The organism is Paenibacillus sepulcri (assembly GCF_042647105.1).
GTDB classification, from domain to species: Bacteria; Bacillota; Bacilli; order Paenibacillales; family Paenibacillaceae; genus Paenibacillus_Z; species Paenibacillus_Z sepulcri.
Map to the genome: position 1 here is coordinate 403,700 of NZ_JBHRUP010000001.1, position 57,671 is coordinate 461,370.

Sequence of the window (57,671 nt, forward strand, 5' to 3'; positions counted from 1 at the left end):
CGGATATAATCTCGGCATTCCACGACTTGGCAATTTCCAGGCTCATACGTGTTTTGCCTGCAGCTGTGGGACCGATAAGCACAAGCAGCCGCGGCTTCGTATTGAGGTTGTTGTCGGCGCTCATCGTGTATTGATCACTCCATAAGCAATTTTGTTTGCATGTTCTCTGGTAAAGCCCAGGCGCTCGAATTCGCGGCTGTCCTTATGTTCTTTCATCACGACTGATTTGCGGGCAATCCGGACAGCGTGTGCGACTGATTCAGGATCGAGCGGATGCGGATTGGCGAGTCCTCGCAGCGGTACAATCGAAGATGAATCGTGAAGCGGCCTTCGGAACATGGGATCAAAATAGACAATATCGACACTCTTGTCAGGCTGTTCAGCCAGCCAAGTATTGTGATCGATGCAGCGCATTTCAATCCGGCGAAGCGCCTCATTCACATCAGAGTGGCTGGTTTGATAGCTCTGCAGGCCCTCTCTGACAACAGCGAACAGCACCTGCTCGCTTTCCAGCGCGGTAACCCTGCCTTCCTGGCCCACGGCGTACGAGAATACGATGGCATCCGAGGCGAGGCCAGCCGTGCAATCCACCACATGATCGCCCGGGCGGCAGCCGGTCAACTGAATCAATGGATCTATCTCGCCCTTGCGCATCCGCTTGACTCTGACATAAGCCATGCTGGGATGAAAATACAGCGGATTGTCCGATTCCTCATAATAACGCAGTCCGCGGTCATCTGCAACAAGGAGGCGGTTATCCCCATAGCGCAGCCGCAGCCGCGTCAGGGATTCCTGCTTGCGCGCGACAAAACGGGCGCCCAGCTCGCTTGCCAGTGAAGCGGCATAATCCTCGAGCGCGGAGGATGGCTTATGCGGGGTGGTGATGATCATGACATCACCCGCTTGAACATTTTCTCCAGCTGATAGGTCGACATATGCACAACGATCGGTCTCCCGTGAGGACAGGTATAAGGCTGCCGGCAGCTGGCAAGCCGCCGGATCAGACCTTCCCCCTGCTCGCGGGTCAGGCGGTCATTGGCTTTGATCGAAGCTTTGCAGGAGCACATGATGGCCGATTTCTCGCGCAGCTTCCCGATGTCTACGCCCGCTTTTTCACTCAGCAGCCACTCTATCATTTCCTCAATGACCGACTGCTCGTCCCCTACCGGGAGCCACTGCGGGTATGCCCGCACAAGAAAAGCATGGCTGCCAAAAGGCTCCAGCTCAACTCCAGCCTTCTCTATAACCGGCAAACGGTCTCGCAGCGCCGCCGCTTCGGTGGGCGTGAATTCCAGTGTAATCGGCACCAGCAGCTGGGTGCTGGCCTGCTCGGGATGGCTGAATTTCTCAAAATAATATTCATAATGAATGCGCTCGTGGGCCGCATGCTGATCAATCAGGAAAAGCCCGTCCTCATTTTGCGCAACAAGATATGTGCCATGAAGCTGCCCGACCCAGTAAAGCTCGGGAAACAGCCTGTTGCCTGATGGCGACTCGGACATGCTGCCGGCTGAGCCGGCGACGCCGGAGGCATCACCTGATTCAGGAGGAAGAAAGGAATGTTCCGGCCTGTCCGCCTCAGAAAACGACGTTTCCTCACCTCTCCCGGAATCTCCGAATATATGTGGAGTCGGCTCGCTGCCTGTCATACCGGTTAATCCTCCGGCAACCGTTGCGCCTGGTTTTCGCTCTACCAGCGCACCTGCGGCCGTTTCCCGGATTACATTGTCGCTGCGCGCCGCAGGCGGCGCATAAAGCCTCTCCGTCGCATCTCTGGGAATAACCGTGCGTCCGCTCTGCCAATCAAGAGAGCCGCGTCCGGCAGCGGCTCGTGACGGCTGCGTACTGCCGCCCGGTATACCGGCGGTCCCCCTCTGCGGTTCATCGCGGATATCCCCGGCCGAGCTTATTCTGACATCCGGTGAGGCGGACGGCTCCGGCTGGTGGAACGATATCCGGTCCTGAACAAATGCGGGCTTCGAACGCTCGTTCGTGGACGGGCCGGGAATATGGCACTGCTTGCCGAGCGCCTCGACGATGATTTGTTCGATAAATTGGCGGAGCTCGGGCTCCTTGCTGAAGCGCACTTCCATTTTGGAGGGATGCACATTGACATCCAGCAGGCTTGGATGCATCCCCAGCTCCAGCACGGCAAATGGATAACGGTTAATGGGCAAAAGCGTATGGTAAGCCTGCATAATTGCCTGATTGATGATATAGCTTCTGATATAACGGCCATTGACGACAATGGTAATCCCGTTGCGGTTGGCCCTGGTTTGCTCCGGCTTGGATATGATACCGCGCAGGTCATAATCGGGATGCTCTCCTTCAATGGCCAGCATGGCTTTGGCTGTTGTCGTCCCGTATATCGCGGCAAACGTCTGGAGGCGATCACCGCTGCCCAGTGTGCGCAGCAGGAGTCCGCCATTATGCTTGAGCGTAATCGCGATACCGGGATGCGCGAGCGCCAGGCGGTTCACATAATCGGCGATGTGGCCGATCTCGGTCTGGATGGTCTTCATATACTTCAGACGGGCCGGTGTATTGTAGAATAAGTCCCGAACGGAAATATCCGTCCCTTGCGGAGCATTATGCTCCTCATTCTGGACAATGCTGCCTCCCTCAATAACGAGTCTCCTGCCAAGTCCGGTTGCATCCGGTGATGAAATGCACTCGACCTTGGCAACCGCAGCGATACTTGGCAGGGCTTCGCCGCGAAAGCCCAGGCTTGAAATACGAAACAGATCCTTGCCGGAGGAGATTTTGCTGGTTGCATGGCGGTAGAACGCCATGGAAATATCCTCCGGATCGATCCCGGAGCCGTTATCCGTGACGCGGACCAGCGTCAGGCCCCCCTCCTCAATCACGATGTCTATCGTCGTGCTGCCTGCGTCAATCGCATTCTCGACCAGTTCCTTCACTACCGAAGAAGGCCGCTCCACGACCTCTCCCGCCGCAATCTGATTCGCCAACTGCTCATCCAGCACATGGATTTTAGCCACAAGGGCCACCTCCCTTTAACTCTCGATCTTCCATACATGTGTTCACTTCTCTGCAACAAGCTTCATCTTCATTTCATTAAGCAGCTGCATGGCCTGCATGGGAGTAATATTGAACAAATCAAGCTTTCGCAGCTGCTCGGCAACCTGCTCGGCCTTGGGACTCGTCTTCCGGGTCCGTGTCTGCAGGGCAGCAGAATCCTCAAAGATCGACAGCTGAACCACCTCTGAAGACTTATCCGGCGACAAGGTGCTGCCGCTCTGCGAATCAGCTTGATGATCGTCGGTTGATTGCTGGGCTTTCTCCGATTCCTCCACGCTCCGGTCAGCTCCTGCGCTGACGGTAGACATATCAGACCCGGCAGGTGCGTCGACCGCCGGTGCATAAGAGGAGGCGGTCTCCCGCACAGCATCAATCACCGCTGCCCTGCCGGGCGGATCCACAAGGGCTTCCAAGACCGGCAGCCTGATCGCCTCGTCAGCGTGAGAGGCAAGCAGCGTATACGCGCGGGAGATGATCCGCTCCGGCAGTCCGGCCAGCTGTGCGCAGTAGATCCCGTAGCTGCTGCTGGCAGCGCCGGGGACCAGCTTGCGCAGGAACGTGACATTATCGCCGGTTTCCTGGACAGCCATGCACACGTTCCGCAGCAGCGGAAGCGTATCTTCCAAATGGGCCAGCTCGTGAAAATGGGTGGATACCAGCGCCTTGCAGCCAATCTCGTGATGCACATATTCGATAACAGCCTGCGCGATGGACATTCCTTCGCCGGTTGAGGTGCCGCGGCCCAACTCATCGATGATTACAAGGCTTTGCCTGGTCGCCTTATCCGTCATGGTCTGAATATCCTTCATCTCAACCATGAAGGTGCTCTGTCCGCCGATCAGATCATCAGCCGCGCCGATACGGGTGAAGATCCGGTCGATCAGCGGGATTACGCCGCGCTTGGCCGGAATAAAACAGCCAATCTGCGCCATGATGCAGATCAATGCGACCTGGCGCATATAGGTGCTTTTACCCGCCATATTCGGTCCGGTAATCAGCAGCATCGAAGCCCCGCCGCCTTCCAGCGAAGTGCCGTTCGCAATGAACGGGGAACCGTCGATAACCGCCTCTACGACAGGGTGACGGCCATCTTCCACGACTAGATCGAAGGCATCGGTGACCGCTGGTCTGACATAACGCTGCTCTGCGCTCACCGTCGCATGCGACTGGAACACATCCAGCATGGCCACTGTTTCAGCCAGCTTCTGGAGCCGGTTCAAATGGACGGTAAGATGGTCGCGGAGCTCGACGAATTTGCTGTACTCCAGATCGACCATCTTCTCTTCCGCTTCAAGGATGAGCCGCTCTTTCTCTTTCAACTCGGGGGTCACGTACCGCTCCGCATTGGTTAAGGTTTGTTTGCGCTCATAACGCCCCTCGGGCAGCATGGAGATATTGGCCTTGGACACTTCAAGATAGTAGCCGAAGACACGGTTGTAGCCGATCTTCAGCGATTTGATTCCGGTTGCCTCCCGCTCCTTGCGTTCCAGCTCAGCCAGCCATTTCTTCCCGTTCACGCTCGCTTCCCGGAGCTCGTCCAGATAAGGATCGTAGCCCGAGCGAATAAGACCGCCCTCCCGGACCGAAATCGGCGGATCATCCACGATAACCGTCTCAATCATATCGGCAAGATCGGTGCAGAGGTCAATCTCCTCCACCAGTCTGCGCAGCGTGGACGATTCGGAATCCGCACATAAGGCGGTTAATGCAGGTACGTGCCGCAGCGACGACTTGAGCGCATTCATATCCCGGCCATTCGCGCTCCCGAACGCCACGCGGCCAACCAACCGCTCCAGATCGTAGATCTCGCTCAGCTCACGGCGCATTTCATCCCTCAGCATAAAATCGCGATGGAGCAGATCCACCGCTTCCAGGCGTTCATCGATCATTTTGACCGAGAGCAGCGGCTTATCAATCCATCTTCGCAGCATCCGCGAGCCCATCGATGTCCGCGTGCGGTCCAGCAGCCAGAGCAGCGAGCCCTTCTTGCTGCGGCTCTGCACGGTCTCCACCAGCTCCAGATTGCGGCGTGTAAACGGGTCCAGAATCATAAACTGATTGGGCTCATACGCTCTGATCTGTCTGACATGGCCGAGCGAGCGCTTTTGCGTCTCTTCGAGATAACCCGTAAGAAGGCTGATCGCCCGATACCGCGCCGGTGCGATTTGGTGCAGGTCATCTCCATCGAATTGTCCGCTCAGCTTCTGCTCGTCCATTACCTCGCGGGCCGTAAACAAAACAGGCCTGTTCCAAGCGGCAGCCTGCGGCTTCAACAGTTCAATCAATACCGCATCGCCGACAATTTCTACAGGGTGATAAACATTGATTTCGTCGGTCAAAAGCTCAAGTCTTGCAGCGAAGGACGTAACGTACAGCTCGCCTGTCGTCAGATCGCAGGCTGCAATTCCGTATGAATCGCCCTGGACTGAAACGCCAACGATAAAATTATTAGCCTTGTCGGTGATGGATTTGGTCTCCATAACGGTCCCCGGAGTAATAACGCGGACGATTTCGCGCCGAACCACTCCCTTGGCTGCAGCCGGGTCCTCCACCTGCTCGCAAATCGCCACCTTGAAGCCTTTTTCTATCAATCTTGCTATGTATCCTTCAGCGGAATGATAAGGCACGCCGCACATCGGTATCCGTGTCTCGCCTCCGCCGCCGCGCGCTGTCAATGTAATTTCAAGCTCACGGGACGCCGCGATGGCATCGTCAAAGAACATCTCATAGAAATCGCCAAGCCGAAAGAACAGAAACGCGTCCTTCGCCTGCTCTTTTACCGCCAGATATTGCTGGATCATTGGGGTATGTACTGTCACTTCTCGCCCCTCCTAGGTAGGGAATATTCAATTGGGAACATCAGACCTTCAGTATAACAGAAAAGCCCGCACGGGTGGAATGCGCGGCTGACGCAGATACAGGCAGCAGGCTTCCATTATTGAAAAGGGGCAATCCGCCATTTTTGCCGGATGTCCGTCGATACATCCCAAATGCTCCCCCGCCGAGCCGCTTCAAGCAGCGGCTCAATATAAACCTTAAGTTCCCTGTATGCGGGCGTGCCCGCCATCGCCTTCGCCAGCGGCTCCAGACAACGGGTGCGCAGCAGCTCCCTGTCGCCCTTATAATAGGCAGCGGCAATTTCCGCCTCCTCCGAGGGGCGGTAGCTGAGCCTGGCGCTCTCCCGGGCGCACAGCAGCGACAAGGCAAACACGGCCTTGGCGGCGGCGGGAGAATGCAGCCAGCTCGGCAGCGTACGGTATTCAAAGCCTCCGTGCGGCTGCATGCGAAAATCGCCCAGAAAGCCGTAACGCGGGCGCCTGGCATGCTCGGCGGGCGATTCCACCATCGCAAGCGGCAGCGCCACATAGCTGTCCAGCTGACGCAGCAGCCTGCCGGTCATCCGCACGCCGCTCAAATGAATATGGCCGCCCAGCGCAAAGCCCCGCACGGGCATGCCTCCCGCGCTCCACCGCAGCGTAGGGTCCGTGATGCGCACTGCAGCCTGCCCCAGCAGCCGGCGGATGTTCCCCGCCAGCCCCATTACCGTCGAGGCGGGCTCCGGGCGCAGCTCCGCCACGGGATACCTTACGCGGCCGCCGATGAGCACGGCGTCGCAGCCGGCTCCCTGGCCGCCTTCCAAATAACGGGCGGCCGATATAACCTTGCCGCCAGAGCCAAGCAGCAGGAATTCAGGATCCGCCCCCAGCATAATTCCGGCCCCCTGAGCCTCGCTGCCTGCTGCAGCATCCCCGGCTATATCTGCGGCGAAGTCAGCCGCGGCAGTCTTCCATACGGTCTGCTCCATATCCTCAGCGCTTGGCAAGCGCGCCTCGACGACCGCATATCGTCCTTGTTCATTGGCCTGGAGGGTTATGAGTCCCATATCCAATCCAAGAGCGTACAGCGCTTTGACGGCTATCCGCGTGAGTGGGCGATAAAGGCTGCTTGACGGCTCAAGCAAACGTGAAGCCTGTTCCCCCCTCCAGCCTTTCAGTCCGCTGTCATACAAATGTCTGCTAACCGAGATCGGCTGCAAATTGAACAGCGCTACCGTGAACAAGCGCAGATACTGACCGTCGGAGCGGCGCGTCTGATCCTCTTTCTCGAGAGGAGCAGTGGCCACACCCGCCTGCTCAAGTCTGCGCTGCGTCTCCTCTGCGTCCCGCAGCGCGAAGGCGGCTGCGCCCCCGTTCAATATCAGAGGCTCCCCTTCCCGCCGCCAATCCGCTGGCAACGCGGATTCACCGCATACAATAACGGCATCGCCGGCAAGCGGGATTCCGTCGCTCCACGCCTGCGGCATGCTCCATACTGCTCCGCCGCCACCCCAATACCACACCCTGCCGCCCATGATTCTCGCTCCGATCCAGCAATTTGCATATACAGCCGCTCCTTTACGGAGCAGCCGGCAAAATTAAACCTTAGAAAGGTAAAAAAAAGAGGGCTCTCGCCCTCGAATCTGTTGCCTCTGCCGCATAGGATACTTTATCCCGCTGTAACCCGCTAAAATTACAGCTCGTCGTCCAGCAGCTCCGGATCCAGATCTTCATATTCGCCGTCCTCGTCACCGTACTCAAGACCCTTGCCGTCATGATCGCAGCCGCCCTGGCAAACCGCGACGCATACTTTCGTTTCCGCGATCATCTCTACCACAAATTCCCGTTCGACACGAATAACGACGCTCGAGCCGCTCGCCGATATATTCGCCTCCACACAATTAGGTTCTTGTGTCGATTCAGCCGTTACTTCTTCTGTAGAAGCGCGGTGCTTCGGATCGAGGTAGGAGAGCGGCACATGCTCAACATAAGACAGGGTCTCTTTGGCTACGTCCGTTTCCGAATTTTTGTTGTAAGAATACCAGATGTTGATATCGTAAGTACCGATGACCTCAATACCATCGCCCGAACGTACCGCTTCATACTGGTGATTGATGACCCAGGCTCCCAATATGCTTGTGGGATGATGAGGCGGCGTAACGGTATGGGTCACTGTTGAAAACTTACGACCTTTGCCGCAGACAGCTTTCGTTATAATTTCTCTGCACTGAAGCTGTTTATCTGCTATTGCCATGTATTTAACCTCCTCCATACAATCATTCAATAAAGTGTATGCAGGACATAGGCATTTGTTGATTAAACTTAAGAGGAACAAAAATATATTGTTCTAAACTCTGTATAAAACCAAAGGTTTTCCTTCCCGGGAAATTAATACGGATAGAGGATTGCTGCTCCAAATACGCCGCTGAATCCGACCTATTAATGAAGTATCCCGCACAGCTTTAGTCAGCTGGCAGCGGGTTATTTGCAAGGACAAACCTATTATAATTCTTTGATCTGAAAATACTTTGCCGTGCTATTGATATGAGGGAAATTGGGAAATAGGATCAAGAAGAAGCAGCCTTATGGCCTCTTTTCTGTTTCTTCCAGCGCTTGGCGATGCTCAAATACCGCTCCAGCTCATGCATCAGCTGCAAAATCGCTGCACGGACCTCGAATTCCTCCCGGCTCACAGGCAGAGCCATGGCGCGGAACCGTCCCTCAAGCCCGGACAGCTTGCGCTCGATCGATCCCTCGTAGACATCCGACTTCACATCATCCGGCAGACTTTCGAACAGCTCGGCCACCAGCTCCCCCTGCGGAAGCTTCTCATAGACAAAAGCCAGCAGGACAAGCATCTGCTGGATGGACTCCAGCTGCTGCCGGCGCATTTCAAAGTAGGTCGGCCAGTATTTCCACGAATCGTCAGACTGGCCCCACAGGCGGTTTTCCTTTCTCATATCCGCTCGCTTGATCCCTTCATCGATAACTTGTCCGGCTTTAAGAAGCTCTTCCCCGTTCCAGACCAGGGAAGGACTCCGCAGCGTCTGGCCCATATAATGAAAAATATCGCTGAACAGCCGCTCCGTCTCATGCCGCAATGACGTCAGCCGCTTCTCGTCCTTGGGCATATAGATCAGATTGATGACCGTCGCCCAGCCCAGGCCTGTCAGCAGCAGCAATACTTCATTAACTATCAGCGCACCCGTCACTTCTTCTCGTGCATATATATGAAAAACGATAACGGCGCTTGTTGCGATGCCGTCCTTCAAATGCAATCTCGAAAGGATCGGGAAAGCCAGCAGCACAAAAATCGAAATCGTCCATAAATGAAAGCCAAGCACGATAAACAGGAAGGAGGCAAAAATAAGTCCAAGCACAGAGGCCATAAAGCGCACAAAAGCGCTTTTCAGCCCTTTCATGCGCGTTACTTCGACTCCGAGTATGGCAAGCAAGCCCGCCGAAAGCGCCGGATCCAGACCAAAATAATGGGCGGTATACAACGCTGCCAACGCGGCTATAGCGGTTTTGATGACGCGGATTCCCATAATAACCCTCTTCAGGCAGATGCCAACGATGTTAGAAACGCAAGAATATCAGCTTGCCCCAATATCTGCTGCATTTCTTCAGTTTCATCCTAACGCCCCGTCCGGCCCCGCGTCAACCACTGCTCCAGCGCTACGACCAGACGGTACATCACAGTCGCGACAATGGCTATTACCACCAAGCTGGAGAGCACCAGAGTGAAATTAAACACCTGGAAGCCGTATACGATCAAATACCCAAGACCTGAACGCGACGTGAGAAACTCGCCTACGATAACGCCTACCCAGGCAAGCCCTACATTCACCTTCAACGTGGATATAATGGTCGCAAACGAGTCCGGCATAATAATTTGAGTGAATATCTGGCGCCTCGTACCGCCGAACAAACGAACCACCTTGATCAGTCCGGCATCCACCTCACAGAAGCGGCTGTAAATGCTCAGCGTCGTGATAATCACCGTTACCGAGAGGGTAGTGGCCACGATAGCAGTGAAGCCCGCCCCGAACGCAATGATGAATAAGGGCCCAAGCGCGACCTTCGGCATGCTGTTCAGCACGACCAGGTAAGGGTCCAGCACACGCGAGACAAAAGGAAACCACCAGAGCATGGCGGCAAGCGCCGTCCCGAGGATGGTGCCCAGTACAAAACCGACAATCGTTTCGGCCGAGGTTATCCCGATATGCGGAATCAGACTCCCATCAAGAATTGTCGTCCATAACTGATTGAACAGCTTGCTGGGATAGCTGAACAGCAGCACATCGATCCAGTCCCGGCGGCCGGCTGTTTCCCACAGTCCGATAAACAGCACAAGGAGCAGCAGTTGTACCGAGAGAATCTTCCACTTGATACGCCTCATCCCGCTCAGATAGGTGCGGTGCAGATTGCTCAGACGGGCAGCCGAATAGGTCCCATCTGGCTCGGCAGAGCTGTCCCTGCCTTCAGCATGATCGTCAATGGCTTCATTGGCGTAAGACTTTCCGTCCTCTTCTTCACCGTGGTTCATCAAGTTTCCCCTCCCTTCCCGCTTGCCTGCTCCAGTGCCTGCCAAATCTCCTCGAACCGCTCCTGAAACTCCGGCAGCTTCCGCGCCTCAGTCGGCAGCAACCCGCTGATGCTTTCCGGCATATCGAATACGGCGCTGACATGTCCCGGATTTGCGCCAAGCACAAATACCCTGTCGCTCATGGCTGCCGCCTCGCCAAGATCGTGGGTGACCAGCACAGCGGTTTTGGAGAGTCTCCGCAGGGTCGTCTGCACCAGGTCTTCAAGCTGCAGCTTGATCTGCAGGTCAAGCGCCGAGAAGGGCTCATCCAGCAGCAGAACATCGGGCCTTGTGGCAAGCGTCCGGACAAGCGCGGCGCGCTGCCTCATCCCCCCTGACAGCTCATGCGGCATCCGTCTTTCCATCCCGCCGAGGCCAAGCTGCTCCAGAAGCGACCGGGCATAATCAACAGCTTCAGGCGTCTGGCTGCCGCTGATCTCAAGGCCCAGCAGCACATTGCTCAGAATGGTGCGCCACGGCAGCAGATAATCCTGCTGCAGCATATATCCGATCTTCGGAGAAGGCTTCAGAATTTTCTCTCCGCCCACCGACACAATTCCTTCCGTAGGAAGGATCAGCCCGGCAAGCAGGCTGAGCACGGTGGTTTTCCCGCAGCCGCTTGGCCCGACGAGACTGACGAATTCTCCCTTGGCAACGGCCAGACTGAGCCTTTCGACAGCAAGCGTCGTTCCGCTTGCGTTCACGTAGACATGCGTGACATCTTGAAGCTTCAGAACGTTCTCCATGGATTCATCTCCTTCTCCCGCGGGCTGCTTAAGCGGCATTACTTCATGGCTTGCTCGGCGAACGTATTGTTAACCAGCGCCTCATGATCCGTCCTCGCCGCAAGCTCGCCTGCTTCCGTCATGACATCCTGCAGGTTATCCCATTCCTGTTCATCCACAACAGGATCGGTTGCAAAAGAACCCTGCTGCTTGTAGCGGTCAATAACACGGATGATAATGTCGCGCTCCGTATCCGGGAAATACGGCAGGACAACATCGGCAATCTCCTCGGCGCTGTGCGAATTCACCCACTGCTGCCCCTTATAGACGGCATCGGTGAACTTTTGCACCGTGTCCTTGTTTTTGTCGATATAGCTCTGCTTCGTCATAAACACGGTATATGGCAGATGGCCGCTCTCAACGCCAAAGGAAGCGATGACATGTCCTTTGCCCTCTTTCTCCATAATCGATGCCTGAGGCTCGAAGAGCTGCACATAATCCCCTGTACCGGATATAAAAGCCGCCGGGATGTTGGCAAAATCGACATTTTGAATCAGCGTCAAATCCTTCTGCGGGTCAATTCCCTTCTTCTTGAGCGTAAATTCTCCGGCCATTTGCGGCATCCCGCCCTTGCGTTGACCCAGAAATTCACTCCCTTTCAGCTGATTCCAGTCGAAGTTTTCCACAGGCTCGCGCGATACGAGAAACGTGCCGTCCGTCTGGGTCACCTGCGCAAAATTGATCACGGGATCCTTGCTGTCCTGCTGGTAGACGTAAATCGAGGTTTCCGAGCCCACCAGCGCCACGTCAATCGCATCTGTGAGCAGAGCCGTCATCGTCTTGTCGCCCCCCGGCGTTGTCTGCAGATCAATCTCCAGGCCCTCATCCTTGAAAAAGCCTTCCTCCACCGCCACATACTGCGGCGCATAGAATAAAGACCTGGTAACCTCGCCGATCCGCACCTTGACTGGCCCGTCAGCCTTCTGGCCGCATCCGGCCATAACCGCCGCCAACAGGAGCAGAGCCAGCAATAATGGCAGCCTTTTTGAAATCCGCATAAGAAAATCCCTCCCCTGAAAAGCAAACTATTCTGTAGAACAGCCTATGCAGCGGGAACCCGTGTGGTGAAACAAACATCAAGACTTGTGAAAAAAATGGAGATTACCTGACATCATAGACCATAGGGAGGCCTTCGCAAAAACAAGCTTCCCGCACAATCGGCCTGGCAGCAAAGCAGCCCGGCAAGATAAGAAGAACCGGCTGCGCCGTCCTTTGCGGCAACGTTAGTTTCTTCCCTCAAGCCTTATAGACCTTTATAGGCGTGAAACTTATAAATGCTATAAGGACAAAAAAAAAGGCCAACCAGATTGATTCTGGCTGACCTCTTTGCTCAATAACGGCAGATTCCAACGACGGTTCAATTATAATTTGTAAATATCGCTGTATTTCTTCTCCAGGTAAGCGACCAAATAATCGGGATCAAGCGGCTTGCCGGTAATGGCATTAATGAGCTCCGAAGGCGTACGCAGCTTGCCGTATTGATAAACCTTGTCCGTCAGCCATGCTTTAATGGGAAGAAGCTCGCCGCGCTCGACCAGACCCCAGAAGCCCGGAATCTCCTGCTCCATGGTGACGGTTATTTGAGCGGCATACATGTTGCCCAGCGAATAGGAAGGGAAGTAGCCGAATGCCCCGCCGGACCAGTGGACATCCTGCAGCACGCCTTCCCCGTCATTTTGCGGCACAACTCCCAGATATTCGCGGTACTTCTCGTTCCACAGCGCAGGGAGCTCGGAGGCTTTGACCCCTTCGTTGAAAATAAGCTTCTCCATCTCGTAGCGGATAATAATATGGAGATTATAGGTCAGTTCATCCGCTTCGATACGGATAAGCGAAGGCTTCACCACATTGGTGGCGCGGTAGAAATCCTCAACACCCACATCCAGCTGACCGGGAAAATGCCGCTGCAAATCTCCGAAATAACGGCCCCAGAACGGCTTGCTGCGTCCGATCACATTTTCCCAGAAACGGGACTGCGATTCGTGAATCCCCATAGAAGTACCGGTGCAGAGCGTCGTTCCAATCAGTTCTTTCATGATGTTCTGCTCATAGAGCGCATGACCGCCCTCATGGATCGTTCCGAACAGCGCGCTTGTCACATCGTCCGTCAAATAACGGGTCGTAATCCGCACATCCCCCGGGTTCAGACCGGTTGCGAACGGATGCACACTCTCATCAAGCCGCCCACCCGTAAAATCAAAGCCCATCTGCTCCAGAATGAACAGACTGAATTTCTTCTGGGCTTCCTTCGCGAAGGTTTGTTTCAGGAATCCGCGCTCGGGCTGATGAGGCGATGAGGCAATAGCCGCAGCAAGCGGAACGAGCTTCTCTCGGAGTCCTCCGAATACCTGATCCAGTTCAGCGGTAGTCATACCCGGCTCATAAGCATCAAGCAGCGTATCATAGCGGGTAGCTCCAGGGCCCCACAGATCGATGAACTGATTATTATATGTAATGATTTTATCCAGATAGGGCTCAAACGACGGATAGTCGCTTTTTGCCTTGGCCTCTTCCCACATGGATTCGGCTTGCGAGGTCAGCACCACATATTCCTGATAAAGCTTGGGCGGGATTTTCACGCTGCGATCGTAATCCTTGCGCGTTTCCTTGACCAGCCTGCGGTCTATCTCGCTTAAGTCCCCAAGGTTTCCTTCCTGCTCCAGCTCCGTCAGCCACTCGCCCAGCTCCGGCGCGGTGGAGAGCTTGAACATTTGACCGGACAGCATGCCGATCGCTTCGCTTCTGGCCTCCATTCCCTTGCGGGGAGCGCCGGTGCGCAAATCCCAATACAGCACGCCCAATGCTTCCTCATAGCTCTTGATTTGGGCAATCCGCTCGCGAAACGAGCTCAATGCCTGCTCAACGCTTGTCGTCATACAGATTCCACCTTTCCGGAAATGATAATCGTATTTCTGCAAAAAAACCGCCGTCTTCACGGCCATGGCCTTATCCAAATAAAGCCTCTACTTGATCATACTTTTCTCAAAACGTATAATCAACTTTAATCCATGTTTACTTAAAGAGATCCCATCATTCGAGAGGAGCTTCATTCCATGCATTTTACCTTTACCCCCTCAGCCGTGGAGCAATTGTCCGAACAAATAAAAGATGATGATCGAAGCCTGAGGCTAATGTATGATACCGAGGGCTGCGGCTGCGCCGTAAACGGCGTCCCCACCCTGCAGCTTATCAAGGCTCCTGCGGCTGACAACAAGCTGGGCGAAGGAGATCCCTTCTCCGTCTGGTACGATCCGAATGACGAGGTTTTCTTTGAGCCAAGCCTGCGCATCGATTTTGACAAGTCGCGGCATGCCTTCAGCCTGAAGAGTGACAACCAGATCTACACCACGAACCTGAGATTGCTGAAAGAAGATATTCAAAACGTTCAATTTTGATCACGAGTTAAACAATTTGAATTTGAATTGAAAGACAACCGGATTACATAACTAGAGAGATTAGGATTGGTGAATAAACGTGAGGAACATCGAGAATATTCTATCCTTTAATGATCGTTTTGTTGAAAATCGCGAGTACGAGCAGTATCTGACCGACCGTTTTCCCGACAAGAAGATGGTTATTGTCACTTGTATGGACACCCGCTTGACCGAGCTGCTGCCAAAAGCGCTGAACCTGCGCAACGGCGATGCCAAAATCATCAAAAACGCCGGCGGCATCATCACCCAGCCCTTCGGCAATATTATGCGCAGCGTGCTGATCGCGGTTTATGAGCTGGGCGCTGACGAGGTGCTCGTCATCGGCCATCATGAATGCGGAATGACCGGACTCGATCCGGAAAACGTCATCCTGCATATGACGGAGAACGGGATCAAGGACGAAACCATCAACACGCTGCTGCATTCCGGAATGGATCTCAAGCGCTGGCTTACCGGGTTCGACGATGTCCATGACAGCGTGCTGAAGAGCGTCAGCATTATCCGCAATCATCCGCTGCTGCCGCCCAAAACGCCGGTTCATGGCCTGATTATCCACCCCGGCACCGGAAAGCTGGATCTGCTGACCAAAGGCTACGATATTGTGGAAGGCAAGCAGAACTAGGATGTTTTTTTAGAGCGCGCAGCTGCCCCCCCTGTTTTATGGGTTCTCATTTGCAAACAAAAAGTGTGCAGCCTTCCTGTCTGGGACAGGAGCTGCACACTTTTTTTGTTTCGGCTTGTTATTTTACGAGCATTTTGAGCGTATCGTCCATAATTTGCCCGCCTGCTTCGTAACCGCTGTACAGCCAGCTGCTGGTTGAAGGCATCTCATAAACATGGCCAGCCTTAACGGCAGGGAGATTTTTCCAGATTGGACTGTCCAGTGTTTCCGTCGTTTTGTCGCTGTTCACCAGGAAGATATGATCCGCATTAAGTCCAGCCAGCTTCTCCAGCGATACGGGACTCCAGGTAGCTTTCTGCTCAGCCGTAATATCGGACACCAGATTCGGAGGCGTCATGCCAAGATCGCCATACAGAACGGCGCCGCTGGAACGGGTTTCGTCCACGATATAGAACTGCTTCTGCACCAGCCACAGGATCGCCGCGGATTGTGTGCCGATGGATTGCTGAAGCTTCGCCTTGGTATCGGCCACCTTCTGGTCATAATCCTTCAGCGCCTGTTCGGCCGCCTCCGTCTTGCCAAGCAGCTCGCCTATCTTGAGCAGCGTCTTGCGCCAGTCTTTATTGATTTCATCGCCAATTACGTAGGTCGGCGCTATTTTGGCATATTGCTCATAAAGACCTTTTTGAACCTGCGACTCGGAGCCAATCAGGATCAGATCAGGCGAGAAGCTTGCCACCGCCTCGAGCGGCAGATCGTAGCTGATAATCGGAATGCCCTTCAAATCCCCCTGCAAATAATCCTGGACACTTTCCGGCCCAATCGACCATTGGGCTACGGGCTTGATGCCCAGTGCGACCAGATGATCCTCAAGATAAGAAGCAAGAATCCGCTGTGGATCAGCCGGAATCGTCACTTCATGACCCATTGCATCCGTCACGATTTTCTCCGTTTGCGCTTCGTTGGGCGTGTCTGTGCCGCTGCCTTCCGGAGCTGCCGGATCTCCTGTCGGGCTGGTGGCGGAATTGCCTGCTGACGGTGTACCGGCGCCGCTGTTATTATCAGCCTTGCCTGCCCCGCCGCATGCCGCCAGAAATAAGGTCATCACCAGCAAGACGCTCAATGCCAAGGTGAATTTTAAAGAACGTTCTTTACGCGAATGATTCATGAGTTCCTCCTGCTTTTCTCTGTAAGTTATAGAGCGTCCATTATGTAAGATGATGCGTTCATCGCCCTCAAACTATGATAATGATAATCAATATCATTGTCAATGAGTAAATTGGCTCCCTTTCCTCCTCCCGTCAAGATTCCTCTTCCGTCCTTACTAGTCCGTTTGACGTCTTCTTGTTTTCTTGGCTGCCGCGGCTGCCGCTCTTGCTGCGATGACATCGCTCCGATCCCGCAACGTATGACGGTGTAATAGTTCTTGATCCTCCGGGCTCTCTGCGCCCCATACAAGATTCCGGGAGCTGCAAATCTCTTCGCATTCGAGCCTCAGCGCTTCATCCGTAATCGGCAGGTTTATATCACGGAACGGTTCCTCCACTTCCAATCCGGCAAGGCGCTCTCTCACCATACGAATCAGCTCATGGCCGTCCAGGCCAAGTCCTGCCAGATGTTGAGGAACCAGCCGGTCCAGCGATTGCCGGAGCATTTTGGCCGCGCCGCGAAGATTGCCACGGCGGTGATGATAGGAGCCAACCGCAATTTGTATCAGACCGACCCAGGTATCTGCATACGCATCACCAGGATGCTCTTTCCAATACTCCTCCAGCAGCTCATGACATTCAAAGTAATCCCGCGTTCCATGAAATTCCACTAAATATAAAATATAGGCCTTTGGGTAGTTGACATCTCCCATTGCTATCCTCCTGAATTTCGACGTGATACGCATTAAAAGTGAAACCTTTGATCATATTAGACGTAATTGAAGGGAAAGGCAATGATCCTTTCATCGCCTAAATACCAGAAGGAGAATGACAGATGAAAAAAGGTTTAATGTTGTTCATGGCGTTCACACTCTTCTTTGCTGTCAGTGTGGGATCGGTAGATGCCAAAAGAGGCGGAGGCTTCAAGTCTCCCAGACAAGGCTTTACCCAACATCCCGCAAAGAATCCCGATAGCGGAATAAATAAATCGACAGGCGGGACAAGCGGTGCCGTAAAATCAGGTACGGCTGCAACAACGAAACGCGGGTTCTTCAGCGGCGGCAGCTTAATGCGAGGTTTGATGATTGGCGGTCTTGCCGGCCTGCTGTTCGGCGGAATATTCGGAGGAATGGGATTCCTGGGCAATTTTCTGGGATTGATCATCAACGTGCTCGCCATCTACATTCTGATTGCGGCCATACGGGGGATCATCCACTACTTCCGTAATCGGCGCAGGCCATCCAATCCGAACAACCGGGGTTCCTATTAATAATGAGGATCTATACGGATGAGATCATTAATGCGATTTGCCTGAATATAGCGGATCGCAAAGGCCTTCCTCCTACCGCGGTAGAAGCGCAATTGTCATGGGACGAGCAGTATGGCTATACTGCCGAGGTTTGGGTGCAGGGCCGCAGCCAGTATCTGGTCGAAGCCAACCTGCTGGAAGCGATCGAGCAGTATATGCTCAAGCAATACCAAAGACGCGTGTTCCGCTCCCAGATCAAATTGGATGTGGACGAAGAGTTTTGGGCAGATATTGAGGATTAATTCAGGTTAAGCGTATTGTTTATCACAAGAAGATCGGACATGGAGGAACAAGACCCTTCATGCCGGTCTTTTTTGATGGGTTTGACAAAAAGGTTGCAGCTGTCAGCGATGTAAATAATGGAAGACCCCCATTCTGCCGAAACCTCCTCTCTATTCAGGCGTTTAATCTACTAGACTAGTAGAGGAGGAGCTGAATCAATCTTATGCGTCAACGATGGAAGCTGATCATTGCGATCGCGATGATTCTGCAAGCTGCATACGGAGCAGCCGCTTCTTCTGTAAGCGCCTCCGATCTTACGACCCATTACCGCGTCTATCAGAATGACCAGGCGGTTAAGGAATTTTCGACCGAAGCGGGAGCAGTCGCTTTTGCGAAAAATTTAACTTACAGCCATGTTGAGCTGATAACGGGTCGAGTATGGGTATGGGATAATTTTCCCAAATACAAGGTTTATGAGAATGGGTATTCCACAGGAAACCGGGAATTCAGGACGCTTGCCGAAGCGAAGACCTTCGCCGGGAAGCTTCGTTTTCCGCAAATCCGCGATCTGGAGCAGCCAGGATGGATATCCGGCACCTATCCCCGCTTTCAAATGTACCAGGGAGACAAGTCGCTGCCGGGATGGAGCTATGCCTCTCTGGACAAGGCCAAGCAAGCCGCAAAGGCTTACAGCAATATACACATTGTCGAGCTTGCGACCAATCAATGGATTTGGGATAACTTAAGCGCTGCGCAAAAGCAGGCCCAGCGTTCGGCGGCAGCGGTCTACGATATCCGGCAGAATGGCGCATCGACCGGAAGCATGCGCTACTCCTTCCTCCTCGATGCCATGCGAGCCGCTGCCAGGCAGCCAGGAAGCGTTGTGGTAAACACCGCAACCGGACTTGTTCCGTATACAACAATAAAGCCGTTCACTGTCACTCAAAATGGCCGGCCGGTTCAATCCTTCAGCGGGCTGGGCGGCGCGCTGGTTTATGCCAAGACGCTGTCGGGTGCGGCAATCGAAAAAGACGGTCAGGAATGGTGGACCAATATTCCTTATTTGAGCGTTAGACAAGGGGAGCGTGTTGTCTCCTATTTTCATACGAGACAAGGCGCAGTTGCCTTCGCCAAGGGTTACAAGAATGCTTCGGTCGCTGCGGCAGACGGCCGTATTATTTGGAGCGATACAAGAGAGCTTGCTTATTTGGCCTGGAATGGCACATCCAGCACGGATACCATACTAGCACAGGTCCAAAATACACAGGGGCTGGATATCGACTCCCCTTCCTGGTTCGAGCTTGCCGGGTCAGACGGAACGCTGACCGATCATTCCGATCCTGCCCTTGCGGCATCGATGGAGAAAGAGGGCTTAAAGCTGACGCCGCTTGTGCATAATCAGTTTGATACGAAGATGACCAGCGTTTTCCTCCGCAATCCGGCTGCAAAAGCCAAATTCATCAACTCCCTGGTGGAGCGTCTCGCAGCGCTTAAGGTTGAAGGTGTGAATCTTGATTTTGAGGGGCTGGACGGGGGCGACCGCGCCCTCTACACCTCCTTCGTTGCCAGTCTTGCTGAGGCTGCGCACCAACGCGGCCTGACGGTATCCATTGATTTGCCGCGCGGCGATGTGGCGTGGGATGCCCAGACCGCCTATGATCATAAGGCTTTGGCGAATATTGCCGATATGATCATGATCATGGCTTATGACCAGTATTGGGAGGGCAGCCAGCAAGCCGGCTCCGTCTCCGAGCTTCGCTGGGCTGAAGAGGGAATCAAGCAGTTCCTCGCCTACGGGATACCCCGTGGCAAGCTGATGCTGGGCATTCCCTTCTATGTCCGCGAATGGCGGCTCGACTCAGCAGGAAAGCTGGTCGACAGCAAGGCTGTCTTTATGAAGGATGTCGCGGAAACGATTCAACAGCAAGATGCTGTCGGCACGTATGATCCCGGAGCAGGCCAAACGAAATATACGTATAAAAAAGACGGGTATACGTATGTATTCTGGGCGGAAACAGCGGATACCGTGAAGGCGCGTGTTGACCTCGCCAGAAAATATGGCCTGGCAGGCGTTGCGGCCTGGCGTCTGGGCTATGAAAGCTCCTCTCTTTGGACGATGCTATTACAGCAGAAGTAAAGATTTGTCCGCCACTTTATTAGTGCTTCCTCCCTCCGATATGGTATGATAATAGGGAACGGTTGAGAAACTATTAGCCAGCTTAAGGAGGAGATCAGGATATGTCGCAATATAAAGAAATTCAATCTCTTGAAGAATGGAACTCCGCTCTGGAAGGTTCTGCAGATCGTCCGCTTGTTGTGTTCAAGCACAGCACGACCTGTCCGGTAAGCGCGAATGCGTATGAGGAGTTTACAAAATATCTGGAGCATGACTCCGGCTCCGATACGGATTATGTCCTGGTAAAGGTGATCGAATCCCGTCCGGTTTCCAACCAGATTGCGGAAGATGTAGCCGTCAAGCATGAGTCTCCTCAAATTATCATGATCAAGAACAAAGAAAAATACTGGAGCGCTACACACTGGGCGATTACAGAAGCCCATATGCGCGCGGTAATGCAATAGTACCGATCCGCTTGAAACCCAAACAGCCAGCCTCTGAACGTCTGATGACGTCTTGGCTGGCTGTTTTATTTTATTAAGCTAGCTGTTCCCGTCCAACTGCTTCAACAGCGCTTCAGCCGAGCCGACCGGTGCTTCGCAAGCGAAATTCCGGCACACGTAGGTGGCAGCCTGGCCTACTATGGAGCGTTTATCGGCCAGATGCTGCGGGTGCTGGTAGCTCCCGACATTGCTGCCATCCTGCTCCGCATGAAACGCAGGCAGCCATAGGGCATGTAAGCTTTTCCTCCTCCATGTGGTTTCGTTATCGCGCCCCGGACAATCCTTAGGTCAATGCCATTCCGTAACATTCATCCAATCACGCCGAAGCCTGTATGCATAAATTACAATGTACCGTAAATTCAAGGAGGTGCTTTGAATGTCTGATGTAGTTGGCGGTGTTGGCTCAAGTTTCGCATTTATACTCGTTCTCTTTATCTTGCTGGTCATTATCGCTTGCAGTTGCGGTAAATTCGGTTATTAATTACCCCGGAACCTGACCCCCTTTCATGTTCCGGATTTGCAAAAATCCAAAAAAGGACCCGCTTCTGCGGGTCTTTTGCTATTTTCTCTATAATAATATATTTCCGCTGCTCCATACGAACCCCATTGCGGCGCCATGTCGCTTCACAGATAAACATCGGAATTTGTTACTGAGTTTGTATCGTTGTCGGTAATGCAAACCAAACGCTGGAAATGTTCATTGAATTGGCGCCTGGAGCAAATGCCATGGAGAAAAACTGAGGCTATATTCATTGGAGGATTCTTTTCCTGCTGCGGCTTTCATTTAAACGATGACAGAGGAATCCCATTAATCACGATAAACAATATCGTTCCAATGAGAAATATAACGTAGGCCAGCAGCGGCCTGGAATAATGGAGCACCACAATCGGCAGCATTACGAAATCAAAAGCATGGATTTCAGCAGGTTCCATCTGTGACCGTAGTGATAATCTCCAAACATATACAGAATTCCTTCTATTAACGTTAATAACAGCGCCCATACAGATATGTAAATCCCTTTTTTAATAATTCCTTTCTCGTCTGGATAGTTGGTCAGATAAATTAGTGTCTTGGGTGGATAGAAGAAAATACATATCAATAAATTATTAATTAAATCTCCTCCCAATGCAGAACGTTGATCCCACAACGTATATCTATAGGTTATTAGATTAATCATTAAATCTCCAGCAATTAAGAACAAAATAGTGGATTGGTAATTTTTCCAATTCCTCCAATCACTTTTGTAGTAAGCAACGATCCAAACCAAAAGAAAAATCGCTATACGCATCATAATAATCACCCCAGTATCAAACATTCCCATTTCGTTTACTTTTAATCGTCAACTGAGGGATGCAAAAAAGCCACCCGCAGTGGAATGGCTGATATTATAGGTATAAAATACGCATGAACACTCATTCCCGTGCTTTTTCACGTTATTTATTAACAGACTTCTCATCATTAATCCTGAATACATAATTTTTCCTTTTTTGTCCCATGAATCAGGATAGTCTTTCCTTCCCGTTCCGCAAAAGCCAGCGGATATGAATATACATCCAAGTGATAATCGTCCCGGGTAACTTCCCGATCTCTTTGCGATGATGCAAGTCAATAAGAGAGGCATATTGATAGAAAATCGCGGTATACAAGCAAATAGGGGGACGTGCTTTTTAGCGGACAACGCACGTCCCCCTATCCTCAAGAAATTGCATAGTCTGGAGTATTAACCACCCATAGACGATACAGAAATTACGGAGTGCCTCGTATAGCTGGCCACTACCGCATGAACTTGCCCCGGCATAGCCAAAGGCTCCCTTGCAGTCTTGCTGATCAGATTTGCACTATAGACATTGACGAAGCTCGGGTTAGGATAAAAAGTCAATGAATAGGCATATTTACTATCCGCTGTAATTGTCATTCCTCCAGAGCTGGCAAGGGGAATAAAGGCGCTTGGAGGCGTCGAGATACCGGCGGGAATGACCGAAATGACTTGCAGCCCTGACTGCTGTTGATTTATTGAACTTCTAATTAAGACGCAGATCCGCTTTCGATCGGGGGTCACGGCAATTTCTCTTTGATCCGTATAGCTGTCGATCGACTCAATGACGGTATTTCCGTTCATTCGAATTATTTTATCAACATCCGATTGGATGATATACCTTGAATTATTGGGTAATCCGGTCATGCTGAGCGGACTTTGTAAAAGTGGATGGGTGATTCGCTGATTATTGAACAGATCGTTTACAGGAGCCGAGAAGATATCGCCAGGGCTGTGATCTTGAGTTTGGACATTCAAAGCCTGAATTTGATATGCTCCCTGGTACCCGACAACCGCGAAAGGAATGACTTGTTCCATATAGGCGGGTGATCCGTATTGGCTTGCAAGACTTGCAAAAATATCATGCGTAACCGACTGTGTTCCTACAGGAATAGCATCCACGATGCCTCTCGCCGAAGGAGTGCCCGCCATATTATTGATAGCCACAAATACAGTGCTGCTGTCAGGTGATACTGTCAGCGATACATTTTCACCTGATGAGGTGTGAAGATCGTACAGAAATTGTTTATTGGCTGCATCAAAGACTTTGACAATACCGGAGTGCAGATCGGCTGCGTAGAGATAGTTATTATCCGGGGTCACCAGCATGGCATTCGTATACCAGGATTGTTCAAATGAATATATTTTGACCGCTTCTCTGGTCAATAAGTGGACTGCATAAAGCGAGCTGTCTACTAAATTGGCTACATACAGCTGTGTCTCGTCCGGGCTTATCGCCAGGTTCAGCAGGTTGGCCGGCACTCCTCCGGTAGCCACACCAACAGGAACTGACGCACCGGTAATGGTATTGGTTACGGGATCCACATAAGAGATCAATGCTGTGGATTCATCGGGGGATAAATGAGCGACATAAACGTAATTGGGAGAAGTGGACTTTTGGAATACGGACGCATTGAAATCGCGTTCGCTCACGGTTGGATTATAACCGCCAATCTGGCTTTCTACCCGCGCGCGCAGGGTGTAGGTATAGGAGCCAGCTGACGGTTCGTCAACGAATGTCAGGGAGACGGGTCCCTTAAAGTTAATGGAGCTGCCGGTTCTGGTTTGATCATAGATAACCGCGTTGGAATAGACGGGGTCACCATTTCGAAGAATTTGATACGTTATGTTCAGTACACGGGGCAAACCTGGCGGGCTGCTGAAGGCAAGCTGAAAAGCGGCATCCAGCTTAACGACCAGCTGATCCGTCGATACAAGCAAATTATGAATCGTATTCAAGGTTACCCACGAACCGGGCGTTCCTGAAGGAAATACGACCGGTGTCATTGAGCGGTTGTAGCCCATGACCGGGATTACTCCAGGCCCATACCCCATCGGCCCGATGGGGCCAGCCGGTCCTGGCGCTCCCGCAGATGGATTGCCGGCAGCTCCCTGGGCTCCAGGCGGTCCAACAACTCCAGCACCTGTTCCCGAAACGGGATACCCCATCATGCCTGCAGGTCCTGCCCCTTGCGGACCTGTTCTGACTTGAAGATCAGAATCTCCCTTCGGCCCCGTCGGACCTAATGGTTCTATAATCATACGATGCACTCCCTCTCTGAAATCGTGAGCAGTCCCACAAAATTCCTAACTGGAATTCCGTTATGGATTATCTGGCTGCTGTCTCTCTATCATCTTTACAATATATGAAGTTTACAAGATTATGTCTTGGCATTTGCCTCAATTTTCTAAATCAGGGCAGCTGTAAACCCAAATAATAGATGCCAGTCTGGTATAGAAATTAAGCTTGTATTTCTGCTGACAGCTAATGCAATAGAATGGGGCTTTGAGAGGAATCTCTCAAAGCCCCGACTTCATTCAGATCGTGATACGGCTATCATAGCGGTATCGGGGTTTGGCCCCGACAGCATCCACCTCCCGGGGCAAAAGAAATCCAGCAGCCCTGCGGATTATGTAGCGCAGCTCATTCTTGTGCCGAAAGGAGACGACATCAAATTCGTTATTGAGCGAAAGCTTCAGGCCGGCAAACTTTCTTTGTCCAGTGGGGTCAAGAGCATCCCCCGGCTGCAGCCACAAGAGATACGGCTCCGATGCGGCTTTATGTATAAATTGACATGCCAGACGATAATTGACCTTTCCAGTGAAGGTATAAACATGCCTGGTGAAGCGTTTTGCGATTTCCACCGTATGGTCCGTGGATCCCCGATCCAGCACAACAATTTCATCAACAAGTCCGGCTGTCGACAAAAGCGAGGCTTCCAGCCGCTTCGCGTCATTGTTTGATATCATGCATAAACTGAGCCGGATGGGATCCTTCTCGATTAGTTCTCGAATGGGAGCCCCCCACTTGCTCTCCGCCTTCTTTTTGTTTTCTATAAGCAGATTCTGTAAATTCATTGCCGGCAGCTGATTGCTGCTCGCATGTCCGATATGGTGGATGAAGGAATCCTGTACAATCAGCAATTTGTAGCCATTGCGGATCGCTCTCAAGGATAAATCGTCGTCTTCATAATTGCCTAAACCATATTGTTCGTCGAAGTGTCCGATATCTTCAAGAACACTGCGTTTGGCAAGCAGGCAAAAGCCAATGAGACGGCGTACCTCGAGGACCCTTCCTCTACGTTGTTCACAGTAGCTTTTCGCAAAGCTCTCCATATCTTCAATAGCCTTGTAGTCCACCGCGATTTGTTGATTGCCGCTGGCATAGTTCGTTACCGGACCTACCATTCCGACCAGGTCGCTGCTATACAGAGCTTCGATTAAAGGCGTTAACCAGCCTGTGGGGACAATGGTATCGTTATTGAGAAATAGAATGTTGTCCCCTGTTGACACCTCAAGACCTTGATTGCAGCCTTTGGCAAAGCCGAGATTATGCTTGTTGGCAATCAGGACGATGTTATCCAGACGTTTGAGAAAGTCAACCGTGCCGTCCGTGGAACCATTGTCAACAACGATGAGCTCGTAATCTTCCGATGTGCATCGTCTAATACTGTCCAGACAATCTGCCGTCACCGTAAGCTGATTATAAGTGAGAATAACAATACTGGTCTTCATATCACCACCCCTTTACTTGTTCTCACCTCCTGGCCATGTAAGCTCCACATAGCCGGCACCCAGCAATTCTTTGTAATAATTTCTGTTGTAAATCATGCTTGGATGTGACGGATAGTAATGCAAGGCCACTTCATTATGGTAGTTGGCTTTGTGCGAATCCCCCAATCGGTCATAACACAAACACAGCTGCAGATGGGGCAGCCAGGTGGAAGAAACCGTGTCCTTCATTCCCATTGACTCCTCACGATCCGGCAGGGCTATGGCTTGCTCGTACCAGTAAATGGCCTGGATATAACGGTTATCCGCGAAGAAATACGATCCAAGCCTGCAGCAGAACTCAGACCGCGGAATATCATACTGGAGAGTTCTGCAGAGGGCTGCAAATTGCATCTGTTTATCCCCCAGCCGTTCCCGGCATTCGGCCAGCTTCAGGCAAGCCTGAAAATTATCTTCAATCCACCCCAGTCCGGTTGCCAGAAAACGCTCGTAATAATCGCAAGCTTCCTCATTGAAAGCATGTTCACGAAGCTCATTCGCGTAATAATATAAATCCCGTGGGGAGAACGCTTCTCCCTGTTCGGCACGCTTGCGGTATATCCGTAAATTCCGGTCGGTGTGCGGCTTATCCTTCTGATGGGTGATGCATACTTCGCTGGCAAGCGAACTGCCGAATACCGCCAGATATTCATGCACTGGCCCCAACCACAGAAAATGGCAATCGCGTCTTACCAGACGGTTGCGTCTCAAGCTGGAGGTTACCTTCCCCTCACTGTCAAAGGCAAGATTGTATGCCATGCTTACCGATTGGATATCGGGTTTGAGCGATGCCTTCAATTCCTTGAGAAGCGTCCGGTCCTTCTCCTCAATGTAATCATCAGCGTCCAGCCACAGAATGTATTCGCATGCCGCTTTGCTGAAGGAATAATTTCTCGCTGCCGCAAAATCGTCGATCCATTCGAAATCGTAGACCTTCGCTCCCCAAGCGGCGGCGATTTCCTTGGTTTTATCTGTTGATCCCGTATCAACAATGATTATTTCATCAGCAATATCCTTGACACCGGACAGGCAGCGCTCCAGAATTTTCTCCTCATTGCGGACAATCATGCATAGACTGATCGTAATCATGGGCTTCCTCCCAATTCTCATCATCTATATTTATATAAAATATATAGAAAAACAATCGGATGTAGACCATCTCAGGCGGCAAGCCGGGCACTACCGTAAAAACTGAAAAAGACACCGACGGTTTGTCAGTGTCTTTATTTCACGCCTTATAGCCATCGATTTCAAAGAGACGGCACCAACTTTTATCCTGCTACCCTGCAATCCATAAATCAAACCCGGGATTTGGTTAACTTCAAACGGCTGGCATATCGCAATCCTCAGCAGGTAATTATAAAGAGGATCATGCCCCTTCTCCGGCACGATCCTCTTTATGGTTTCCCCCATGATACCGTGACACTTAAATGTGCCTACTTCCCAATATATTGTTCTGGATACATAATAGCATCACTGGCAGGCGGATTATCAGAGAGTCACATCAAACTTGAATTGAAAGCAGGTGCAATAGTGGAAAATCATCAAACGAATGCAGAAATCAAAGCACCCGTTTTTGAAATCGGCCTATACACTTTCGGGGATCTGGTTCCCAATCCGGACGGCGGGGGAATCATCCCTGCACGGCAGCGCATCCGGGAAATCGTGGACGCCGCTGTACTTGCCGATGAGGCGGGACTCGATATCTTTGGCGTAGGCGAGCATCATACGCTGGAATTTGCCGTATCCTCCACCTCGGTCGTACTGGCCGCAATCGCACAGGTCACGAAGCGAATCCGGCTGACCAGCGCGACCACAGTACTGAGTACCATTGATCCGGTCCGGTTGTTCGAGGATTTCGCCACCGTAGATTTGTTGTCGGACGGACGCGCTGAAATTATTGCGGGGCGTGGAGCGTTCGTTGACTCCTTCCCGCTGTTCGGCTACGATCTTGACGATTATCACAATCTATTTGCCGAGAAAATCAGCCTGCTTATGAAGCTCGGCGAGCAAGAGCGGATCACCTGGAGCGGACGTTACCGCAGCGCCCTGAACGATCTGGAGATTGCTCCGCGTCCGAAGCAGCCTGAATTGCCCATCTGGATAGGTGTTGGAGGAACACCGGAGAGCGCCGTGAATGCGGGCCGGCTTGGACTTGGCATGGCGCTTGCGCTGCTCGGCGGACCTCCCGAGCGGGCAAAGCCCCTCGTTGATATGTACCGGCAAGCAGGACAATTAGCGGGTCATCATCCATCGAAGCTGAAGGTCGCAGTCTCCAGCCACGGTTATGTGGCCGAAACCTCCCAGCTTGCGAGGGATGAATTTTTTCCGTATTACAGCAGCTATTTCGAGCAATTTCTGGGTAAGCGGACCGGAAGGGGAAGAATGTCCCGTACCGAGTTCGAGCAATCAGCCAGACCTGGCACCGCGCTTGCTGTCGGCAGCCCGCAGGAGCTGATCGAGACCATTCTGCACCAGCATGAGCTTTTCGGCCACAGCCGGTATATGGCCCAGCTCGATATTGGAGGGATGCCTTACTCCAAGGTAGCGAAGGCGATTGAATTGCTGGCTGCTAAAGTCGCGCCCGTTGTAAGGCGCGAGCTGGCACGCTGACAGCATCGGAATTCCAAGTGTAGGACACCTTATTTTATTTTCCAGCGGTTCTTTATTTATGATGACCAGCATTTCATGATCTTCGATGAGACTGCAGATATTAAGTCAGTGAAAAGAGCAGAAGAGCAGAACCTCGGTTTTGGAGGCTCTGCTCTTTTGCTGCTCTTTTGCTGCTCTGCTGCTCTTTTTTTATGATTTGTCTTCAACCAGCGCCAGACTGACACCGGACGGGATTTGCACGATTGCAAGCCGCGCATGCCAATCTGTCCGAAAACGATGTCGTCTAAAAGGCCTTGATTAATTTGGGCTCTGCGCCTTCAAGCTTCCCATCCAGATATTGATCCACAATATCATTATTAAATGTGTTATAGATCATTCTTAGATGCTGGGGCCTCCAGTCGGCCGAAGTAAATAATTTCCCATTCGATTTTTGCGGAACGGCATGGATCGGCAGGCCTTCGCTAACAAGCTGCAGGAGCTTAATTAAATCCTCCGACGCTTGTATGACCGCCTTGCAGGCGACATCATGTATGCCGTCTCCGCGTTCCAGAACAGGAACGGAATGATGGATAATGCCGCCTCCGTCCAGCTTGGAGGTAAGCTTGTGGATGGTCATGCCTGTCCAGTTCGGCTTCAGGAAATAAAAAGGCCAGAATAACGTGGTATTTCCCCTGTACCAGGGAGACAACCCTCCATGAATATTCCAGGCATAAGCGGGAAGGCTGGCCAGCATATCTTCATTGAGCTTATGGATGCCGTAGCTGACAGCAATATCGGGTTGAAGATTTTGTATCCACTGCCTTGTTTGCTCATCATTAAGATTTTCTTTCGTTGCAGGATAAACCGGGATGCCGCTAAAATAGGAGGAATCCAACGATCCGAAGAATCGCTCCTCACTTGTTTGCCGGTCCAGGAAATGCCGCTCAAAATTTTGTCTGTCTATCGGAGATAACTGATCATCGGGAACGGGCATAAATTCCTCACGGACCTCGATTAATAATCCCGAAAGTAAATGTTCATCGTATAATTTTTTGGCCACATATAAATGCCGGGGATGAGACCCTGTAAGAAATATCATTTTCATCCTAGCTCTCTTCCTTTCTCATGGAACGGTCCTTCCAACAATCCCTTCTCCACCAGCTTCTGCACGTATGGCATAAGTCCGTCAATATTGCATTTGCTCCGTTCTGCTATATCCAGTAACGTGTGTTTGCCGTCTGAATAATTCAGCAGCATTAAAATGCGATTAAGCTGCGTACGGCTATCAACGATTTCATTGGAAGATAAAAATCTGGTTGCAGGAGCGTTCATGTCAGGATACAGATCATGTTTGTCCAGCTTCACTTCCCCATATGGGAATTGATTGATATAGCAGCCTTCCGCTTCATTCATCTGTAAAAGAGATTCCAGCTCATCAATACTTTGTTGAATCGCCTCTATCGTCATGGATTCTTTGGTATCCAGCGAATTATGATACCCCGGGTAATCGCCATAAACCGTCCGGGCCATCTGGCCGACAGGCAAATTAAAGCCTGGCGAGCAGTACTGCCTTTCATCCGAACCGAATTCCGGAGTAAACGGTCTTGTACCCCCCTCATATTGACCATGGGCAATCATCTGCTGCCATATTCGATCAAGCGGATTTTTGCCGGAACGTGATAATTTATAGCTTAATTTCTTTTGTCCGCCCAAACAGGTCAAGACGAGTCCCGCATGGGTACGCTCTTTCATTTGTTTGCCGAACCGATGCAGGTAGGCAATACTGCCAATGGTCTCCGGCACAAACACGAAACGGTACGTATAGCGGCGATTTGGCCAATTTGCAATTCTGTTGTACAAAAAAGCAGCAGCCAAGGGTCCGCTTAATTCGTTATTAGCCATCGAAGGATGACAAATGTACGTGCTGATTAAGATTTCCCGCTTGCTTTCTCCAGGCAAGAACGCATGGGCATAATTTAATTCGCCATTTATCATTTCGCTGTCGATATAGGCAAGGTAATCGCCATCTTCAAGCTGCTCAAGCTGTTTGTGGGAAAGACAGAACCCCCATCTGCGTGTGTAATAGGAAGTTACATATGGAATGGCATCCGGCAGCCCGGGGATCGTATATAAGTGTTCCTTGAGCTTTGCGAGCGGCATAACCTCGTTAACCGGGGTACTATAATTGAGAATATGAAGATTATTCGTTCTGAAATTTGCAATGATTTCACCATTTGGCCCCTTTAGCCATGCATCTCGAATAACCCATTCCTCCGGAATTACCCAATCAAATACTTGAGTTCCAGTGGGGATGCCAAACACTTCCAAGGGAAGCTTCTCCGACAGCAGAGTAAGAGTGTCCCGCAATCCCTGGCCGGTAATACTGCGGCAAAGGGGAAAGAGCTCGTCAAATAACAGGTTTATTTCCGCCATTTCCTGCTGCTTATTCACTCTTAATCCCTTTCCTCTCTCTTTGTTCGTGAAGATAGATTCATAATAAATGGACCAGATTCAAGGATATGGAGTTCCTTTCCCATAACCGTTGAACCCGCTTGCGACCGCATCACAGCATATCCACAATATATGATCGACAAGACTGGTTTGACACTGGTATAGCTGCATCATAACTTGCGGTCCCGTTGAACTATCGCATGAATTTTATGCCTCTTAACCAGGCTGTTATGCAACTATCAACAGTAGTTTCGGAGATCGGCAATCATACCGACTTTAAGCAATATGGATCGTCAGACTATTGCAACTCTTCCAATTTCCTCGTCAGCTCCATCCACCTCTCCGGCACATCCTCCACTTGATCCACATAAACCGCCTTCAAATACTCCGAGACGTTCATCACTCTGTCTTCAATCAGCACCTCCCGTATTTCAGACGGCTTCCCCGGCACCAGGTTATTCAATACCGATTGGAAGCGGTCCAGGGGCAGAAACATGGCCGGACTTTTTCTGTAGGAGCAGAGATTGGGATAACGCGGCGAGCTCCCCGAATCATACTTGGAGAGCCTCACTGCGGAATAATGCCCCGCCATCAAGGCATATGCATCAAATTCCAGCACGGCGAACCGTTCATCCGGTTCTCTTCGCGCATAGGTGTCCATCATTTTCTGACAATCCTTTAAAGTTGGCCAGAAAAACACATGCCGGTCCAGACAAGCCCGGAATTGTTCCAGAGTTGTTGCAGGATCAATCATACTGCCTGGAATCCTGAGATGTGTATTCACGATGATGGATTGACCATTATAATTCACGTTTACGGGTTTTAGCCGGCGCTCGCCGGAAGTGCCGCGGTTTGCTTGACTGCTGGACAATAGAGCGTCGAAATGGGCGATAGCCGGCAGATTGCCCGCCCTTGTAAAGTGAAACAAGGACTGCCTGTTTTTTGCTTTTGTTATGGCGGTCACAATCGTATCGTTCATGGCTTCAGCTCCTCCGCTCAATCGGGTCTATCCCCAGCTTATCATTATTCCCTTGTACGATGCACAAGCATCCCCTCCAGCGCAAAATAGTCTGCAATCACGCTCCCGGAGCCGATGGTCTTCCAGCAAAAAACACTCCTCGAGTAAGCATGTGAGAAGTGTTCAATGATTCTGTTGTGTATGCGAGTCAACTTATTAAAGAGGACCGTTCCGGTGCACGTACACCGCCGCCTGGGTGCGGTCGCCCACCTCAAGCTTGGCGAATATATTCGTAATATGCGTCTTGACGGTCTTGACGGCGATCGCCAGCTCTGCTGCGATCTCGTGATTGGTTTTTCCCTCCGCAATCAGGCGCAGCACTTCAATTTCCCGCGCCGTCAGCGCATCATGGGGCAGCTTCTGCGGCGCGCGGCGCATCTTGGATAGCACTTTGCCGGTCACTTCCGCTTCCAATACCGAATCTCCTCTGCCCGCGGCGCGGATCGCAGCGGCAATTTCACGGCCTTTTGTAGTCTTAAGCAAATAACTGAGTGCTCCCGCTTCAATAACCGGATACACCATATCGTCATCCATGAAGCTGGTAAGAACAATCACCTGCGGCGCATCCGCCAGCTGGCATATTTGCCTGGTCGCTTCCACGCCGCCCATTCCCTTCATGACCAGATCCATAACAACCACATCCGGCTTCAATTCCTTGACGAGCTTGACGCCCTCTTCTCCGCTGGCTGCTTCACCGACAACCTCAATATCGGTCTGTATGTCCAGGTAACTGGATAAACCCATCCGCACCATTTCATGGTCGTCAACCAGCACTACTTTTATGCTCATGGCTGCTTATCTCCTTCGTTCCCGATAATCGGCACCTTCACATCCACTTGTGTCCCTTTGCCCGGGGATGAAACTACAGTCGCCACGCCTCCAATTTCATTGGCCCGCTCCTGCACGGTTTTTAATCCATACGAGGAGGACTTGGCCGCATCCCGATTAAAACCAATGCCGTTATCCGTTATCCGCAAATGCACCTGATGGTTGTACAAGCCAAGCCTCACGGTTGCGGAAGTGGCTTCCGAGTGCCGGAGAATATTGGACAATCCTTCCTGGGTAATGCGGAACAGATGATCCTCGACGCCTTTTGGGAGTCCCTCCACAAGTTCAATCTCGGACCGTATCGTGAGTGATTGCTTGTCCGCCATCTCCTCCAGAAGCTCCTCGAGACCTTCCTTCAGCGATTTCCCCTCCAGTGTCGCCGGACGAAGCTGCCTGAGCAGCGCCCGCATTTCATTTTGCGCATTTCCTGCCATTTTCTCGACCATCTCGATTTGCTTCCTTGGTTTCTCCGCATTCAAATCCGCGCTTTCCACGAGCGCCGAGGTCATCAGCGAAATCGCAAACAACTGCTGGCTGACCGCATCATGAAGCTCGCGCGCCAGCCTCTGCCTTTCTTCGACGATTGCCGATTTCTTCAGCTGCTCACCCATCTCCGCTTTCTCTGTCGACAGCTTCTGCAGGGAAGCAACCTGCAGCTGAATATGGCCGGCCATTTCGTTAAGACGCTGGGCCATCAAGCCAACCTCATCGTCCTCACCTTCCCGCATCTGCAGACGATGGGAGAAATTCCCTCTCTCGAACAGGGTGATGGATTCCAGGAGCCGCCCCATTCTTTTCTTCAGCGTATTGCCATAGGCCCATCCCGTAATCGCCCCAAACAGGACGACAGCAGCGCCCAGGATGACGACGACCGGAATGTTTTTCTTCTCGATCCACCATAACAGGCGAAAATCCAATTTATAGAAGATGATGATTCCGCATAAAGCAGCGGCGAACATAAGCAGCGAGAAACCGATTGCATATAGGGTAAGCTTCCATCTGATGCTGACCAGCCGGTTCATATTCATTTTATAAATACCTCACAGCCATATCCCCGATTATTGAGCTCATGACAAGATTTATTTTCCTGCCGGCTTGCGGATAATTCGCCGTTTCCATCCGGAATCGGGGATTCAGTCCCTCACGATTGCGGCCCAGAACATCCAGCGACCCATAATATACCGTAATATCCACATGGACTGCCAGATCATAGGGGAGATATACGGTCACATTGCCGAGCAAACGGTCCACGGTAATAACCTGCTCCCCTTCCGCCGCGATGGCTTGAGACAGATCGATATGCACATCGCCAATCCCTCTCGGAACGGACAGATCCGTTAATGCCACCGGACGGATATATACATCTCCGAATCGCTCGCGCAGCGGGACCCGGCTGGCAGCGCCGCGATTCCGGTTTCCGGCTTCCGGTTTATTTTGCAGAAACGACCGTTTATTCAGCAGCAGAATATAACCCGCATAGATCAGGGCCGCACCGGCAAGCACACCTGGCAGATCCAGATCCAGTCCTTGCGACAGCAAAATCAGCGTGATTGTCCACGGGATAATGGCTGCCCACCTAATACGGGAGCGGAAAGTGGACAACAGCGAGCCCAGACTGAACCAGATTAAGGGATCGTAATATCCGTAGCCTGTTCCCGCAATGATCCAATAGATACCGGCGCAGACGGCGATATATCCGATGAACGGATGAATGAGCAGTCGTTTAAGCATCTTGTTTCCTTCTTTCTTCAGGAATCAGGCCCAATATTCACATCGCCGGCTTGCACATGTATGTCAATCGGGACCTTGCCCGTTCCGCTGGAAGCATGCAGCTGCCTGTCGCCCTGATTGATGATCTTGTCGAACGGATAATCAGCGTTTACGCTTCCGCCTTGGGCTGCCGCATCCAGTTCAATGTCCGCTTGCTCAGGCAGAGACAGAGTGGCATCGCCTTCGAGAATATTGATGGCAATGGATCCTTCCGGCTTGCCCAGCCGCGCATTCACGTCGCCATCGGTGACCTCGGCATGCAATCCCCCCGAATAGCGGTCCAGATTGATTTTGCCTGCCGTCAGCTTCACTTTTCCGACGCCGCCGGCAATGTTCGAAGCATTCATCTTGCCCGTCACGATAGCAGCGGTATAATCGCCTGAATAGTGATCAAGATTGATTTTACCCGTTACGATATCGAATGAGGCATGGCCTGCGTGCAGCCGTTCTCCCGAAAATTTGGATGTATACGCTTTGAAATCGAGCCGCTCCGCATTCACATCGCTCACATTCACATCACCTGACTGTAGCGTTATCGCAAGCTTATTCAGGACCATCCGGGCATCTTCCGATTGTCCGTACACATGGATATCCCCATCGCTGACTTCCGCAATCAAGCTATTCTTATAGAAGCTTGGAATATGAATGTCGAGGGTGGAGCCGGTCGGCAGGAGGCCCTTGGCCTTATCCTCCACAAGGACGTCGATTGAAATCCCCTCTTGCTTGAAGCTTAACGTGCCGCTGCCATGGAGTGCTGCTTCCATTTCTTGCGAATCGTCATCCGCAATGATGCGGATGTCTGCATTTGAAGCATTGATCGAAATCTGTTCAATCGTAACCGGGACGGCAATCCGCGCCTCCTGACTTCTCCACGTCAAGCCTTCTCCGGGGAAGGAAGCTCCTATCATAATGAGGCCGCCCAGCAGGAGCAGAGCGCCGATTAGCTTCTTCAACCGCAACAACCTCCTGTAAGACGATGCCTAACCATCCCATTTTATCATCAGACGGCGCTTTTTCCATACGTACCTGGATCTGATCTTGTATAAGACCACGGTCTTAGAGAGTCTGAAGCGTCAACCGCCTTCCGGTCTTAGATGAATTACAACCTGAGGACGTTACGCAAGCTATTCTTCATGGTTTATTCTGTATACACCTGCAAGAGTACGGCAGCACCGCACCAGGCAGGCTGGAAAATTCGAAACGGAGTGACTGCTTATGTATAAGAAATGGAACCTGTTAAAAAATCACCTGCTGGCGCTCAGCCTGCTGCTGTCCATCCCCCTGCTCAGCATCGCTTACATTTATCTGAATCACAGCAGAGGCGAGCATACGTTCAGCCTTGTAACCGATCTGGACCAGCAAATTCCGTTTTTGAAAATATTCATTTTGCCGTACTTGGCCTGGTTCGTCTTTATATTAGCCTGCTTTGTCTATCTTGCCTTCCGGAATCGTCAGCTGTATATGCACACGCTGCTGCGCTTCAATATCGGACTCGTCGTCTGCTACCTGGTCTATGCCGTATATCAGACCCATGTGCCGCGTCCGGAATTGGTCGTCAACGACTGGCTGGGCCGGCTCGTTCAATATGTCTACAGCATGGATGAACCCTTCAACTGCTTCCCGAGCACGCATGTGCTGACCTCTTACTGCATGATGAAAGCCTTTATCTCGTCGCCCGGAATCAACCGGTATATCCGCATTGCGGTATCAGGCATGTCCATCCTTATTATCGCCTCGACCTTATTTGTCAAACAGCATGTGCTGATGGACATGGCAGGTGCGATTGCGGTTGTGGAAGTGATTTATTTTGTCGGTGCCCGAACCTGGGCACGAACCCGTGCAGGTGAAAAGCGAAGCGGCGTTCCTGCCCTTCCGTAATTGGGGGGTTGGACACTTTGCTCCGGGCCCCGAAGATACCATCCGTCCCGGCTCTCTCCTTGCTGTCCTCCCATCTCCGGAATGCGAAGTATGTCTTGTTATGCCAAGCCGAATGCATGCACAAGCAGGAAGCCAAGGACCGACAGCAGCACCGAGCCTATCCCTCCTGCGGCAAAGGGTCTCATACCCAGTCGGCGGAAGGTGCCGATGCTCACTCCAAGACCAAGGCCTGCCATCGCCATTGCCAGCAGCAGATAAGCTGCGATAATCATCTGTGCGCTAATCGCCGCAGGAATGATACCTAATGTATTCACCCCGCACATGAGCAGGAAGCCGGGAATAAACCACGGGAACGGGATCTCCCTCCAGCTTGTGCGGCCTTCGGCTCCATTTGCATAACGGCGCTGCTTGCGCGCGGCCCAGATTCCGATAACCATTGCCACCGGCACCAGCATGACCACGCGTGTCAGCTTCGCAATCACCGCAAGATCAACCGCTTCCTGCCCACCTGGTGCGGCAGCGGCAATGGCATGAGCAACCTCATGAAGCGTAGCTCCCGAGAAAATACCGTACCCTGAAGGACTTAAATCCAGAATGGGATATACCAAGGTATAGATTAGGGTGAAAATCGTGCCGAGAATCGCAACCGTCGCAGCGGCAACAGCCGTTTCCTCCTCATTTGCCTTCATTTGCGGCGAGATTGCCACCACTGCGGCGGCTCCGCAAATCGCAGTCCCGCATGCCGTTAACAGGCCAAGCCTCTTATCAACGTTTAGCCACCTCGTCAGCCCGTACACAACCAGAATTGTAAAAAATACATCAATAACCGCAATGGCCAATACTTTGGGTCCAGCATGAACAATATCGGACAAGTTAAGCCTCATGCCCAATAAAATAATGCCGTACCGCAGAAGCTTCCTGCTAGAGAAGGAAATTCCGCCAGCTGCAGATTCCGGCATCCTGAATATGGCTTTGCAGATGACGCCAAGCATAATCGCGATCACAAGCTGGCCCATAATGCTTAGAAACGGCAGCATCGCCAAATATTTTGCAGCCGCGGCAAGCAGCAAGGTGATTGCCAGCCCCTGTGTGAATCCCATACCATTATGCAGCCTGATGCTGCTTGTATTTGCTAGTGTCATAGTATCTCTCCCCAGGCGGATGACTTGATTTCATTATGGTTTTAGGATTAACTATATAGCTCCGGGGGTGGGAAGTGAAATTCCGATCTGTTATCCAAATCATCATTAATCCTTATGATTGCTTGATTGGCTTTTAGCCAATATAAAAACAAGCGCTGCCCTGTCATGCAGGGGAGCGCTTGTTGTGCAGCTGCCTTTATCCAGATAGAGCGAAATTACGTATTCTGAGTATACGAGCCTATGCGTGCCTGCAGGGGACGGGGACTGTCTGCCGCGCGCATGCTGTCGTAAGCTTGAACAGCGGCAGTGGCAACCTCTATATCCTGATCGCTTGTTCCGCCGCTCACCCCGACTCCTCCGTAGATCCGGCCATCTTTGATGAGAGGAATCCCTCCCCCCAGGATGACAATCCTCCCGTTATTCGTTGTATTGATGCCGAAGGAAGGTCCGCCGGGAAGTGCCGCCTGAGACAGATTGACTGTCGGCATTTTCATCGCCACACTGGTCCATGCCTTGTTCAGGGCGATATCGATCCCGGCTATACGGGCATAATCCATGCGGTGAAAAGCAATCAGATTGCCTCCTTCATCAACAATCGCGATGTCCTCAGATACCCCGATTTCCCGGGCCTTCTTCTCCGCTGCCAACAGCAATGCTTTAGCCGTATCCAGCATAATCCGCATAGACGCATACACCCCTTATGACCATATATTAAGTAGTGTATGGTCATTTTCCCAGTGAAATGATCTAATATCTAAATTCTCCATGGCACCATTTAACACACTATTTAGTCGTAAAGTATGTTTTAATAAAAGAGAGCCAATATAAAATCTACAGCAAAGGAGCTCAGGCCTTATGCAAATCTCTTCATTCCTGTTTCCCAAAGACAAGGTTGCTTTCATCACTTCTTCCATGTCCATGAAGGAAGCGATGGATCAGCTGGAGCATCACCATTACTCGGCAATTCCCATTATTGACGACGACGGCAAATATATCGGCACCCTCTCGGAGGGCGATCTGTTGTGGAAGCTGAAGAATACCCCGGGTCTTACCTTTGATAATATGCAGCAGGTGCCCGTAACCGAAATAAAGAAACGCATCCATAATGAATGCGTCTCGATTAATGCGCAGATGGAGGATATGCTGGCCCTGGCGGCTGATCAGAATTTCGTGCCTGTCGTGAACAATGACCGTGTATTCATCGGAATTATCCGCCGTAAAGATATTATTGCCTATTACACTAAAAATATTACCGATTGACTGTTGCTTGGACCAGCATGGCATAAACACATTTTCCGGAAGAGAAACTCTGCAATCCTGCTGTCCTCCCGCAATTATGGGGGATAAGCAGGCAGCCTCTTCCTGCTATGATTGATGTACGACGTGCGCCGAATCCCCGCGGCCCGGCAGTACGGATTTTTCATACGATTTGACCTCGGCCAGCCATTCCTCGCGAACCGGAACCCCGCTTTGCCCGCAGTAGTAATCCCATACCGCTCCAAATGGATAGGATTTGAACTCTTCAGCCAATGCCAGACGTGTCGTATAATCCCCTTCGAGCTCCGCCTGCTTCAGCGCTTCAGCCGGCTCCAGCATGGCCCGTAGCAAGGCTTTAATTGTATTGCGCGTCCCGATCACCCATGCCGCCACACGGTTGATGCTGGCATCGAAGAAATCCAGTCCGATATGTGTGGTATCCAGCAGCTCATTGCGCACAAGCTCCCGGCCGATGTCCAGCAGCTCGTCGTCAAGCACAACGACATGGTCGCTGTCCCAACGGACCGGACGGCTGACATGCAGCAGAATGCCGCTGGTGAACAGCGATAGTGAGGAAAGCTTGTTGGAAATCACTTCTGTCGGATGAAAATGTCCTGCGTCCAGACAGATCAGCTTATCATTCTTGATGCCATAGCCCATATAAAATTCATGGGAGCCTACCGTATAAGCTTCCGCACCGAGACCGAACAGCTTGCTCTCCACCGCATCAAGGTTATGCTTCGGATCAAGCTCCTCCGCAAACACTTCATCGAGCGCTTCCATAAGGCGGCGGCGCGGCGCGAGCCGGTCGGCGGGAATATCCTTGTATCCGTCCGGGACCCAAACATTGGTCACACAGGTCTGACCCAGCTGCTCGCCAAAATAAGCGCCGATTTTGCGCGAGGCTTTGCAATGATCGATCCAGAACCTCCGGATGTCCGCATCCGGATGACTTAAAGTAAACCCGTCCGCGGATTTCTCATGGGAGAAGCAGGTCGGATTGAAATCCAGTCCAAGTCCCTGTGCCTTCGCCCAATCGACCCAGGATTGAAAATGGCGGGGCTCCAGCTGGTCCAGATCCACTTGTTCGTTCGTATCGGCGTAGATTGCGTGCAAATTGACTTTATGCTTGCCAGGAATTAATGAGAACGCTTTCTCAAGGTCCGAACGTAATTCCTGAGGCGTGCGCGCAGCCCCCGGGTAATTACCCGTTACGGAAATTCCTCCGGTCAATTCCTGATCCTGAAACAGGAAGCCCCGGACATCGTCGCCCTGCCAGCAGTGGACGGAAATCTTGATCTGGGCAAGCTTGCGCAGAACCTCGTCCACATCGATTCCATGTTTAGCATACAGTTTTCGGGCATCTTCGTAACTTGATTCAATTGACATGGTCGAACCTCCTTAAGCGATATGGTGTTACAGCATACTGTCCCGTACAGGAAGAAACGGCTGAAGCCATCCATTCTGTAGCTATGTCAAAGTTTCTTCTCTCAGAAATATAAGCAAAGTATGATGGAATTTTATACTTTGTTATATTTTAAGATAAGCCTTCCCTTGATCATCTCACGTAACAGTATGCCATAATCATCTGCTCAATTCCACGTCAATCGGGACAATTTCAGTCAGAAAATGAACCTTAACGGCTATCCCTGCCGGGTACTCCAGCGTTCTTGGAAGAGGTCATCAGAACCGTCCTGATCTGAAGATCGAATAGAGCAGCCACATAAACAGAAAACCCGCTATGACAAAACCGATCTCGATCGCAGGGATGTTCCACAGCATGCTGTTTTGGTGACTGATGGAAGAACCGATGATCAGACCCAGCATGATGATGCTGAAGGACAGCAGCACAAGGCTGATTGACAGCCGGTTGCTGATCCGGTCCAGCTTCTTCAGGATGCCGTCAATGCCCGAGACGCTGATCTCCAGCTTCAAATTGCCGTTATTCACGACGTTCAGCAGCCCTTTGATCTGTTTCGGAAAATCGACCAGAATCTCGCGGTAATCGGATACGTCCTTCCACAGCCGTTCTCCGATATTTTTCGGGTTGAAGCGCTCCTTAAGCAGTCGTTTGCCAATGGGCTCCGCCATCTGAATGATGCTGATCTCCGGGTCCAGCTTCTCGACAACGCCTTCCATCGTCAGCAGTGTCTTGCCAAGAAGAATCAAATCGGCGGGGATGCGGATTTGATGGCGGTAGGCCAGATCGAACAGGTCCTGCACCGATTCGCCGAGACTGACCTCGCTGAGAGCGACTCCATAATATTTATCGCGCATTTGATTGACATCTTTTCGAAGCTCATCCTTATCGACATGCTCGGTAATTACCCCCATATCGAAAAGGGACTTTATAATGGCGTCGGTCTTCTTGCGCATTAGCCCAATAATCAAGTTGGAAAAATGAAGCTTCATCTCCGGCGTAAGCCGTCCGACCATCCCAAAATCGATAAAAGCGACAACCTCGCCGGGCAGCACCAGCAGATTGCCGGGATGCGGATCCGCATGGAAGAATCCTTCAATAAAAATTTGATGCAGCACCGCTTGTATGAGGCGTTCGGCGATAATTTTATTATTATAATTCTTGCTCATCAGCTGCTCGTTGTCGCTGACCTTAATGCCCTCGACAAACTCCATCACCAGCACCTTGCCTGAAGAATACGACCAGTACACTTCGGGAATATAAATATTGACGTCCTTCTCGAACTGAGCGGCTATGAGCTCCGTGTTCTTTCCTTCGATCTTGTAATCCAGCTCATCAATCAGCGATTTGCCGAATTCTTCAATCATTTTTTGAATTTGATATTTTTTGGCCCAATCGAACCGGTTCTCCATAATGGCAGCCAGATTGCGGAGTATCTCCAGGTCGGTTTTGACCGTCTCGGCGATGCCTGGGCGCTGAATCTTGACCGCTACCCGTTCTCCGCTGGTCAGCCTGCCTTCGTGAACCTGGCCAATGGAGGCGGCAGCCGTAGGCACTTGATGAAAATCAGCAAAAATCTCCTCCATACGCATACCGGATTCCGCTTCGATGATGGCCTGTACATCGGAAAAAGGAAAAGCTTCAACCTGATCCTGAAGCTTTTCCAGCTGCTTGATCATCTCTTCCGGCAGCACATCCGAACGCGTGCTTCCGATCTGTCCAAGCTTGATGAAGGTCGGACCCAAATCCTGAATGACATTCCCGATCCGCTCCCATAGCGATAATTTGGGCGTTTTCTCGGATTGCTTCATGATCCTTGCGGGAAGGGAAAGCATATGGAAAACATCAATTTCCTCCACGATAAAACCAAAACCGTTGCGAATCAAAGCTATTGCGATATCCCGATACCGGTTTATGTGACGCACTCGTTTACCGAACATAGGGCTGGTTTCCTTTCAGTTGGCCTTGACGCCTACGCCTGATCCTCTTGCTGCTTCCCGGACTGTTCCTCTGTCTGAACTTCGCTCACATCTGCTTTCTCAACCTTCAGATCCTTGATCTGGGATTCCAGGCGCAGAATATCATCCTTGGTGGCGACATTCAATTCAACCAGCAGCAGCTTCAGCTGCTCCCGCACGATCCGTTTGAGCTCATTTTGCTCGTCCTCGCCCTTTTGTATCAGGCGGTTCAGCAGCTCCTTGGAGTCGCCAGGGGCGATCTCCCCTTTTTTCACCAGCTCTTCGACCGCCTTCTCGACCTTTTCCTTGCTTGTAATCGTAATGCCTACGCCGAGCGCCAATGCTTTTTTGATCAATTCATTCATCTTAACAGCCTCCCGTTCATCATTTATATTTACTAGCATGAATCCTGGCTTTAGTACAGCTTCCCCTGAATATACAGATTGGTCGACAGCTTCATGACCGCGTGGGTATAGCAGATTTGACGCAGCGAGCGGCTGTTCCCGAAGTAACCGGGGTAAATCGCGTTCATGGTCGATTTCATCTTGTCATGAAGCAGCTCAAATACCTGCGCTTCACTGTAAAATTGCGTCTCGCGGCCCTGCAGCCACTCAAAATACGAGACGATGACGCCGCCCGCATTCGCCAGAATATCCGGTATGACGATACAGCCTTTATCCAGCAATATCTGATCTGCATCACCCGTAACCGGAGCATTCGCTCCTTCTACAATGAAGCTGGCTTTGATGCGCTCCACATTATCGGCGCGTATCTGATCCTCCAGCGCCGCGAGTACCAGAACCTCGACATCCAGATAGAGAATATCCTCTCTGCCCCGGATTTCCGCTTTGACATTCGCTTCGGCAAGCCCTTCCGGCGTATTCGGCAGATCGCCATGATGCGTCTGTGCATAGCCGATGAGAGCAGGAATGTCCAGGCCTTCGGCATTGTATAAAGTGCTGTTGCGGTCGCTGACCGCCACAATTTTATTCTGCAGCTTCGTGCACTGGTAGGCTTCCAGGGCCACGATGGAACCGACATTGCCGAACCCTTGAACGGCCAGCTTCAGCGGTCGGCCGGCATGAGCCATAACGGTCTGGGCGAAGGAGTTGCTGCTGCCTGCAAACCCATGCTGTCCCTGAAGAAAATCATGGAGCAAATAGCGGAAGGTGAAATAAACGCCCTTGCCGGTCGCTTCCCTTCTTCCCAGGGAGCCTCCGTTAATGACGCTTTTGCCCGTGAAGCTGCCGCGATAGGGCTTTCCGGGATTAATGCTTTTATATTCAGCCATCATCCAGTCCATTTCGCGTTCGCCCGTGCCAACGTCAGGCGCTGGAATATCCTTGTCGGGTCCCAAAATATCGCTGAAATACTGGACATATTTTTTGCAGATGAGGTACAGCTCGCGTGCGGAATAGTTTCGCGGATTAATCGCAACCCCGCCTTTTCCGCCGCCAAAAGGAACCTCATGGAGCGCGTTTTTAAGCGTCATTAACGCAGCCAAATTAATAACTTCATCCTCGTTCACCGATTCGTGGAAACGGATGCCCCCTTTATAGGGGCCCAGCGTATCGTTATGCTGAGTCCGAAAAGCGGGAATCCTCGTCACCTCGCCATTGTCCAGCGGAACGCGCAGAAAGGATTTGTGCATGCGATTGGGAGTAGATAATATGGAGGCCAGAGATTTGAAGGCTTTCGCTCTGATTTCGTCCTGTAAAACCGGCAAATAAGCGGCGTCTTCCAGCAGATTTTGTAAGGAACGCTCAATGACTGCGCTTGTCTTGCTTGTCATATGTATGGATCACCTCATATTTTGGATTGTCGTACGTTGCCTCCTCCAATTACAGTATAACCAACCGCGGGCCTTTGACCAAATTTTTACTTGAGACAGCCGTATCCTTGGCAGCAGACTGCGGCGAAACAACAATAAGGCGGCCTCTTCCTGGTCTCAGACCGGGAAGAGGCCGCCTTATCCGTAAAGCCCGGGGACAAGCATGGCTGCTCAGATGGAAGCCGCGTTTCATACTCTAACACTTCATCAGGCGGCTTCCGCAGGCTCCGCCAGCTAATCACCGGTTATCTATATAAACGCCATTAGGCTCCTACAGCGTGAGCCATCCTGACGGATTTTCGAATCCGCACGGCCATCACGGCCGCAAACAAGCAGACAAAGCCGGCCATCACGAACGGAACGGTATAGCTGCCGAGCCAGTCGCGCAGCACCCCTGCCCCATAAGCGGCAGTGGAAGCCCCTACCTGATGAGCAACGACGATCCAGCCAAATACCATTCCCGCCTTTTCTTTTCCGAATACATCGGAGGTGATCTTGACCGTCGGCGGAACAGTGGCAATCCAGTCCAATCCGTAGAATACCGCGAAGATCAGCAGCTGGGTGTAGCCCATACTGAGAGCGGTGGGCAGGAAGATCAGGGAAAGACCGCGCAGTCCGTAATACCAGAACAGCAGCCATCTGCTGTCGAACCGGTCGGACAGCCAGCCGGAGAGCGTCGTGCCTACAAGATCGAACACTCCCATCAACGCCAGCAGCCCTGCCGCTATGACAATGGGAATATCAAAATCGCCGCAGGCCGGAATCAGATGGGTGCCGATCAGCCCGTTGGTGGAAAACCCGCAGAAGAAGAAGGTCCCGGCGAGCAGCCAGAAGGTTCCGCTCCGGGAAGAGGAAGCAAGAGTCTGCAGCGGCGCAAGAAATAAATTTCCTCTGAATGGAGCCGGCTTCGTGACTACTTCTTCGCCAAGCGGGGCCGCTCCGACATCATACGGGTGATTTCTCATCCATATGGCAACCACGGGGATGAGCAGCACAAGAACCGCTACAGTCGTAAAGATGGAGGCTCTCCAGCCAATCGCCGTCGTAATTTGCGCCAGCAGCGGGAGGAACAGCAGCTGGCCGGTAGCCGCGCTGGCCGTAAGCAGCCCCACCACTAATCCTTTATGCTTGACGAACCAGCGGTTTGCCACAGTTACGCCAAGGACATTGGCCATCATGCCCGTGCCCAGCCCGACCATTACACCCCACAGCAGGAAAAACTGCCAGAGCGCCGTCATCAGGGGTGTCAGCGAGAGACTGCCTGCCAGCAGAATCATGGCGATGACCATCATCCGGCGAATTCCAAAACGCGCCATCAGCGCGGCTGAGAACGGCCCCATAAGGCCATAAAGCAGGATCTTAATGGATAAAGCTCCGGATACGGATGCCCGGTCCCAGCCGAATTCCTTTTCGAACGAGAGCATTAGGACACTTGGAATCGAATTGATTCCCGCGGAGACGAGCAAAGCCAAGAAGGCAATCAGCACGACAATCCATCCATAATAAAGCTTTGATGCTTTTGCAGCCTCTGTCATCATTTGTTCCCCCTGAATGGAAATAACTTCCTTACTGTAATATTAAATATTACAGTAAAGAACAAAAAAAATTAAAGCCTGGATTGCAGCTCCACGCGCTTAAGAATATCGGCAATGGTATAGTTGTGCAGATAGCTGCCCACCTGATCCTCCAATGAAATAAAAATACCATCCATGGCACTTTCAATATTAGCCCCAATATGGCATTGCGTATTGGGATTCGGGAATTTGGGCTTCAACGATCCTTCCGAGGTAAGCAAATACAGTTCATCCAGCGTGACCTCTTCCGGCCTGCAGTTGAGCTCGAACCCGCCGCCGGCACCCTCTTTGGATTTGATATATCCCTTCTTGCACAGCATGCTGAGTACCTTGCGCACCCTTACGGGATGGACGGATACGCTTCTGGCAATGCGGTCGCTTGGCGCTATATGTAAAGGCAAATGAGCCAAATAGGATAGACTGTGCACGGCTATTGTGAAATCGCTGTTCATATGCTGCCTCATCTCCCATTGGTTGAATAACTATAATAATATTTGTTACAGTTACTTCCGTCAAGATTTTTTTTCGGTGGCACACAGATTGTATCACTGGAGCTTTTCCGGTTCAGGATTTGATCTGTTTATGGTACGATAATAGTTCATGATTGCTCCCTGATAGTAACATGAAGAGCGGCAACGAGATGATTGTTGAAGGAGGTCCGCTTATGGGCCATGCAGAACCTGAGTTTTCCCCAAGCTTTGCACTGGATGAATATACGAACCGCTTCCTTACCGAATATCCCGTGAACTGCCAGCTCCGGACAGCTCCGCTTAGCCAACGGATGCTCCATGCCCACAATGGCTTCGAATTTTATTTTTGTCTGGATGGCTCCGGCTCCTACATCGTCGGAGACCGGCTATATCCGCTGAAAGCCGGCACATTGACCATTATCCGACCTCACGTCGTTCACAGGCCCTTCACCGGAAAGACTGAGCCGCTGCACCGGTTCGTTGTTTCGATAGACGAAGCTTATATGGATGCAATCAAAGCAGCCTGCTTCGGCTCTGCTCTGCCTATTTCTTCCCTGTTCATAGATGACGAATACCAATCTGCCCATTATTTTCTTTCCACGCCGCAGCAATCGAAACTTGCCAACCTTCTCTCGGAGCTGGAGCTGCAGCTACAGAACAAGACCCCCTATGGCGAATTGGCTGTGCTCAAATCCATTGCCGAGCTGCTGATGCTCATCATTGAGCTGCAAAAAACCGGGCCAGCCGGCATGAACCCGGCAGAATCGGAGGATGAGCGGATTGTAGGCGGGGTGTTATCCTATTTAACAGCGCATTATCAGGAAAAGCTCCAGGTGGAGGATCTGCTGCGGCTGTATCCGGTTTCCAGATCGCGGTTATTTTACATTTTCAAGGAAGCTACCGGAAATACCATCAAGCAGTTTCTGACGGATTACCGTCTGAATCAGGCCAAGCGGCTGCTGGTGGAATCCGCAATACCGGTTTCAGAGATAGCCCTGCTTACAGGCTTCGGGGATATGTCGCATTTCTTTCATGTATTCAAAAGAGGAACCGGGCTATCGCCAAAAAAATACCGCAGCGAAGCCGCCGGAAGCGTAAAAAGGCAATCCGGTACAACCCGGATCACCTGAATGTATGGTGAAAATATCATGCCGCGCATGTGGAAACGTCGTCTTTCGATATATCACAAGCGTTTATAAATGAGTCAGCTGCCTGTCAATTGTCGATGCAGCTGTTGTTCGCCTGAATTTTTGGTTTTTCGGCTAACTTTCCGCACGGATTTCACGGGAGCACGCGATCTTCGGGATGAGCGCCCAGCCAGGTGCTTTTTCTGACCGTCTCACTCATCCCTTCCCGCGTATGGCTTGAACGAGCAGCAGGAGAACCAGGCCTTGTCCATAGAGAGCCGGATAAATGGGAACCTCGTTATAAGCCGCGATGCTGGCCAATACAGGCGTTCCGCCGGAAACGCCCCCGACTTCCCCTTCCTCCGAGATATAAGGAATCACCGCCTGTAAGACCCGCTCTACGACTGCATTCCACTGTTCATCGGGTTCGATCATACCTGTTTCAAGCGCTTTCGAGATGCCCGCGCCAATCCCTGCGCTTCCGGAAATCTCACGATAATAATCAGGCTCATCCATCACCGTGCTCCATAAACCATCCGCCTGCTGATAACCCGCCAGACCCTTGATCAGCCTGCCGTATCTTTCGATGACCTCATCGGGAACCTCAATGTGAGGAGCAATCTCCACCAGGATCATGGGAACCCCCAGCGTTACCCATGCGTTCGCTCTCGTCCATCGGGCTGCGGACATATGGCTGCCGGTATCGCAATTCCAGCCATGGAACAGCACCTGGGTCTGCGTATCCTGAAGCAGCCTCAGGTGAATCAGAACCTGATTCAGCGCTTCTTCCGCATAACGCTTATTGTCAAGCATGGAGGCGGTGCGCGCCAGAAAAAGGACAGCCATAAAAATCGTATCCGCCCATACCTGCTCCGAGAAGCTGGCATTCTCGGTGACCGTATGCTCGAAGGCTTGTTCCCGGGTGCGGGGAGCTTCGCAGATCAGCCACCGGGCCACCCTTTCCGCTTCCTCCGCATACCAGTCGTCGCCTGTCAGACGATGCAAAACCGGAAATACCGCGTAGGGGGCGATGCTGTTTATCGCTCTTGTTCCTTCCGCCTTGTCCTTGTTATTCGCCACCCAATTAACCAGATAAGCCAATATTTCGGGATCCTGTACAGCTTCGTAATATTCCATCAAAGCAATGACGCCCACTCCGGGCACCCAATCCCATTGCTGAATATCCATTCCCCATTCACCGGAGTGATCCTTCTTCATCTGTTTCCAAATCAGGTCTCCATACTGCCGCATCGTCAAGCGCCTCCTCAAAGGTTTCCTGCCGGACTCTATAGCCGGCAACGCCACTATAGCACGTTCCGGCACGCAAACACTTGGGCGATCGTCCTGAAAATATGGGCAAACGTCCACAGGGGACCGATTCCGGCAATCACGGGAGTTACTGCGCTTGATTCCTAAGCAGCAGGTCCGTCAACGTATCAATCTGTCCGAATGTCGAGACAGGATCAAAATAAAAATAGGTTTTATAATCGAGGCTGATCACATGTCCCTCTTTGACAGCCTTCAAGCTTTTCCACACGGAGCTTTCCATTAATGTGTTCAATGCTTCATCCGTTCCGTCAGGGTAAGAGCTCAAGAAAATATAATCCGCATTCAAATACTCGGGGAGTACTTCAAGCGAGACAGTCTTATATTGCTCGCCGCTGTCGATCACATCTTTTTGCACAAGCGGGGGAGCCTTGAAGCCGAATACATGATAAATAACCTCTCCCCCGCGGCCGTAATTATCTCCGAGCATGGCAATGGTTTTGCCGTCCGTTTCGAGAAGCGACGCGGTCATTCCCGGCTTCACGATCCCTTTCAGCTTCTCTTTGGCCTGCTTTGCCTTATCCTCGTAATCAGCATGCCACTTCGAGGCTTCCTCTTGCTTGTTCAGCAGATCGCCGAATATGGTAATTTCCTGGCGGATATTTTTGATGGAATCGTATGGAATAAGCAGCGTTGGCGCGATTTTGGACAAGGCGTCATAGCTGTCAATCAGCGTATCATTGATCACAATCAGATCCGGTTCAAGCGCAAGCACCTTTTCCAGAGATGCGGGTGACCCGATATCCTCAATAGTCTGCTCCTCGCTGGTCAGGAACGGACTGCCCATCCACCACTCCTTGCTTCCGCCAATCGGATGAATCCCCAGAGACAGCAGCGTCCCATGGTAATAACCGGCAACGATCCGCTGCGGATTGGCGGGAATTTCAATATCTCCCTTAACTGTTTTGACGATTCGGGTGTCAGATCCACCCTGCGCTTCTTCTTCCTTCTCCCCACCGGCTGACGCTGAATCAGACCCGCTGGCATTCGTACCCGCGGCGTTTTGCTGTCCATTTGCAGGTGCTGGTTCCGAATTCCCCCCGCAGGCGCTTACGATAATTGCGAATACGATGAGCATACCTAATATTCCTGTTCTACGTGAAACGTGAAGCATACTTATCCCCTTTCTTAATTGTTAATGATTATCATTATCATTGATAATGATAACAAACATCCTGGGAATCGTCTATCCAAAATCTGACGAATATTTGTGGCATTCGTGGATTATTGCTGTATGACACCTCTTCGGGCTGCAGTTCCCGGGACGAGGTATTATCCCGTAATAACTCGGTTTCAGCTAAGCCGCGTATTTTCTCCATATTGAAGTAAATGGACAAAAAGCCCTGCCGGTCAGAAATCGGCAGAGCCTTCAAACACTTATGAATGACAACAAGAATCAGTTTAACTTAATTTTTTTATGATAACGGAAGCATTTACGTTTTGTTGTGTCCCACCGGCTAAAGTCTGAAGAGTAACCGCGGCAGCGGAACTATAATTCTGCAGGGAAAGAGCATCTCCCGCCGCAAGAGTGATTATTGCTTGCCCATTGTTTTGCTGAGTGCCCGCACCGGAACCATAGACAGTCCCTGCAGCGAGAGCGCCATTTATAAAGATTGCGAATTGATTGGGTTCTACACCCGACACGGAAAAAGCAACCTCATACGTTCCCGCATCGGTAACGATGAGCTGAGAGGTTCCGGGTGCATGCACAATCCCAGATGTAAGTACACCATTTGAATCAAAACTAACATTAGCATTTATTGCAACCACTTGAGCAGATACGTTGTAAATGTATCCGTACTGGGATAACCCGCCTGCTGGCCCTGGATCACCCTTTGCACCTGTTGCACCAATTGGTCCTGCCGGACCTGGAGTGCCATTTACACCTGCATTACCTGCTGGACCTCTGTCTCCATCATCACCCTTAGCTCCTGGAGCACCGGCAGGGCCTGCTGGACCTGCAGCGCCATCTGCGCCTTTAGCTCCCGCCGGACCTGCCGGGCCTACAGCGCCATCTGTACCCTTGGCTCCCGCCGGACCTGCCGGGCCAGCAGCGCCATCTGCGCCTTTAGCTCCCGCCGGGCCTGCTGGGCCTACAGCGCCATCTGTACCCTTGGCTCCCGCCGGACCTGCCGGGCCAGCAGCGCCATCTGCGCCTTTAGCTCCCGCCGGGCCTGCTGGGCCTACAGCGCCATCTGTACCCTTGGCTCCCGCCGGACCTGCCGGGCCAGCAGCGCCATCTGCGCCTTTAGCTCCCGCCGGGCCTGCTGGACCGGTAGGGCCAGACGGACCTTGCGATCCTGAAGAGCCAGTCGCTCCATTTGCCCCAGTGTCTCCCTTGTCTCCCTTGTCTCCTTTTTCGCCTTTGTCACCTTTATCACCTTTATCACCCTTTTGAACAGGCAAAGTCGGTGTGACTTCATTGCTTTCTGTTGTAATCTGAAGCGTCTCGGTGTCTTGATTCCACTCAACCTTTGCGCCGAATAGTGTTGCCAGAAAGCGTACCGGAACCATTACCCTGTTATCAATTAGCTGTCCGGGTTGGTCAAGCGTGACTTGCTTTACATTGTTGCCGTTTTTAACGGTTGCAACCGATTTCCCCAAAACAAGGGTACCTGCAGTATCACCCTTCACCGCTGTCAAAGTCTCGGTGGCATTGTCCCAATTCATCGATGCTCCAACTGTATCTCCTACCAGCCGCATAGGCACAAGTATCGTTCCGTTTACCTTTATGGGATCAACTTCATTCTGAACGGTATTCCCGTTAATCTTCATCGTAATGCCTGCCGCCTGTATTACAGGGACTGAAAACAAAGTCATGCCAAGCATAAAAACAGTTGCAATCTTCATCCATTTTTTCTTATACACGTTGCTGCCTCCTTGGGTAAATTAAATTGCAAGTGATCATTCCACAGCGCGAGTCTATACAGCATGACCATCAATGCGAACACGCCAGAAAGATTGTATACAATCACGCCGGACCGGAATCCGTAGCCCCCTTCTGTTAGGTTGAAAACCAGCATAAAAAATTTCTTTTTACTTAGAATTGCCAGTCTATTACAACATACTATTTTTGTCGAAAGATGTATATAAAGACCTGTATATCGTTATAACTTGCAAATTATATTAGCTTTCGAATACTTATTCGACATTCTTCGACCAGGCGAATCCAACCTGCCTGCCTGCAAGGAGAAAAGAACAAAAAACACGCAAGCTTTGCCGTCGGCATCAGCACTGCGTGTGTTCGATCCGCAAATGTTTGAAATTGCACACACTTGATCGTGTTCTTTATCCTATAGAACCGTTCTTGTCTCCAGACATTTCTCAATGATGGCCATACGGATAAACAGGCCGTTCTGGGCTTGCCGGAAATAACCTGCCCGGGGGTCGGCATCGACCTCTGCTTCGATTTCTCCCGCGCGGGGAAGCGGATGCAAAATGAGGGAATCACTTCGCATAAGCTCCAGCAAATGACGGTCAATGATATACTTGCCTGCGGCCAGCTGATACTGCTCTATGGACGGGAAGCGTTCCTTCTGAACGCGTGTCTGGTAGAACACATCGGCCGATCCCGCCACCTTCATCAGATCGCCGGTTTCCTCATAAACAACCCCCTTTTCGTCCAGATACCGCTTGACCGATTCCGGAATTTTGGCATTATCAGGGGCGATAAAGGTAATCTTGATGTCCTTGTAGTTCGACAATAAATAACTGAGCGAATGCACTGTTCGCCCATAGGTCAAATCGCCGATCATGGCGATATGCAGGCCGTCAATTCTCCCGAGCTCCTTCTGAATAGTATACAGGTCCAGCAGCGCCTGCGTCGGATGCTCTCCCGAGCCATCCCCCGCATTGACTACCGGCACTTTCTCCGAGACTGCCGCTGCACGATGCGCCGCTCCAACGTCCGTATGCCGGAGCACAATGACATCGCAATAACCCGAGACGACCCGCACCGTATCCTCCAGCGTTTCTCCCTTGATTGCCGACGAGAACTGCGCGGCGTTCTCCGTACCAATGACGCTGCCTCCCAAACGGTACATCGCCGATTCGAAGGAAAGCCGGGTCCTTGTGCTGGCTTCAAAAAACAGCGAGCACATAATTTTTCCAGCAAAACGGCTCGTCCCGCCTGCCGCTACAATCTGTTCCATCTGGGCAGCGGAGCGGAATAATTCTTCCAGCGCCGCCTTCTCAAATTGCTTTGAACCAATAACGTGAAATGAAGGATTCATAGGGATTCGTTCCTTTTCCGGCAGCGAATTCAAGCTTCGCGCCCTTAATAGTTGCGGTCGCCACTAACCAATATGTAAAGCGGATCTGTCTTGATCGGCAGGCATGCCAAAAACTCCCGACCTTTAGAATTATAACGCAATTCCGGGCCGGGAGGTAACCTTCTTTATTCAGGTTTGCTTGACAGTGCGGCTATCCTTTTTTTGCGATAATTTCCGTATTTTTGATCCGCTGCGGTTGAACAGGAGAAGGTGAGCGAATTCGTCAGATCGACAAGCGTCAGGCGGCAGCCGTGCTTCGCTCCGGTATCAATCCCAAGCTTCCGGTTCGCCTGCCACAGTTCTCCCCGCTCCGCCCCGAGCCGATGTGTTGGCGTATGGCCGAACACCACCGTCCGGCGGTCCAAATGGGGATACCGGTGAAAAGGCTCCCTGATTTCCGTCAAATCCAGGATCGTCTGCTGCTCCAATGAAACCCCAGGCCTGATCCCGGCATGCACGAACAGATAGGAATCATGCCCGGCATGCAGCGGAAGCGACAGGATATACTCGCACCAATCCTTGCGGCGGGCCACCTCCGCCTTCTTCAGGCCTTGAAACTCCTTGTTACCCGCAAGCGCAACAGCTCCTTCTCTTGTCAATGCCTGAACATAATCCAGCGTATGGAAGGAAGCGATGTCGTCATCAACATAATCGCCAAGCAGATAAAGACGATCGGAACGAGAATCATAATCCGCTGCTTCAAGCAGCAGCTTCAAGCCTTCCGTATGTCCGTGAATATCCGAAATAACCAATAAACGAGACAAGGTATTTTAACTCTCCTTCGTATCCAGGGCATAAACAAACGTCAATGCGACCGGTATTTCAACATGAAGCTCCGCTCCAATCGAAACACGACTGCTGTGGAGCACGGATAAACGCTGCCCGTCTTCCGTTTTGACCAGAAGCCGCCACTGATTTCCCTCAAAAGCGCAGTGAATAACCGAAAGAGTCAGCCGGTTGGAGCTTGCCGACCCGGATGTCTGAAGCCCGTCGGTCAATGTAATATCTTCCGGACGGATCATGACTTCCACCCCGGCACTTTCATGAAGCGGTGCCGTTTCATTGGCGAATGCATATTGAAAAGTCACGCTGCCTATCCGCACACGGGGTTCACTATCGACATAGGTGATCATCCCCTGCAGCACATTGGTCGCGCCCAACAGCGAGGCTGCCCAGCGCGAAGCCGGCTTGCGGTAGCATGCCTCCGGCTCATCAAGCTGATCCACCTGGCCGCTCCGCATAATCATCAAACGATCCGCCAGTGAAAAAGCCTCGCTGGGATCATGTGTCACATGAAGTACGGAAATACCCAGCTGGCGGAACAAATAAGACATCTCCGTGCGCATATCAATGCGCAGCCGCATGTCAAGATTGGATAAAGGCTCATCCATCAGGAGCAGCGAAGGGCGGGTTGCGAGCGCCCGGGCAATAGCCACGCGCTGCTGCTGGCCTCCCGACAGCTGTGGAGGAAATCGTCCTTCCAGCCCTTGCAGCTGGAGCAGATCCAGCAAATCCGCTATTTCCTTGCGCTGTTCCTGTGCGCTCATCCGTTTGCGCCTCAGTCCATAGGCGATATTATCGTAGACCGTCATATGCGGCCATAAGGCATAATCCTGAAATACCATATTGATGCCGCGCTTCTCCGGTGCGACAAAACGGCCCGGAGCCGCGACAATCTGGCCGCGCAGCCGGATTTCTCCGTCATTCGGGGCGTCCAGTCCGGCAACCAGCTGCAGGAGTGTGGATTTTCCGCAGCCGGAAGGCCCCAGTATACTGATAATTTGCCCTTCCTCCAGCTTGAAGGAAACGCCCTTCAGCGCTGTAAATGAGCCATGCTTTTTCACCACGGAGTTTACTTCCAGAACATCAGTCATGCAGTTGTCTCTCCTTTCTGCGGAACGCCAGCTCAAGCAGCAAAATAATCAGAATGACAAATCCGCCGCCAAGCATCGTTGCCGCAGTGGCATAGCCGAATTTTAAATCTTCAAAGCCTTTGTTGATCGCCACCGGCAGCGTCATGAAGTTAGGCGGGTACAGGATGGTCGACACCGCAAGGTCGAATACGCTGGAGCCGAAGGCGGCAAGCCCTGCGGATAACAGCGCCCCGCGGATAAGCGGCAGCAGAATTTCATGGCTGCGCCTGATGAAGCCAACGCCCTGAAGCTCGGCGGCATGTATCAGCTGGATCGGAATTTTCGTTAAAGAGCCGATAATGATACGCGTAATGATAGGAATAGCGCCGGCAACGCTGGCTAATACCAGAATCCAGGGTGTTCCGTATAACAGCAGTCCGATGTTCTCCAGCCATGCTTGATTCCAGACGAAAATATATCCGATGCCCAGCACGACACCCGGAACTGCCAACGTAACCAATGAAAAAATATCGATCAGTCGCTTCCAGCGAAAACGTGAATAAATCAGCACATAAGCGACCAGGAATCCAATAATAAGACTGATAACCGCGGTTGAGCCGGCAATCATCAGAGAATGATACAAGCCCTGGAACAAGGCCTGCTTGTTGACGAACAGCTCCCGGTAATAATGGAGCGTCCAATTGCTCCAGACAAAGCCTCTGGAAATATTATTCATAAAGGACACAGCCACATTGGTTCCCATAGGGATTCCTATTACAAGGATGAGAAACAGGACATTCCCTGCTGTGAGCAGCAGACCTTTGCGCCCCATTTTCTTGGGTACAGCTGCTGTTGCGCGGGAAGAGAGAAAATCAAATCTGGCTTTGCGCAGCGCATAGAACTGCACGAACATAGCGATCGCAATGAACAGAACCAGATAAAAAGACAATACGCCCGCCATATCAAACCGGATCGGCGACGTATAAATGGCCGAATAAATAGAGTAAGGCAGCGTCGGAAACCGGTACACCGCCGCAAGGGCAGATGGCAGCCCGAAATCGCCGATCGTATCCATAAACACAAGCGCGGCCCCGGCCAGAAATGCCGGCAGCAGAAGCGGCACCCAGATGGTCCGCCACACGGTAAAGGGACTGGCTCCGCACAGCTTGGCTGCGCCTCCCAGCTGATCTACCTTCCATTCCATGGCCGTGTATACACTCAGGTAGGCAAAGGGAAATTTACTCAGCACCATAATGGCGACAAGCCCGGCGGGTTGGAATACGAGCGAGGTCACCCAGTCCCAGCCAAATATTTTATGTGCAAAGCCATTGGAGGAAGCGAACAGAACCCAACCTTGGGCAAGTATAAAAGAAGGGGTAATCAATAACACCCAGACGGACAGATCAAGCCATCTTGCCGTAGGGAATGACCAGCTTGAACGCAGCATGGCAAGGCCCCCGCCAAGTAAAGTCGCAAATACGGTCGTGCCGCCTGCCAGCAGCAGGGAATTCAGCATGGACTGCCGCCACAGCGGCCGGCTGAATACATCAAGCAGCAAGGAGAGATTGCCGGGATTCCAGTCACCGAAGAAAACGCCGGGAAAAACAACCTGGATCATTACGGCTGCCAGCGGATAGAGAATAAGCAAAGCCAATATTGCAGATACGAGCCAGCCCAGAAAGTTGGGAGACAGGGACGGCCTCAGCCGCCCCTGCCCTATGTTCCGATTATTTGCTTTTATCATGCAGCAGCCTACTTAACCGATTGGTCAGCGAACCATTGCTTGATTTCGGCTTCATGTTCAGCTGCCCATGGCGCTTGCGCGTAGACAAGCTTCGTATCCTTGGCGCGGTCATCCTTGGCATTAACGCCGACAGCGGAAGGCTCAAAGTAGCTTTCTGCTCCCTGATCGATCAGGTACTGCTGCGTTTTGGGATCCAGCAGGAATTCAATGAATGCTTTGGCAGCCTTCATATGCGTGCTCTCCTTCTGAATAGCTGCGACACGAACGGATGCCGGAGCGCCTTCTTCAGGCCAAACGATTTCGATCGGCTCTCCATCCTTCTTGAGCGTATAAGCATTGCTTTCCTGGATGGCCGCCACCTGAATCTCTCCGCCGGCTACGGCAGTAGCGACATTCGGGTTTTTCGGATAGACATGCATACCGTTGTCCAACATTCCCTTGAAGAACGTTTTCCCTTCATCCATTCCCTTGTTCTCGAAGAACCAGGATACGAAAGGATAGGCAGGAGCAGCTACGGCCGGATCGGCCATGCCGACGAGTCCTTTATATTCCGGCTTGGCGAGATCCGCCCAGCTTTTTGGCGCTTTATCGGCCGTAATCAATTTCGTATTGTAAATAATGACGCCCGCAGCATGTACGCCGGTCGGGAAATAGGCATTGTTGGTAGGTACGATCGGTTTTGTAAAATCAGTCAGGTTCTTGAGGTTCTCCGGCTGCCAGCCTTCCAGCAGCTGGCCTTGCTCTCCCAGTGAATGAATCGAAGGCAGAGCATCCATCCATACAACATCCCAATGCGGATTTCCTTTTTCCGCTTCGATACGGGACATCGTTTCTGCGCCATTGCCGACTACAAGATTCACTTTGTAACCCGTCGCTTTTTCAAATTCCGGTCCGATAATTTCATCAAAGTCATTCAGATAAACAGTCAGCGGCTCATCGTCGGACTTGTCATTCGGATCCTCAGCAGGAGCATTTGCTGCCGCATTCCCAGCTGCATTCTCTGCAGTGCTGCCTGCGGTATTGTCTGCTGTGTTTCCTGCAGCCGTTCCAGTTTCATTGCCCGACGCGTTGGCATTTCCTGCCGCCGCATTCGCGTTTGTGTTTGTGTTGCCAGCCCCATTGTTGCTCCCGCATCCTGCCACTGCCAGCACCAGCGTCAGCATGAACAGGATAGTTCCCACCTTTTTACTCCACATTTTACGCATTTCTAAAATCCTCCCTAAATCTTTTTCGTTTTACTAGACTTAGAATAGTCGAGTTTTGTTTACTTGAAATTAACGTCGTATATTGATTTTGTTAACGTTATCTTATTATATTGATAGAAACATAGATACCATCTATAATAAGGCCAAAAGGAGGCATCACGATGAACATACAACAGCTAAAGGTCTTTGTAGCCGCCGTGAACTATAAAAATCTGACCGAGGTGGCCAATCAATTGGGCCTGAAGCAGCCCACCGTCAGTTTTCACATCAAGAAGCTGGAGCAG

General features: G+C 51.7%; 52 protein-coding genes (2 of these 52 running past the window's edge). 12 read left to right on the forward strand and 40 right to left on the reverse strand.

What is annotated here, in order from left to right; genetic code table 11:
- The 11 genes from miaA to ACFOLF_RS01850 all read right to left on the reverse strand — a co-directional run.
- Positions 1-124: the 5' end (the start) of a tRNA (adenosine(37)-N6)-dimethylallyltransferase MiaA gene (gene miaA, locus ACFOLF_RS01800; RefSeq protein ID WP_210040516.1), read on the reverse strand. Its footprint begins 863 nt before the window's first position; the window shows 124 of its 987 coding nt (coding positions 1-124); the start codon lies at positions 122-124; its stop codon lies off the left edge, out of view.
- Positions 121-891 carry a class I SAM-dependent methyltransferase gene (locus ACFOLF_RS01805; protein ID WP_210040514.1) on the reverse strand — a complete coding sequence of 257 codons (771 nt, stop codon included), beginning with the start codon at positions 889-891 and terminating at the stop codon, positions 121-123. The genes miaA and ACFOLF_RS01805 overlap by 4 nt, the downstream gene beginning before the upstream one ends.
- Entirely contained in the window at positions 888-3,002 is a 2,115-nt protein-coding gene (mutL, locus tag ACFOLF_RS01810; protein ID WP_210040512.1) for a DNA mismatch repair endonuclease MutL, read from the reverse strand. The genes ACFOLF_RS01805 and mutL overlap by 4 nt, the downstream gene beginning before the upstream one ends.
- A 42-nt stretch (positions 3,003-3,044) precedes the next feature.
- Positions 3,045-5,843 carry a DNA mismatch repair protein MutS gene (mutS, locus tag ACFOLF_RS01815; protein ID WP_449290042.1) on the reverse strand — a complete coding sequence of 933 codons (2,799 nt, stop codon included), beginning with the start codon at positions 5,841-5,843 and terminating at the stop codon, positions 3,045-3,047.
- 134 nt (positions 5,844-5,977) lie between these two features.
- Positions 5,978-7,393, reverse strand: coding sequence for a putative amidoligase domain-containing protein (locus tag ACFOLF_RS01820; protein WP_210040508.1), 1,416 nt, complete (start codon positions 7,391-7,393; stop codon positions 5,978-5,980).
- 158 nt (positions 7,394-7,551) lie between these two features.
- Positions 7,552-8,112 (reverse strand): outer spore coat protein CotE, encoded by a 561-nt coding sequence (locus tag ACFOLF_RS01825; protein WP_210040506.1) that lies wholly within the window; start codon positions 8,110-8,112, stop codon positions 7,552-7,554.
- Positions 8,113-8,425: 313 nt separating this feature from the next.
- The gene (locus tag ACFOLF_RS01830; protein WP_210040503.1) at positions 8,426-9,406 is read right to left on the reverse strand and encodes an aromatic acid exporter family protein; all 981 of its coding nucleotides are present in this window, start codon (positions 9,404-9,406) and stop codon (positions 8,426-8,428) included.
- Positions 9,407-9,495: 89 nt separating this feature from the next.
- A complete protein-coding gene (locus ACFOLF_RS01835) occupies positions 9,496-10,407 on the reverse strand; it encodes an ABC transporter permease (RefSeq protein ID WP_379113869.1) in 912 nt (303 codons plus the stop codon).
- Positions 10,407-11,192, reverse strand: a complete 786-nt coding sequence (locus ACFOLF_RS01840; RefSeq protein WP_210040501.1) for an ABC transporter ATP-binding protein — start codon at positions 11,190-11,192, stop codon at positions 10,407-10,409. Before ACFOLF_RS01840 ends, ACFOLF_RS01835 begins: the two co-directional genes overlap by 1 nt.
- Before the next feature lie 38 nt (positions 11,193-11,230).
- Complete coding sequence (locus ACFOLF_RS01845; protein ID WP_210040499.1) at positions 11,231-12,229, reverse strand: ABC transporter substrate-binding protein; 999 nt, start codon at positions 12,227-12,229, stop codon at positions 11,231-11,233.
- A 363-nt stretch (positions 12,230-12,592) separates the two neighbouring features.
- Positions 12,593-14,107 carry a carboxypeptidase M32 gene (locus ACFOLF_RS01850; RefSeq protein WP_210040496.1) on the reverse strand — a complete coding sequence of 505 codons (1,515 nt, stop codon included), beginning with the start codon at positions 14,105-14,107 and terminating at the stop codon, positions 12,593-12,595.
- A gap of 177 nt (positions 14,108-14,284) precedes the next feature.
- Between ACFOLF_RS01850 and ACFOLF_RS01855 the strand changes: the two genes are divergently transcribed.
- Both ACFOLF_RS01855 and ACFOLF_RS01860 read left to right on the forward strand, forming a co-directional pair.
- Positions 14,285-14,626, forward strand: coding sequence for an iron-sulfur cluster biosynthesis family protein (locus ACFOLF_RS01855; RefSeq protein WP_210040494.1), 342 nt, complete (start codon positions 14,285-14,287; stop codon positions 14,624-14,626).
- Between the two features lie 79 nt (positions 14,627-14,705).
- Positions 14,706-15,287 (forward strand): beta-class carbonic anhydrase, encoded by a 582-nt coding sequence (locus ACFOLF_RS01860; RefSeq protein WP_210040492.1) that lies wholly within the window; start codon positions 14,706-14,708, stop codon positions 15,285-15,287.
- Between the two features lie 118 nt (positions 15,288-15,405).
- On the opposite strand, the gene ACFOLF_RS01865 is transcribed toward ACFOLF_RS01860, so the two are convergent.
- Together ACFOLF_RS01865 and ACFOLF_RS01870 are read right to left on the reverse strand one after the other, a co-directional pair.
- The gene (locus ACFOLF_RS01865) at positions 15,406-16,455 is read right to left on the reverse strand and encodes an iron-hydroxamate ABC transporter substrate-binding protein (RefSeq protein WP_210040490.1); all 1,050 of its coding nucleotides are present in this window, start codon (positions 16,453-16,455) and stop codon (positions 15,406-15,408) included.
- A 156-nt stretch (positions 16,456-16,611) separates the two neighbouring features.
- Positions 16,612-17,148 (reverse strand): DUF309 domain-containing protein, encoded by a 537-nt coding sequence (locus tag ACFOLF_RS01870; protein ID WP_210040488.1) that lies wholly within the window; start codon positions 17,146-17,148, stop codon positions 16,612-16,614.
- 122 nt (positions 17,149-17,270) lie between these two features.
- Between ACFOLF_RS01870 and ACFOLF_RS01875 the strand changes: the two genes are divergently transcribed.
- The 5 genes from ACFOLF_RS01875 (at position 17,271) to ACFOLF_RS01895 (ending at position 21,066) form a co-directional block, all read left to right on the forward strand.
- A complete protein-coding gene (locus ACFOLF_RS01875; RefSeq protein ID WP_210040486.1) occupies positions 17,271-17,705 on the forward strand; it encodes a hypothetical protein in 435 nt (144 codons plus the stop codon).
- Positions 17,706-17,707: 2 nt separating this feature from the next.
- Positions 17,708-17,986 (forward strand): YxcD family protein, encoded by a 279-nt coding sequence (locus ACFOLF_RS01880; protein ID WP_210040483.1) that lies wholly within the window; start codon positions 17,708-17,710, stop codon positions 17,984-17,986.
- 203 nt (positions 17,987-18,189) lie between these two features.
- Complete coding sequence (locus ACFOLF_RS01885) at positions 18,190-20,103, forward strand: glycosyl hydrolase family 18 protein (protein ID WP_379113871.1); 1,914 nt, start codon at positions 18,190-18,192, stop codon at positions 20,101-20,103.
- A 101-nt stretch (positions 20,104-20,204) separates the two neighbouring features.
- Positions 20,205-20,546, forward strand: a complete 342-nt coding sequence (gene ytxJ, locus ACFOLF_RS01890; RefSeq protein ID WP_210040481.1) for a bacillithiol system redox-active protein YtxJ — start codon at positions 20,205-20,207, stop codon at positions 20,544-20,546.
- A gap of 415 nt (positions 20,547-20,961) precedes the next feature.
- Positions 20,962-21,066 carry a YjcZ family sporulation protein gene (locus ACFOLF_RS01895; protein WP_210040480.1) on the forward strand — a complete coding sequence of 35 codons (105 nt, stop codon included), beginning with the start codon at positions 20,962-20,964 and terminating at the stop codon, positions 21,064-21,066.
- Positions 21,067-21,481: 415 nt separating this feature from the next.
- Here ACFOLF_RS01895 and ACFOLF_RS01900 read toward each other — a convergent pair whose 3' ends face one another.
- The 4 genes from ACFOLF_RS01900 to ACFOLF_RS01915 form a co-directional block, all read right to left on the reverse strand.
- Complete coding sequence (locus tag ACFOLF_RS01900) at positions 21,482-21,907, reverse strand: CBO0543 family protein (RefSeq protein WP_210040478.1); 426 nt, start codon at positions 21,905-21,907, stop codon at positions 21,482-21,484.
- A 399-nt stretch (positions 21,908-22,306) separates the two neighbouring features.
- Positions 22,307-24,163 carry a hypothetical protein gene (locus ACFOLF_RS01905; RefSeq protein ID WP_210040476.1) on the reverse strand — a complete coding sequence of 619 codons (1,857 nt, stop codon included), beginning with the start codon at positions 24,161-24,163 and terminating at the stop codon, positions 22,307-22,309.
- Positions 24,164-24,439: 276 nt separating this feature from the next.
- Complete coding sequence (locus tag ACFOLF_RS01910; protein WP_210040473.1) at positions 24,440-25,636, reverse strand: glycosyltransferase family 2 protein; 1,197 nt, start codon at positions 25,634-25,636, stop codon at positions 24,440-24,442.
- A gap of 12 nt (positions 25,637-25,648) precedes the next feature.
- Positions 25,649-26,761 (reverse strand): glycosyltransferase, encoded by a 1,113-nt coding sequence (locus tag ACFOLF_RS01915; RefSeq protein WP_210040471.1) that lies wholly within the window; start codon positions 26,759-26,761, stop codon positions 25,649-25,651.
- A 444-nt stretch (positions 26,762-27,205) separates the two neighbouring features.
- On the opposite strand from ACFOLF_RS01915, the gene ACFOLF_RS01920 reads away from it, so the two are divergent.
- Positions 27,206-28,285 carry an LLM class flavin-dependent oxidoreductase gene (locus tag ACFOLF_RS01920; RefSeq protein WP_379113873.1) on the forward strand — a complete coding sequence of 360 codons (1,080 nt, stop codon included), beginning with the start codon at positions 27,206-27,208 and terminating at the stop codon, positions 28,283-28,285.
- A gap of 283 nt (positions 28,286-28,568) precedes the next feature.
- Here the strand turns inward: ACFOLF_RS01920 and ACFOLF_RS01925 are convergent, their stop codons facing one another.
- From ACFOLF_RS01925 to ACFOLF_RS01955, 7 genes are all read right to left on the reverse strand, one after another.
- Positions 28,569-29,369 (reverse strand): formyltransferase family protein, encoded by an 801-nt coding sequence (locus tag ACFOLF_RS01925; protein WP_210040467.1) that lies wholly within the window; start codon positions 29,367-29,369, stop codon positions 28,569-28,571.
- A complete protein-coding gene (locus ACFOLF_RS01930) occupies positions 29,366-30,715 on the reverse strand; it encodes a DUF4910 domain-containing protein (protein ID WP_379113875.1) in 1,350 nt (449 codons plus the stop codon). The genes ACFOLF_RS01925 and ACFOLF_RS01930 overlap by 4 nt, the downstream gene beginning before the upstream one ends.
- A 298-nt stretch (positions 30,716-31,013) precedes the next feature.
- Complete coding sequence (locus ACFOLF_RS01935; protein WP_210040466.1) at positions 31,014-31,694, reverse strand: DUF7002 family protein; 681 nt, start codon at positions 31,692-31,694, stop codon at positions 31,014-31,016.
- A gap of 195 nt (positions 31,695-31,889) precedes the next feature.
- Positions 31,890-32,522, reverse strand: coding sequence for a response regulator transcription factor (locus tag ACFOLF_RS01940; protein ID WP_210040463.1), 633 nt, complete (start codon positions 32,520-32,522; stop codon positions 31,890-31,892).
- Positions 32,519-33,589, reverse strand: coding sequence for a sensor histidine kinase (locus ACFOLF_RS01945; RefSeq protein WP_210040461.1), 1,071 nt, complete (start codon positions 33,587-33,589; stop codon positions 32,519-32,521). Before ACFOLF_RS01945 ends, ACFOLF_RS01940 begins: the two co-directional genes overlap by 4 nt.
- 1 nt (position 33,590) lies before the next feature.
- Entirely contained in the window at positions 33,591-34,292 is a 702-nt protein-coding gene (gene liaF / locus ACFOLF_RS01950) for a cell wall-active antibiotics response protein LiaF (RefSeq protein ID WP_210040459.1), read from the reverse strand.
- Positions 34,293-34,309: 17 nt separating this feature from the next.
- On the reverse strand, positions 34,310-35,284 hold the full coding sequence (locus tag ACFOLF_RS01955) for a DUF4097 family beta strand repeat-containing protein (protein ID WP_210040457.1): 975 nt from the start codon (positions 35,282-35,284) through the stop codon (positions 34,310-34,312).
- Positions 35,285-35,546: 262 nt separating this feature from the next.
- On the opposite strand from ACFOLF_RS01955, the gene ACFOLF_RS01960 reads away from it, so the two are divergent.
- On the forward strand, positions 35,547-36,209 hold the full coding sequence (locus ACFOLF_RS01960; RefSeq protein WP_210040455.1) for a phosphatase PAP2 family protein: 663 nt from the start codon (positions 35,547-35,549) through the stop codon (positions 36,207-36,209).
- Positions 36,210-36,307: 98 nt separating this feature from the next.
- On the opposite strand, the gene ACFOLF_RS01965 is transcribed toward ACFOLF_RS01960, so the two are convergent.
- Together ACFOLF_RS01965 and ACFOLF_RS01970 are read right to left on the reverse strand one after the other, a co-directional pair.
- Complete coding sequence (locus ACFOLF_RS01965) at positions 36,308-37,351, reverse strand: YeiH family protein (RefSeq protein WP_210040453.1); 1,044 nt, start codon at positions 37,349-37,351, stop codon at positions 36,308-36,310.
- 215 nt (positions 37,352-37,566) lie between these two features.
- Complete coding sequence (locus tag ACFOLF_RS01970) at positions 37,567-38,034, reverse strand: GlcG/HbpS family heme-binding protein (protein ID WP_210040451.1); 468 nt, start codon at positions 38,032-38,034, stop codon at positions 37,567-37,569.
- 172 nt (positions 38,035-38,206) lie between these two features.
- Between ACFOLF_RS01970 and ACFOLF_RS01975 the strand changes: the two genes are divergently transcribed.
- Positions 38,207-38,611 carry a CBS domain-containing protein gene (locus ACFOLF_RS01975; protein WP_210040449.1) on the forward strand — a complete coding sequence of 135 codons (405 nt, stop codon included), beginning with the start codon at positions 38,207-38,209 and terminating at the stop codon, positions 38,609-38,611.
- A 105-nt stretch (positions 38,612-38,716) separates the two neighbouring features.
- Here ACFOLF_RS01975 and rhaA read toward each other — a convergent pair whose 3' ends face one another.
- The 6 genes from rhaA to ACFOLF_RS02005 form a co-directional block, all read right to left on the reverse strand.
- Entirely contained in the window at positions 38,717-39,997 is a 1,281-nt protein-coding gene (gene rhaA / locus ACFOLF_RS01980) for an L-rhamnose isomerase (RefSeq protein ID WP_210040448.1), read from the reverse strand.
- 294 nt (positions 39,998-40,291) lie between these two features.
- Positions 40,292-41,968 carry an ABC1 kinase family protein gene (locus tag ACFOLF_RS01985; RefSeq protein ID WP_210040445.1) on the reverse strand — a complete coding sequence of 559 codons (1,677 nt, stop codon included), beginning with the start codon at positions 41,966-41,968 and terminating at the stop codon, positions 40,292-40,294.
- Positions 41,969-42,000: 32 nt separating this feature from the next.
- Complete coding sequence (locus ACFOLF_RS01990; protein WP_210040443.1) at positions 42,001-42,351, reverse strand: phasin family protein; 351 nt, start codon at positions 42,349-42,351, stop codon at positions 42,001-42,003.
- A gap of 50 nt (positions 42,352-42,401) precedes the next feature.
- Positions 42,402-43,778: a Glu/Leu/Phe/Val family dehydrogenase gene (locus ACFOLF_RS01995; RefSeq protein ID WP_210040441.1), complete on the reverse strand. Its 1,377-nt coding sequence runs from the start codon at positions 43,776-43,778 to the stop codon at positions 42,402-42,404.
- A gap of 302 nt (positions 43,779-44,080) precedes the next feature.
- A complete protein-coding gene (locus ACFOLF_RS02000; RefSeq protein WP_379113877.1) occupies positions 44,081-45,355 on the reverse strand; it encodes an MFS transporter in 1,275 nt (424 codons plus the stop codon).
- Between the two features lie 68 nt (positions 45,356-45,423).
- Complete coding sequence (locus tag ACFOLF_RS02005) at positions 45,424-45,843, reverse strand: Rrf2 family transcriptional regulator (protein WP_210040439.1); 420 nt, start codon at positions 45,841-45,843, stop codon at positions 45,424-45,426.
- A gap of 212 nt (positions 45,844-46,055) precedes the next feature.
- On the opposite strand from ACFOLF_RS02005, the gene ACFOLF_RS02010 reads away from it, so the two are divergent.
- Positions 46,056-46,991 carry a helix-turn-helix domain-containing protein gene (locus ACFOLF_RS02010; RefSeq protein WP_210040437.1) on the forward strand — a complete coding sequence of 312 codons (936 nt, stop codon included), beginning with the start codon at positions 46,056-46,058 and terminating at the stop codon, positions 46,989-46,991.
- Between the two features lie 213 nt (positions 46,992-47,204).
- Here ACFOLF_RS02010 and ACFOLF_RS02015 read toward each other — a convergent pair whose 3' ends face one another.
- The 8 genes from ACFOLF_RS02015 to ACFOLF_RS02050 all read right to left on the reverse strand — a co-directional run bounded on the left by ACFOLF_RS02015 (position 47,205) and on the right by ACFOLF_RS02050 (position 57,387).
- Positions 47,205-48,239: a glycoside hydrolase family 88 protein gene (locus tag ACFOLF_RS02015; RefSeq protein WP_210040434.1), complete on the reverse strand. Its 1,035-nt coding sequence runs from the start codon at positions 48,237-48,239 to the stop codon at positions 47,205-47,207.
- A gap of 145 nt (positions 48,240-48,384) precedes the next feature.
- Positions 48,385-49,392 carry an iron-hydroxamate ABC transporter substrate-binding protein gene (locus ACFOLF_RS02020; RefSeq protein WP_210040432.1) on the reverse strand — a complete coding sequence of 336 codons (1,008 nt, stop codon included), beginning with the start codon at positions 49,390-49,392 and terminating at the stop codon, positions 48,385-48,387.
- 323 nt (positions 49,393-49,715) lie between these two features.
- The gene (locus ACFOLF_RS02025; protein ID WP_379219394.1) at positions 49,716-51,182 is read right to left on the reverse strand and encodes a stalk domain-containing protein; all 1,467 of its coding nucleotides are present in this window, start codon (positions 51,180-51,182) and stop codon (positions 49,716-49,718) included.
- A 425-nt stretch (positions 51,183-51,607) separates the two neighbouring features.
- Positions 51,608-52,546 carry an aspartate carbamoyltransferase gene (gene pyrB, locus ACFOLF_RS02030; RefSeq protein ID WP_210040430.1) on the reverse strand — a complete coding sequence of 313 codons (939 nt, stop codon included), beginning with the start codon at positions 52,544-52,546 and terminating at the stop codon, positions 51,608-51,610.
- A 164-nt stretch (positions 52,547-52,710) separates the two neighbouring features.
- Complete coding sequence (locus ACFOLF_RS02035) at positions 52,711-53,349, reverse strand: metallophosphoesterase (protein ID WP_210040428.1); 639 nt, start codon at positions 53,347-53,349, stop codon at positions 52,711-52,713.
- Positions 53,350-53,355: 6 nt separating this feature from the next.
- Positions 53,356-54,459 carry an ABC transporter ATP-binding protein gene (locus ACFOLF_RS02040; RefSeq protein ID WP_210040426.1) on the reverse strand — a complete coding sequence of 368 codons (1,104 nt, stop codon included), beginning with the start codon at positions 54,457-54,459 and terminating at the stop codon, positions 53,356-53,358.
- Positions 54,452-56,182 carry an ABC transporter permease gene (locus tag ACFOLF_RS02045; RefSeq protein WP_210040424.1) on the reverse strand — a complete coding sequence of 577 codons (1,731 nt, stop codon included), beginning with the start codon at positions 56,180-56,182 and terminating at the stop codon, positions 54,452-54,454. Before ACFOLF_RS02045 ends, ACFOLF_RS02040 begins: the two co-directional genes overlap by 8 nt.
- A gap of 8 nt (positions 56,183-56,190) precedes the next feature.
- Positions 56,191-57,387: an extracellular solute-binding protein gene (locus tag ACFOLF_RS02050; RefSeq protein WP_210040422.1), complete on the reverse strand. Its 1,197-nt coding sequence runs from the start codon at positions 57,385-57,387 to the stop codon at positions 56,191-56,193.
- Positions 57,388-57,548: 161 nt separating this feature from the next.
- Between ACFOLF_RS02050 and ACFOLF_RS02055 the strand changes: the two genes are divergently transcribed.
- Positions 57,549-57,671 carry the 5' end (the start) of a LysR family transcriptional regulator gene (locus ACFOLF_RS02055; protein WP_210040420.1) on the forward strand. It continues 762 nt past the right edge of the window, so only the first 123 of its 885 coding nucleotides appear in the window; it begins with the start codon at positions 57,549-57,551; its stop codon lies beyond the right edge, outside the window.

What these genes read in the sequence shown, in the direction of transcription:
- ACFOLF_RS01805 (WP_210040514.1), bottom strand. Translation starts at nt 891, where the DNA reads ATGATCATCACCACCCCGCATAAGCCATCCTCCGCGCTCGAGGATTAT.
- mutS (WP_449290042.1), bottom strand. Translation starts at nt 5,843, where the DNA reads ATGATCCAGCAATATCTGGCGGTAAAAGAGCAGGCGAAGGACGCGTTT.
- ACFOLF_RS01820 (WP_210040508.1), bottom strand. Translation starts at nt 7,393, where the DNA reads ATGGGCGGCAGGGTGTGGTATTGGGGTGGCGGCGGAGCAGTATGGAGC.
- ACFOLF_RS01825 (WP_210040506.1), bottom strand. Translation starts at nt 8,112, where the DNA reads ATGGCAATAGCAGATAAACAGCTTCAGTGCAGAGAAATTATAACGAAA.
- ACFOLF_RS01830 (WP_210040503.1), bottom strand. Translation starts at nt 9,406, where the DNA reads ATGGGAATCCGCGTCATCAAAACCGCTATAGCCGCGTTGGCAGCGTTG.
- ACFOLF_RS01835 (WP_379113869.1), bottom strand. Translation starts at nt 10,407, where the DNA reads ATGAACCACGGTGAAGAAGAGGACGGAAAGTCTTACGCCAATGAAGCC.
- ACFOLF_RS01840 (WP_210040501.1), bottom strand. Translation starts at nt 11,192, where the DNA reads ATGGAGAACGTTCTGAAGCTTCAAGATGTCACGCATGTCTACGTGAAC.
- ACFOLF_RS01845 (WP_210040499.1), bottom strand. Translation starts at nt 12,229, where the DNA reads ATGCGGATTTCAAAAAGGCTGCCATTATTGCTGGCTCTGCTCCTGTTG.
- ACFOLF_RS01850 (WP_210040496.1), bottom strand. Translation starts at nt 14,107, where the DNA reads ATGACGACAAGCGTTGAGCAGGCATTGAGCTCGTTTCGCGAGCGGATT.
- ACFOLF_RS01855 (WP_210040494.1), top strand. Translation starts at nt 14,285, where the DNA reads ATGCATTTTACCTTTACCCCCTCAGCCGTGGAGCAATTGTCCGAACAA.
- ACFOLF_RS01865 (WP_210040490.1), bottom strand. Translation starts at nt 16,455, where the DNA reads ATGAATCATTCGCGTAAAGAACGTTCTTTAAAATTCACCTTGGCATTG.
- ACFOLF_RS01870 (WP_210040488.1), bottom strand. Translation starts at nt 17,148, where the DNA reads ATGGGAGATGTCAACTACCCAAAGGCCTATATTTTATATTTAGTGGAA.
- ACFOLF_RS01875 (WP_210040486.1), top strand. Translation starts at nt 17,271, where the DNA reads ATGAAAAAAGGTTTAATGTTGTTCATGGCGTTCACACTCTTCTTTGCT.
- ACFOLF_RS01880 (WP_210040483.1), top strand. Translation starts at nt 17,708, where the DNA reads ATGAGGATCTATACGGATGAGATCATTAATGCGATTTGCCTGAATATA.
- ACFOLF_RS01885 (WP_379113871.1), top strand. Translation starts at nt 18,190, where the DNA reads ATGCGTCAACGATGGAAGCTGATCATTGCGATCGCGATGATTCTGCAA.
- ytxJ (WP_210040481.1), top strand. Translation starts at nt 20,205, where the DNA reads ATGTCGCAATATAAAGAAATTCAATCTCTTGAAGAATGGAACTCCGCT.
- ACFOLF_RS01895 (WP_210040480.1), top strand. Translation starts at nt 20,962, where the DNA reads ATGTCTGATGTAGTTGGCGGTGTTGGCTCAAGTTTCGCATTTATACTC.
- ACFOLF_RS01900 (WP_210040478.1), bottom strand. Translation starts at nt 21,907, where the DNA reads ATGGGAATGTTTGATACTGGGGTGATTATTATGATGCGTATAGCGATT.
- ACFOLF_RS01905 (WP_210040476.1), bottom strand. Translation starts at nt 24,163, where the DNA reads ATGATTATAGAACCATTAGGTCCGACGGGGCCGAAGGGAGATTCTGAT.
- ACFOLF_RS01910 (WP_210040473.1), bottom strand. Translation starts at nt 25,636, where the DNA reads ATGAAGACCAGTATTGTTATTCTCACTTATAATCAGCTTACGGTGACG.
- ACFOLF_RS01915 (WP_210040471.1), bottom strand. Translation starts at nt 26,761, where the DNA reads ATGATTACGATCAGTCTATGCATGATTGTCCGCAATGAGGAGAAAATT.
- ACFOLF_RS01925 (WP_210040467.1), bottom strand. Translation starts at nt 29,369, where the DNA reads ATGAAAATGATATTTCTTACAGGGTCTCATCCCCGGCATTTATATGTG.
- ACFOLF_RS01935 (WP_210040466.1), bottom strand. Translation starts at nt 31,694, where the DNA reads ATGAACGATACGATTGTGACCGCCATAACAAAAGCAAAAAACAGGCAG.
- ACFOLF_RS01940 (WP_210040463.1), bottom strand. Translation starts at nt 32,522, where the DNA reads ATGAGCATAAAAGTAGTGCTGGTTGACGACCATGAAATGGTGCGGATG.
- ACFOLF_RS01945 (WP_210040461.1), bottom strand. Translation starts at nt 33,589, where the DNA reads ATGAATATGAACCGGCTGGTCAGCATCAGATGGAAGCTTACCCTATAT.
- liaF (WP_210040459.1), bottom strand. Translation starts at nt 34,292, where the DNA reads ATGCTTAAACGACTGCTCATTCATCCGTTCATCGGATATATCGCCGTC.
- ACFOLF_RS01960 (WP_210040455.1), top strand. Translation starts at nt 35,547, where the DNA reads ATGTATAAGAAATGGAACCTGTTAAAAAATCACCTGCTGGCGCTCAGC.
- ACFOLF_RS01965 (WP_210040453.1), bottom strand. Translation starts at nt 37,351, where the DNA reads ATGACACTAGCAAATACAAGCAGCATCAGGCTGCATAATGGTATGGGA.
- ACFOLF_RS01970 (WP_210040451.1), bottom strand. Translation starts at nt 38,034, where the DNA reads ATGCGGATTATGCTGGATACGGCTAAAGCATTGCTGTTGGCAGCGGAG.
- ACFOLF_RS01975 (WP_210040449.1), top strand. Translation starts at nt 38,207, where the DNA reads ATGCAAATCTCTTCATTCCTGTTTCCCAAAGACAAGGTTGCTTTCATC.
- rhaA (WP_210040448.1), bottom strand. Translation starts at nt 39,997, where the DNA reads ATGTCAATTGAATCAAGTTACGAAGATGCCCGAAAACTGTATGCTAAA.
- ACFOLF_RS01985 (WP_210040445.1), bottom strand. Translation starts at nt 41,968, where the DNA reads ATGTTCGGTAAACGAGTGCGTCACATAAACCGGTATCGGGATATCGCA.
- ACFOLF_RS01990 (WP_210040443.1), bottom strand. Translation starts at nt 42,351, where the DNA reads ATGAATGAATTGATCAAAAAAGCATTGGCGCTCGGCGTAGGCATTACG.
- ACFOLF_RS01995 (WP_210040441.1), bottom strand. Translation starts at nt 43,778, where the DNA reads ATGACAAGCAAGACAAGCGCAGTCATTGAGCGTTCCTTACAAAATCTG.
- ACFOLF_RS02000 (WP_379113877.1), bottom strand. Translation starts at nt 45,355, where the DNA reads ATGATGACAGAGGCTGCAAAAGCATCAAAGCTTTATTATGGATGGATT.
- ACFOLF_RS02005 (WP_210040439.1), bottom strand. Translation starts at nt 45,843, where the DNA reads ATGAACAGCGATTTCACAATAGCCGTGCACAGTCTATCCTATTTGGCT.
- ACFOLF_RS02010 (WP_210040437.1), top strand. Translation starts at nt 46,056, where the DNA reads ATGGGCCATGCAGAACCTGAGTTTTCCCCAAGCTTTGCACTGGATGAA.
- ACFOLF_RS02015 (WP_210040434.1), bottom strand. Translation starts at nt 48,239, where the DNA reads ATGCGGCAGTATGGAGACCTGATTTGGAAACAGATGAAGAAGGATCAC.
- ACFOLF_RS02020 (WP_210040432.1), bottom strand. Translation starts at nt 49,392, where the DNA reads ATGCTCATCGTATTCGCAATTATCGTAAGCGCCTGCGGGGGGAATTCG.
- pyrB (WP_210040430.1), bottom strand. Translation starts at nt 52,546, where the DNA reads ATGAATCCTTCATTTCACGTTATTGGTTCAAAGCAATTTGAGAAGGCG.
- ACFOLF_RS02040 (WP_210040426.1), bottom strand. Translation starts at nt 54,459, where the DNA reads ATGACTGATGTTCTGGAAGTAAACTCCGTGGTGAAAAAGCATGGCTCA.
- ACFOLF_RS02045 (WP_210040424.1), bottom strand. Translation starts at nt 56,182, where the DNA reads ATGATAAAAGCAAATAATCGGAACATAGGGCAGGGGCGGCTGAGGCCG.
- ACFOLF_RS02050 (WP_210040422.1), bottom strand. Translation starts at nt 57,387, where the DNA reads ATGCGTAAAATGTGGAGTAAAAAGGTGGGAACTATCCTGTTCATGCTG.